49 protein-coding genes, 14 pseudogenes and 2 riboswitches are annotated in these 56477 nt (G+C 68.1%); of the genes and pseudogenes, 34 read left to right on the top strand and 29 right to left on the bottom strand.

All coding sequences use genetic code 11. From position 1 onward, the window contains the following. Window positions 1–18: 18 nt before the first annotated feature. From typA to KIV56_RS16750, 5 genes and pseudogenes are all read right to left on the bottom strand, one after another. Window positions 19–1930, bottom strand: a pseudogene (gene typA, locus KIV56_RS16770) (translational GTPase TypA). Window positions 1931–2165: 235 nt separating this feature from the next. Beyond that, on the bottom strand, window positions 2166–3914 hold the full coding sequence (locus tag KIV56_RS16765) for a dipeptide ABC transporter ATP-binding protein (RefSeq protein ID WP_281534318.1): 1749 nt from the start codon (window positions 3912–3914) through the stop codon (window positions 2166–2168). Continuing rightward, a complete protein-coding gene (locus KIV56_RS16760; RefSeq protein WP_134559103.1) occupies window positions 3911–4858 on the bottom strand; it encodes an ABC transporter permease in 948 nt (315 codons plus the stop codon). Before KIV56_RS16760 ends, KIV56_RS16765 begins: the two co-directional genes overlap by 4 nt. Further along, a pseudogene (locus KIV56_RS16755) lies at window positions 4848–5778 on the bottom strand (ABC transporter permease). Before KIV56_RS16755 ends, KIV56_RS16760 begins: the two are co-directional and overlap by 11 nt. A 124-nt stretch (window positions 5779–5902) precedes the next feature. Beyond that, window positions 5903–7516 carry a peptide ABC transporter substrate-binding protein gene (locus tag KIV56_RS16750; RefSeq protein ID WP_281534317.1) on the bottom strand — a complete coding sequence of 538 codons (1614 nt, stop codon included), beginning with the start codon at window positions 7514–7516 and terminating at the stop codon, window positions 5903–5905. Between the two features lie 237 nt (window positions 7517–7753). On the opposite strand from KIV56_RS16750, the gene KIV56_RS16745 reads away from it, so the two are divergent. Further along, a complete protein-coding gene (locus KIV56_RS16745; protein WP_281534316.1) occupies window positions 7754–8149 on the top strand; it encodes a thiol-disulfide oxidoreductase DCC family protein in 396 nt (131 codons plus the stop codon). After that, on the top strand, window positions 8146–8919 hold the full coding sequence (locus KIV56_RS16740; RefSeq protein ID WP_281534315.1) for a CPBP family intramembrane glutamic endopeptidase: 774 nt from the start codon (window positions 8146–8148) through the stop codon (window positions 8917–8919). The genes KIV56_RS16745 and KIV56_RS16740 overlap by 4 nt, the downstream gene beginning before the upstream one ends. 162 nt (window positions 8920–9081) lie before the next feature. Here the strand turns inward: KIV56_RS16740 and gcvP are convergent. The 3 genes and pseudogenes from gcvP to gcvT all read right to left on the bottom strand — a co-directional run bounded on the left by gcvP (window position 9082) and on the right by gcvT (window position 13754). Then, window positions 9082–11981, bottom strand: a pseudogene (gcvP, locus tag KIV56_RS16735) (aminomethyl-transferring glycine dehydrogenase). A 133-nt stretch (window positions 11982–12114) separates the two neighbouring features. After that, the gene (gcvH, locus tag KIV56_RS16730) at window positions 12115–12486 is read right to left on the bottom strand and encodes a glycine cleavage system protein GcvH (protein WP_281534314.1); all 372 of its coding nucleotides are present in this window, start codon (window positions 12484–12486) and stop codon (window positions 12115–12117) included. A 140-nt stretch (window positions 12487–12626) separates the two neighbouring features. Continuing rightward, window positions 12627–13754 carry a glycine cleavage system aminomethyltransferase GcvT gene (gene gcvT / locus KIV56_RS16725; protein ID WP_281534313.1) on the bottom strand — a complete coding sequence of 376 codons (1128 nt, stop codon included), beginning with the start codon at window positions 13752–13754 and terminating at the stop codon, window positions 12627–12629. Between the two features lie 64 nt (window positions 13755–13818). Next, a riboswitch (glycine riboswitch) is annotated at window positions 13819–13920 on the bottom strand. 1 nt (window position 13921) lies between these two features. Then, window positions 13922–14017: riboswitch (glycine riboswitch) on the bottom strand. 202 nt (window positions 14018–14219) lie between these two features. Between gcvT and KIV56_RS16720 the strand changes: the two genes are divergently transcribed. Next, window positions 14220–14537, top strand: a complete 318-nt coding sequence (locus KIV56_RS16720; protein ID WP_281534312.1) for a hypothetical protein — start codon at window positions 14220–14222, stop codon at window positions 14535–14537. A gap of 111 nt (window positions 14538–14648) precedes the next feature. Here KIV56_RS16720 and KIV56_RS16715 read toward each other — a convergent pair. Further along, window positions 14649–15204: pseudogene (locus tag KIV56_RS16715) on the bottom strand (LON peptidase substrate-binding domain-containing protein). A gap of 251 nt (window positions 15205–15455) precedes the next feature. Then, window positions 15456–17148: pseudogene (locus KIV56_RS16705) on the bottom strand (ABC-F family ATP-binding cassette domain-containing protein). Window positions 17149–17240: 92 nt separating this feature from the next. Between KIV56_RS16705 and KIV56_RS16700 the strand changes: the two are divergent. The 3 genes from KIV56_RS16700 to KIV56_RS16690 all read left to right on the top strand — a co-directional run bounded on the left by KIV56_RS16700 (window position 17241) and on the right by KIV56_RS16690 (window position 19791). Next, window positions 17241–17714: a helix-turn-helix domain-containing protein gene (locus KIV56_RS16700; protein WP_281534311.1), complete on the top strand. Its 474-nt coding sequence runs from the start codon at window positions 17241–17243 to the stop codon at window positions 17712–17714. Next, window positions 17711–18211 carry a DUF2231 domain-containing protein gene (locus tag KIV56_RS16695; protein WP_281534310.1) on the top strand — a complete coding sequence of 167 codons (501 nt, stop codon included), beginning with the start codon at window positions 17711–17713 and terminating at the stop codon, window positions 18209–18211. The genes KIV56_RS16700 and KIV56_RS16695 overlap by 4 nt, the downstream gene beginning before the upstream one ends. A 122-nt stretch (window positions 18212–18333) precedes the next feature. Then, window positions 18334–19791, top strand: coding sequence for an FAD-binding oxidoreductase (locus KIV56_RS16690; RefSeq protein ID WP_281534309.1), 1458 nt, complete (start codon window positions 18334–18336; stop codon window positions 19789–19791). A gap of 36 nt (window positions 19792–19827) precedes the next feature. On the opposite strand, the gene KIV56_RS16685 is transcribed toward KIV56_RS16690, so the two are convergent. After that, entirely contained in the window at window positions 19828–20193 is a 366-nt protein-coding gene (locus tag KIV56_RS16685) for a zinc ribbon domain-containing protein YjdM (RefSeq protein ID WP_281534308.1), read from the bottom strand. A gap of 38 nt (window positions 20194–20231) precedes the next feature. Further along, the gene (locus KIV56_RS16680; protein WP_281534307.1) at window positions 20232–20660 is read right to left on the bottom strand and encodes a DUF1761 domain-containing protein; all 429 of its coding nucleotides are present in this window, start codon (window positions 20658–20660) and stop codon (window positions 20232–20234) included. Window positions 20661–20889: 229 nt separating this feature from the next. On the opposite strand from KIV56_RS16680, the gene KIV56_RS16675 reads away from it, so the two are divergent. Further along, entirely contained in the window at window positions 20890–21588 is a 699-nt protein-coding gene (locus tag KIV56_RS16675; RefSeq protein ID WP_281534306.1) for a hypothetical protein, read from the top strand. 91 nt (window positions 21589–21679) lie between these two features. Here KIV56_RS16675 and KIV56_RS16670 read toward each other — a convergent pair whose 3' ends face one another. Beyond that, window positions 21680–22252 (bottom strand): HhH-GPD-type base excision DNA repair protein, encoded by a 573-nt coding sequence (locus KIV56_RS16670; RefSeq protein ID WP_281534305.1) that lies wholly within the window; start codon window positions 22250–22252, stop codon window positions 21680–21682. A gap of 474 nt (window positions 22253–22726) precedes the next feature. On the opposite strand from KIV56_RS16670, the gene KIV56_RS16665 reads away from it, so the two are divergent. The 6 genes from KIV56_RS16665 to KIV56_RS16640 all read left to right on the top strand — a co-directional run bounded on the left by KIV56_RS16665 (window position 22727) and on the right by KIV56_RS16640 (window position 28276). Further along, window positions 22727–23614, top strand: coding sequence for a hypothetical protein (locus KIV56_RS16665; RefSeq protein ID WP_281534304.1), 888 nt, complete (start codon window positions 22727–22729; stop codon window positions 23612–23614). A 48-nt stretch (window positions 23615–23662) separates the two neighbouring features. Continuing rightward, window positions 23663–24241, top strand: coding sequence for an AAA family ATPase (locus tag KIV56_RS16660; protein ID WP_281534303.1), 579 nt, complete (start codon window positions 23663–23665; stop codon window positions 24239–24241). Window positions 24242–24378: 137 nt separating this feature from the next. Next, window positions 24379–26379: a LuxR C-terminal-related transcriptional regulator gene (locus tag KIV56_RS16655; RefSeq protein ID WP_281534302.1), complete on the top strand. Its 2001-nt coding sequence runs from the start codon at window positions 24379–24381 to the stop codon at window positions 26377–26379. 111 nt (window positions 26380–26490) lie between these two features. Then, window positions 26491–27183 (top strand): hypothetical protein, encoded by a 693-nt coding sequence (locus KIV56_RS16650; RefSeq protein WP_281534301.1) that lies wholly within the window; start codon window positions 26491–26493, stop codon window positions 27181–27183. Between the two features lie 33 nt (window positions 27184–27216). Continuing rightward, complete coding sequence (locus KIV56_RS16645) at window positions 27217–27468, top strand: hypothetical protein (RefSeq protein ID WP_281534300.1); 252 nt, start codon at window positions 27217–27219, stop codon at window positions 27466–27468. 193 nt (window positions 27469–27661) lie between these two features. Continuing rightward, window positions 27662–28276 (top strand): DUF2306 domain-containing protein, encoded by a 615-nt coding sequence (locus tag KIV56_RS16640; RefSeq protein WP_281534299.1) that lies wholly within the window; start codon window positions 27662–27664, stop codon window positions 28274–28276. Window positions 28277–28299: 23 nt separating this feature from the next. On the opposite strand, the gene KIV56_RS16635 is transcribed toward KIV56_RS16640, so the two are convergent. Next, window positions 28300–29631: an HNH endonuclease signature motif containing protein gene (locus KIV56_RS16635; RefSeq protein WP_281534298.1), complete on the bottom strand. Its 1332-nt coding sequence runs from the start codon at window positions 29629–29631 to the stop codon at window positions 28300–28302. Window positions 29632–29967: 336 nt separating this feature from the next. Continuing rightward, entirely contained in the window at window positions 29968–30432 is a 465-nt protein-coding gene (locus tag KIV56_RS16630) for a phage tail protein (protein ID WP_281534297.1), read from the bottom strand. A gap of 85 nt (window positions 30433–30517) precedes the next feature. Between KIV56_RS16630 and KIV56_RS16625 the strand changes: the two genes are divergently transcribed. Then, window positions 30518–31261 carry an SDR family oxidoreductase gene (locus KIV56_RS16625; protein WP_281534296.1) on the top strand — a complete coding sequence of 248 codons (744 nt, stop codon included), beginning with the start codon at window positions 30518–30520 and terminating at the stop codon, window positions 31259–31261. 9 nt (window positions 31262–31270) lie between these two features. Further along, window positions 31271–31432, top strand: a complete 162-nt coding sequence (locus tag KIV56_RS16620) for a hypothetical protein (RefSeq protein WP_281534295.1) — start codon at window positions 31271–31273, stop codon at window positions 31430–31432. Window positions 31433–31483: 51 nt separating this feature from the next. Here KIV56_RS16620 and KIV56_RS16615 read toward each other — a convergent pair whose 3' ends face one another. Then, window positions 31484–32158 carry an SDR family NAD(P)-dependent oxidoreductase gene (locus tag KIV56_RS16615; RefSeq protein ID WP_281534294.1) on the bottom strand — a complete coding sequence of 225 codons (675 nt, stop codon included), beginning with the start codon at window positions 32156–32158 and terminating at the stop codon, window positions 31484–31486. Window positions 32159–32745: 587 nt separating this feature from the next. Between KIV56_RS16615 and KIV56_RS16610 the strand changes: the two genes are divergently transcribed. Further along, the gene (locus tag KIV56_RS16610) at window positions 32746–33225 is read left to right on the top strand and encodes a hypothetical protein (RefSeq protein WP_281534293.1); all 480 of its coding nucleotides are present in this window, start codon (window positions 32746–32748) and stop codon (window positions 33223–33225) included. A 146-nt stretch (window positions 33226–33371) separates the two neighbouring features. On the opposite strand, the pseudogene KIV56_RS16605 reads toward KIV56_RS16610, so the two are convergent. Next, window positions 33372–33455, bottom strand: a pseudogene (locus tag KIV56_RS16605) (DUF933 domain-containing protein); the annotation flags it as partial. A 225-nt stretch (window positions 33456–33680) separates the two neighbouring features. Here KIV56_RS16605 and KIV56_RS16600 point away from each other — a divergent pair. Continuing rightward, complete coding sequence (locus tag KIV56_RS16600; RefSeq protein WP_281534292.1) at window positions 33681–34757, top strand: hypothetical protein; 1077 nt, start codon at window positions 33681–33683, stop codon at window positions 34755–34757. Between the two features lie 47 nt (window positions 34758–34804). Here the strand turns inward: KIV56_RS16600 and ychF are convergent, their stop codons facing one another. Further along, window positions 34805–35878, bottom strand: coding sequence for a redox-regulated ATPase YchF (gene ychF / locus KIV56_RS16595; protein ID WP_134449502.1), 1074 nt, complete (start codon window positions 35876–35878; stop codon window positions 34805–34807). Window positions 35879–35941: 63 nt separating this feature from the next. On the opposite strand from ychF, the gene KIV56_RS16590 reads away from it, so the two are divergent. The 7 genes and pseudogenes from KIV56_RS16590 to rmuC (KIV56_RS16560) all read left to right on the top strand — a co-directional run bounded on the left by KIV56_RS16590 (window position 35942) and on the right by rmuC (KIV56_RS16560) (window position 38678). Further along, complete coding sequence (locus tag KIV56_RS16590) at window positions 35942–36559, top strand: exonuclease domain-containing protein (protein ID WP_281534291.1); 618 nt, start codon at window positions 35942–35944, stop codon at window positions 36557–36559. Window positions 36560–36724: 165 nt separating this feature from the next. Further along, window positions 36725–37024 carry a hypothetical protein gene (locus KIV56_RS16585; protein WP_281534290.1) on the top strand — a complete coding sequence of 100 codons (300 nt, stop codon included), beginning with the start codon at window positions 36725–36727 and terminating at the stop codon, window positions 37022–37024. Window position 37025: 1 nt separating this feature from the next. Next, entirely contained in the window at window positions 37026–37244 is a 219-nt protein-coding gene (locus tag KIV56_RS16580) for a hypothetical protein (RefSeq protein ID WP_281534289.1), read from the top strand. 59 nt (window positions 37245–37303) lie between these two features. Beyond that, window positions 37304–37621 (top strand): hypothetical protein, encoded by a 318-nt coding sequence (locus tag KIV56_RS16575; RefSeq protein WP_281534288.1) that lies wholly within the window; start codon window positions 37304–37306, stop codon window positions 37619–37621. After that, window positions 37555–37905 (top strand): annotated as a pseudogene (gene rmuC, locus KIV56_RS16570) (DNA recombination protein RmuC); the annotation flags it as partial. The gene KIV56_RS16575 and the pseudogene rmuC (KIV56_RS16570), both read left to right, overlap by 67 nt. Before the next feature lie 70 nt (window positions 37906–37975). After that, window positions 37976–38335: pseudogene (gene rmuC / locus KIV56_RS16565) on the top strand (DNA recombination protein RmuC); the annotation flags it as partial. Window positions 38336–38390: 55 nt separating this feature from the next. Further along, window positions 38391–38678, top strand: coding sequence for a DNA recombination protein RmuC (gene rmuC / locus KIV56_RS16560; RefSeq protein ID WP_281534287.1), 288 nt, complete (start codon window positions 38391–38393; stop codon window positions 38676–38678). 133 nt (window positions 38679–38811) lie between these two features. Here rmuC (KIV56_RS16560) and glpX read toward each other — a convergent pair whose 3' ends face one another. Continuing rightward, window positions 38812–39744: a class II fructose-bisphosphatase gene (gene glpX / locus KIV56_RS16555; protein WP_134449619.1), complete on the bottom strand. Its 933-nt coding sequence runs from the start codon at window positions 39742–39744 to the stop codon at window positions 38812–38814. A 246-nt stretch (window positions 39745–39990) separates the two neighbouring features. Here glpX and fbaA point away from each other — a divergent pair. Both fbaA and KIV56_RS16545 read left to right on the top strand, forming a co-directional pair. Beyond that, a pseudogene (fbaA, locus tag KIV56_RS16550) lies at window positions 39991–41017 on the top strand (class II fructose-bisphosphate aldolase). A 102-nt stretch (window positions 41018–41119) separates the two neighbouring features. After that, the gene (locus tag KIV56_RS16545; RefSeq protein ID WP_281534286.1) at window positions 41120–41668 is read left to right on the top strand and encodes a DUF6264 family protein; all 549 of its coding nucleotides are present in this window, start codon (window positions 41120–41122) and stop codon (window positions 41666–41668) included. A gap of 44 nt (window positions 41669–41712) precedes the next feature. On the opposite strand, the gene KIV56_RS16540 is transcribed toward KIV56_RS16545, so the two are convergent. After that, window positions 41713–42753, bottom strand: coding sequence for a 4-hydroxy-3-methylbut-2-enyl diphosphate reductase (locus tag KIV56_RS16540; protein WP_281536197.1), 1041 nt, complete (start codon window positions 42751–42753; stop codon window positions 41713–41715). Between the two features lie 89 nt (window positions 42754–42842). Between KIV56_RS16540 and xseA the strand changes: the two are divergent. The 5 genes and pseudogenes from xseA (at window position 42843) to KIV56_RS16515 (ending at window position 47192) form a co-directional block, all read left to right on the top strand. Further along, a pseudogene (xseA, locus tag KIV56_RS16535) lies at window positions 42843–44128 on the top strand (exodeoxyribonuclease VII large subunit). A 1-nt stretch (window position 44129) separates the two neighbouring features. Next, complete coding sequence (locus KIV56_RS16530; RefSeq protein WP_281534285.1) at window positions 44130–44381, top strand: exodeoxyribonuclease VII small subunit; 252 nt, start codon at window positions 44130–44132, stop codon at window positions 44379–44381. Further along, window positions 44378–45040, top strand: coding sequence for a DUF4245 domain-containing protein (locus KIV56_RS16525; protein WP_281534284.1), 663 nt, complete (start codon window positions 44378–44380; stop codon window positions 45038–45040). The genes KIV56_RS16530 and KIV56_RS16525 overlap by 4 nt, the downstream gene beginning before the upstream one ends. Before the next feature lie 17 nt (window positions 45041–45057). After that, complete coding sequence (locus KIV56_RS16520; RefSeq protein WP_281534283.1) at window positions 45058–45723, top strand: carbonic anhydrase; 666 nt, start codon at window positions 45058–45060, stop codon at window positions 45721–45723. Between the two features lie 97 nt (window positions 45724–45820). Beyond that, a pseudogene (locus KIV56_RS16515) lies at window positions 45821–47192 on the top strand (class II fumarate hydratase). Between the two features lie 81 nt (window positions 47193–47273). Here KIV56_RS16515 and KIV56_RS16510 read toward each other — a convergent pair. The 5 genes and pseudogenes from KIV56_RS16510 to KIV56_RS16495 form a co-directional block, all read right to left on the bottom strand. Next, the gene (locus KIV56_RS16510; protein ID WP_432432566.1) at window positions 47274–48380 is read right to left on the bottom strand and encodes a PhoH family protein; all 1107 of its coding nucleotides are present in this window, start codon (window positions 48378–48380) and stop codon (window positions 47274–47276) included. 55 nt (window positions 48381–48435) lie between these two features. Continuing rightward, window positions 48436–48624, bottom strand: a pseudogene (locus tag KIV56_RS20640) (PIN domain-containing protein); the annotation flags it as partial. A gap of 195 nt (window positions 48625–48819) precedes the next feature. Continuing rightward, a complete protein-coding gene (locus KIV56_RS16505) occupies window positions 48820–49533 on the bottom strand; it encodes an aminotransferase class V-fold PLP-dependent enzyme (protein WP_281534282.1) in 714 nt (237 codons plus the stop codon). A 51-nt stretch (window positions 49534–49584) separates the two neighbouring features. Continuing rightward, window positions 49585–49941 (bottom strand): hypothetical protein, encoded by a 357-nt coding sequence (locus KIV56_RS16500; RefSeq protein ID WP_281534281.1) that lies wholly within the window; start codon window positions 49939–49941, stop codon window positions 49585–49587. 8 nt (window positions 49942–49949) lie between these two features. Further along, window positions 49950–50736 (bottom strand): annotated as a pseudogene (locus KIV56_RS16495) (isoprenyl transferase). Between the two features lie 68 nt (window positions 50737–50804). Between KIV56_RS16495 and trhA the strand changes: the two are divergent. Then, a pseudogene (trhA, locus tag KIV56_RS16490) lies at window positions 50805–51561 on the top strand (PAQR family membrane homeostasis protein TrhA). A 29-nt stretch (window positions 51562–51590) separates the two neighbouring features. Here trhA and KIV56_RS16485 read toward each other — a convergent pair. Both KIV56_RS16485 and mca read right to left on the bottom strand, forming a co-directional pair. After that, window positions 51591–51875 (bottom strand): hypothetical protein, encoded by a 285-nt coding sequence (locus KIV56_RS16485; protein ID WP_281534280.1) that lies wholly within the window; start codon window positions 51873–51875, stop codon window positions 51591–51593. Continuing rightward, entirely contained in the window at window positions 51872–52735 is an 864-nt protein-coding gene (gene mca, locus KIV56_RS16480; RefSeq protein ID WP_281534279.1) for a mycothiol conjugate amidase Mca, read from the bottom strand. The genes KIV56_RS16485 and mca overlap by 4 nt, the downstream gene beginning before the upstream one ends. Before the next feature lie 69 nt (window positions 52736–52804). On the opposite strand from mca, the gene KIV56_RS16475 reads away from it, so the two are divergent. Both KIV56_RS16475 and greA read left to right on the top strand, forming a co-directional pair. After that, the gene (locus KIV56_RS16475; RefSeq protein WP_281534278.1) at window positions 52805–53236 is read left to right on the top strand and encodes a DUF4307 domain-containing protein; all 432 of its coding nucleotides are present in this window, start codon (window positions 52805–52807) and stop codon (window positions 53234–53236) included. Window positions 53237–53380: 144 nt separating this feature from the next. Then, window positions 53381–53872 (top strand): transcription elongation factor GreA, encoded by a 492-nt coding sequence (greA, locus tag KIV56_RS16470; protein WP_281534277.1) that lies wholly within the window; start codon window positions 53381–53383, stop codon window positions 53870–53872. A gap of 96 nt (window positions 53873–53968) precedes the next feature. Here greA and ilvA read toward each other — a convergent pair whose 3' ends face one another. After that, window positions 53969–55204, bottom strand: a complete 1236-nt coding sequence (gene ilvA / locus KIV56_RS16465; RefSeq protein WP_281534276.1) for a threonine ammonia-lyase — start codon at window positions 55202–55204, stop codon at window positions 53969–53971. Then, on the bottom strand, window positions 55201–56244 hold the full coding sequence (locus KIV56_RS16460) for an AI-2E family transporter (protein ID WP_281534275.1): 1044 nt from the start codon (window positions 56242–56244) through the stop codon (window positions 55201–55203). Before KIV56_RS16460 ends, ilvA begins: the two co-directional genes overlap by 4 nt. Window positions 56245–56477: the final 233 nt, after the last annotated feature.

Below are 56477 nucleotides of genomic sequence, written 5' to 3'. Positions count from 1 at the left end.
GCCGCCGACAAGCTGGGACTAGTTGGCGTCCTGCTTCTTGATGCGCGAGACGTTGCGTGCGCGAGCGGATGCCGCGAGCTCGACCTTGCGGATACGCACGATCGCGGGGGTCACCTCGACGCACTCGTCTTCACGGGCGAACTCGAGGCACTCCTCGAGCGTCAGCTGACGCGACGGCGTCATCGACTCGAAGGTGTCGGAGGTGGACTGACGCATGTTGGTCAGTTTCTTTTCCTTGGTGATGTTGACGTCCATGTCGTCGGCGCGCGAGTTCTCGCCGATGACCATGCCTTCGTAGACCTCTTCGGTCGGGTTGACGAAGAACGACATCCGCTCCTGCAGGGCGATGATCGCGAACGGCGTCACAACACCGTTGCGGTCGGCAACGATCGAGCCGTTGTTACGGGTGACGATCGGGCCGGCCCAGGCTTCGTAGCCGTGGAAGATCGCGTTGGCGATACCGGTACCGCGGGTGTCGGTGAGGAACTGGGTGCGGAAGCCGATCAGGCCGCGCGACGGAACGATGAATTCCATCCGGACCCAGCCGGTGCCGTGGTTCGCCATGTTCTCCATGCGGCCCTTGCGCGCTGCGAGGAGCCTGGGTGATCGCGCCGAGGTACTCTTCGGGCGAGTCGATGGTGAGGTGTTCGTACGGCTCGTGGATCTTGCCGTCGACGCGGTGCACGACGACCTGGGGCTTGCCGACGGTGAGTTCGAAGCCTTCGCGACGCATCTGCTCGACGAGGATGGCGAGGGCGAGTTCGCCACGGCCCTGGACCTCCCAGGCGTCCGGGCGTCCGATGTCGACGACCTTCAGGGAGACGTTACCGACGAGTTCGCGGTCGAGACGGTCCTTGACCATGCGGGCGGTGAGCTTGTGGCCCTTGACCTTGCCCATGATGGGCGAGGTGTTGGTGCCGATCGTCATCGAGATGGCGGGCTCGTCGACCGTGATGGTCGGCAGGGCGCGGGGGTCGTCGGGGTCTGCGAGGGTCTCACCGATGGTGATGTCCTCGAAGCCGGCGACGGCGACGATGTCGCCGGGGCCGGCGCTCTCGGTCGGGTAGCGGTCGAGCGCCTTGGTGATCAGGAGCTCGGTGACGCGCACGTTGTGCACGGAACCGTCGTGCTTGATCCAGGCGACCGTCTGGCCCTTGCGGATCGTGCCGTGGAAGACGCGCAGCAGCGCGAGGCGGCCGAGGAACGGCGAGGCGTCGAGGTTGGTGACGTGGGCCTGCAGCGGGTGCTCGTCGTCGTAGACGGGGGCCGGGATGTGCTCGAGGATCGCTTCGAAGAGCGGCTCGAGGTCGGCGTTGTCGGGCAGCTGGCCGTTCTCGGGCTGGTTGCGGCTCGCGGCGCCATTACGGCCGGAAGCGTAGACGACGGGGACGTCGAGGATGGCGTCGAGGTCGAGGTCGGGGTGCGTGTCGGCCATGTCGCTCGCGAGGCCGATGAGCAGGTCCTGGCTCTCCGCGACGACCTCTTCGATGCGCGCGTCAGGGCGGTCGGTCTTGTTGACCAGGAGGATCACGGGCAGGTGGGCCTCGAGCGCCTTGCGCAGCACGAAGCGGGTCTGCGGCAGCGGGCCCTCGCTCGCGTCGACGAGGAGAACGACACCGTCGACCATGGACAGGCCGCGCTCGACCTCGCCACCGAAGTCGGCGTGGCCGGGGGTGTCGATCACGTTGATCGTGATGGGGCCGTCGGTGGCGTGGATGCCCTTGTACGAGATCGCCGTGTTCTTGGCGAGGATGGTGATGCCCTTTTCGCGCTCGAGCTCGTTAGAGTCCATCGCGCGCTCGTCCACGTGCGAGTGGTCCGAGAACGAGTTGGTCTGCTGGAGCATCGCGTCAACCAGCGTGGTCTTGCCGTGGTCGACGTGGGCGACGATTGCGACATTTCGGAGGTTATTGCGCGTGGCAATCGCCATGAAGTGAATCCTTACGAAGAATGATGCCGCGGACAAACGGATGCGGCGAAGAATGGATGTATGTGGTCAAGGTCCGACCCAACGGATAATCCTACCGCACTCTCCCTGCCGGGAGGCTGGGAGCCCCGACGCGGCCCCCGGCCGGGGGCCGCGCGGGCATCCGCCCGAACGGCGAAACGGGGCGGGGACCGCAGTCCCCGCCCCGCACCTCGGCCGTGAGGCCGGAACTGTCGGCCTAGCGCCCGAACTCGAAGTTGCCGCCCGGGATCGCGGCGAGCAGTTCCTGTGTGTAGGTCTGACGGGGGTTGTCGAAGACCTCGTCGGTCGTCGCGGCCTCGACGATCCTGCCCTGCTGCATGACGCACACGTTGTCCGCGACGAGGCGGACCACGGCGAGGTCGTGGGTGATGAACAGGTAGGTCAGGTCGAGTTCCGTCTGCAGCTCGGTCAGGAGGTTGAGCACCTGGCCCTGCACGAGCACGTCGAGGGCGGAGACCGCCTCGTCGAGCACGAGCACGTCGGGCTTGAGCGCGAGCGCCCTGGCGATCGCGATGCGCTGTCGCTGGCCGCCCGAGAGTTCGCTCGGGTAGCGGTGACGGGAGGCCCAGGGCAGGGAGACCTGGTCGAGGAGCTCGCGCACCCGTTCCTGTCGCTCCTTCGCCGTGCCGACCTTGTGCGCGAGCAACGGCTCGGCGATCGTGTTTCCCACGTTGTACTGGGGGTCGAGCGAACCGTACGGGTCCTGGAAGACCGGCTGCACCCTTCTGCGGAACTTGAGCAAGTCCGCGCCCTTGAGCCCGGCGACGTCCTGGCCGTCGAACTCGATCTGCCCGCTCGTGATGGACTCGAGCTGAAGGATGAGCTTGGCGACCGTGGACTTGCCGGAGCCGGACTCGCCGACGAGCGCGGTCGTCGTGCCCTTTTTGATGCCGAAGGACACGTCGTTGACCGCGAGCAGCTCGTTGTACTTGAATCCCTTGGTGCGGATGCGGTACATCTTCGAGATGCCCTGGACCGAGATCAGGTCCTTGGCCGGTGCGGCCTGCTCCCGCTCGATCGCGCGGGTGACAAGCACCTGGTCGTTCGCGCCCGCGGCGGAAATATCCGTTTCGACCTCGACGGAATGTTTGGCCGACTGGATGCGCCGCGATGCGAGGCTCGGCGCGGCGGCGACGAGGCGCTGCGTGTACGGATGCTGCGGGTTGGCGAGGATCTCCTGGGAGGGACCGGATTCGACGACCTTGCCCTTGTACATCACGACGAGCTGCTCCGCGCGCTCGGCGGCGAGGCCGAGGTCGTGGGTGATGAACAGCACGGACGTGCCGTAGTCACGCGTCAGGGTGGCGAGGTGGTCGAGAATCTGGCGCTGGACGGTCACGTCGAGCGCTGACGTCGGCTCGTCGGCGATCAGCAGCTTGGGGCGGGCCGAGAGGCCGATGCCGATCAGCACACGCTGCCGCATGCCACCGGAGAACTGGTGCGGGAACTGCTTGAGCCGGTCCTCGGCGTCGCTGAGCCCGGCCTCCTTGAGGACCTCGATCGTGCGGAGCTTCGCGGCCTTGCCCTGGGCGACGCCGTTGGCACGGATCGCTTCCTCGACCTGGAAGCCGATGTTCCAGACGGGGTTGAGGTTCGACATCGGGTCCTGGGGGACGTAGCCGATCAGGCGCCCGCGGACATCCTGCATCTCCTTGGCCTTGAGGGTCGTGAGATCGCGGCCCTCGAACAGGATCTGGCCGGCGGTCACCTTGCCGGTGTTGGCGAGCAGGTTGATGATCGCCTGCGCCGTCGTGGTCTTGCCCGAACCGGACTCGCCCACGATCGCGAGGGTCTGACCCGGGTACAGGGTGAGGTTGACGCCGCGAACGGCGGGAACGACTCCGTGCTGGGTCTTGAAGCCGACCTCGAGGTCGCGGATCTCGAGGAGCGGGGAATTCTCGTCACGTGCGGCGGTGGTCACTGGTTCGATCACGGTCTGGCTCATCGGCGTGCCCTCGATTCGGGGTCGAGTGCGTCGCGCACGGCGTCGCCGAGCATCAGGAAGGCGAGCACGGTCATGGACAGGGCGATGGCCGGGTAGATCAGCACCTGCGGGTTGGTCCGGATCGAGGTCTGGGCCGAGTTGATGTCATTGCCCCAGGACATGATCTGCGGGGGCAGGCCGATGCCGAGGAAGGACAGCGTCGCCTCGGCGACGATGAACGTGCCGAGCGAGACGGTGGCGATCACGATCACGGGGGCGATCGCGTTGGGCACGACGTGACGGACGAGGATCCGGAACTTCGAGACGCCGAGGGCGATGGACGCCGTGACGTAGTCGGAATTCCGCGCCGAGAGCACGGAGCCGCGCATGATCCGCGCAATCTGGGGCCAGGCGAAGATCGACAGCACGAGGGCGATCGTGACCGGGGTGCGGTCCGGGAGGACCGACATGAGCACGATGGCGCCGAGGACGGTCGGGACGGCGAAGAAGATGTCGCCGATCCGGGAGACGATCGCGTCGAAGACGCCGCCGTAGTAGCCGGCGAGGGCTCCCACGACCACGCCGAAGAGCGTGACGATGACGGTTGCGAGCAGGCCGACGGTGACGGAGGCCTGGGTGCCGTGGATCATCCGCGAGTACACGTCACAGCCCTGCCGGGTGAAGCCGAGCAGGTGTCCCTCTTCAGGACCCTTGTTGCTGTTGGCGAGCAGGCAGTTCTGGTCCGGCGGCACCTGTGTGAAGATCCCGGGGAAAAGCGCCACGATCACGATCAGCAGGATGAGGACGGACGAGATCCAAAAGCTGGGTTTGCCGCGCAGCGACTCCCAGGCATCCGCCCATGTGCTGCGGGCCTTCTCGGTCTCGTCGAGGCGGTCGACCGCCGCGACGGGGGTGTCGTCGAGAGCCGCGACGAAGTGCGGCTGCGTGTTCCGGTTACTTGGCATAACGAATCCTCGGGTCCAGGGCTGCGTACAGCAGGTCGACGAGCAGGTTCGCCAGCACGAAGATCACGACCATGACGGCGATGAACGAGACCACGGTCGGTCCCTCGCCGAGCTTGATCGCCTTGTAGACGGTGCCGCCGACACCGTTGATGTTGAAGATGCCCTCTGTCACGATCGCGCCCACCATGAGGGAGCCGAGGTCGACTCCGAGGAAGGTGACGACGGGGACGAGCGAGTTCCTGAGCACGTGCACGGTGACGACCCGCCGGCGCGACAGGCCCTTCGCCGTGGCGGTGCGCACGAAGTCGGCGCCGAGGTTCTCTGAGACGCTCGCCCGGGTGAGGCGGACGATGTACGCGAACGAGACGGATGCGAGCACGATGGCGGGCAACACGAGCTCGGAGAGCGGCGCTTCGCTGCTGACCGTCGTGCGGGCCCAGCCGAGCTTGACCGCGAACACGTACTGCAGGATGAAGCCGATCACGAACGTCGGCACGCTGATCAGCAGCAGGCTGACGACGAGGGCGCTCGCGTCGAAGAGCTTGCCCTTGCGCAGCCCGGCGACGAGGCCGACGAGGATGCCGGCGACGGACTCGAAGAACAGCGCGAGAAGCGCGAGCCGGGCGGTGATCGGGAAGGCGGCGGCCATCACGTCGGAAACAGCACGACCGGAGTACGTGGTGCCGAGGTCTCCGTGGAAGAACCCGCCGATGTAGATGAGGTACTGCACGATGAACGGCTGGTCCAGGTGGTACTGGATGCGGAGCCTGTTCGATCACGCCGGGTGCCGGTTGCCGGTCACCGAAGAGTGCAGCGATGGGGTCTCCGGGGAGGGAGAACACCATGAAGTAGATGAGGAAGGTGGCGCCGAAGAATACCGGGATCATCTGGAGCAGGCGTTTGCCGGTGTACCAGAGCATCAGGTTCCCGCGCTGGAACGAACGGACATAAGGATCACAATCACTGGTCGAGTCTAGCGAGCGATGCCCGGGACTGAGTGCCCCGGGCATCGCTCCGCATGAAACTGGGTCTTATTTTGTGGAGTTAGCCCTTGGTGATTTCGTTGTACAGCGGCACGGAATCCCAGCCGAAGACGACGTTCTCAACCTTGTCGGACCAGACGGCGGTCACGTTGGAGTACCAGAGCGGGATGGTCGGAAGGTCCTTGAGCAGGACTTCCTGGGCCGCCACGTACTTCGCGGTCGCGTCGTCGACGGACTTCGCTGCCGAACCCTCCTTGAGGAGGGTGTCGAACTCGGTGCTGCTGTACTGCTCGTAGTTCGAGCCGGCACCGGTCTGGTACAGCGGCGCGAGGAAGTTGTACATCGAGGGGTAGTCGCCCTGCCATCCGGCGCGGGTGGCACCGGTCAGCTTGTGCGCCTTGCGGTCGGCGAGAGCGGCCTTGAAGGTCGCGTACGGCTTGCCGACTGCGTCGATGCCGAGGGTGTTCTTGATGCTGTTGGCCACGGCGTCGACCCAGGCGGCGTGTCCGCCGTCTGCGTTGTACGCGATGTCGAAGGTGCCGGTGTACGGGGAGATCTTGTCAGCGGCGGCCCAGTCCTTGACGGCTTCTTCCTTGTTGAACTTCAACACGTCGGAACCGTCGAGGGAGTCGGAGTAACCCGCGATGACCGGCGAGGTGAAGTCGGTCGCGGGGGTGCGGGTGCCCTGGAAGATGACGTCCGTGATTTCCTTGCGGTCGATGGCCATCGAGATGGCCGCGCGACGCAGCTTGCCCTCATCGCCACTCCAATGCTCGAGGTAGTACGGCATGTTGAACGCCTGGAAGATCGCGGCCGGCTGGTTCACGAATCGCTCCGGGAAGTCAGTCTGGTAGGTCGCGAACGCGGAGTCGGGGACGGCGTCGAGGACGTCGAGGTTTCCACCCTGCACGTCGGCGTATGCGGCATCCGTCGAGGAGTAGAAGACGATGCTCAGGCCGCCGTTGGCGGGGGTGCGCAGGCCCTTGTACTCCGGGTTCGTGATGAGGTCGATCTTGACGTTGTGCTCCCACGCGCCGGTCTTGGCGAGCATGTACGGGCCGTCGCCGATCGGGTTCTCACCGAATGCCGCCATGTCGGTGTATGCGACGGACGGCAGCGGCATGAAGGCCGTGTAGCCGAGGCGCAGCGGCCAGTCGGCCTCAGGAGATGCGAGCGTGACGGTGAAGGTCGTGTCGTCGACGACCTTGAGCCCGGTGAGCTCGGTGTCGGCGTCGTAGGAGAAGCCTTCGATGTCGTCGAAGAAGTAGGAGGCGCTCTGCGTGTTGCTGAACTTGGCCCCGTAGTTCCAGGCGTCGACGAACGACTTGGACGTGACGGCCTCGCCGTTGGTGAACTTCCACCCGGTGTTGAGCGTGATGGTCCAGTGCTGTGCGTCGTCGGCGGAGATCGACTTGGCGACCTCGTTCTTGCCCTCGCCCTTGGCGTCGTAGGACACCAGTCCGGCGTAGATCGAGGTCATAATCTTGCCGCCACCGGTTTCGGTGGTGTTCGTCGTGATCAACGGGTTCTGCGGTTCGCTGCCGTTGGTCGAGATGATGGCTTTCGCGTCACCCGTCTTGGCGGGTGTCGTCGAACCGCTTGCACAACCGGAGAGCATGAGCGCTCCCGCGGTGGCCAGAGCGATGGCAGAAATGCCCAGTCTCCTGATTTTCAATTTTCCTCCAGTGCGCAGGGAAACGCCGCGCGATTCGGGACCGCGAAGACGCCTCAGATACTTTCGACCCTAAGTATTCACTGAGCCAAAAGCACAATCGCGGATGGAATCGTTACCTCGACGAAACATCTTGCGCAAATTCGTTGCGCAAACGGACTTTCTTTCGCCGAAACTCGCGCGATTGCGCGGGGAACGCGCGCAGCCGCGCCACGCTTTTATCGATGCGAGGATAGATCCATGGTTACTGCTACCCGTGCGCGCGCGTCACTTCTCATCTTCGATGGTGACTGTGCATTCTGCACGACCGCCGTCGGGTGGATGCGCCGCCTGCTGCCCGTGATGCCGGACGCTTCGCCGTACCAGTGGACCGATCTCCCGGCGTACGGGCTCACCGAAGCGGATGCCCGCTCCCGCGTCTGGCTCGTCGACTCCGCGGGACGCCGTCACGGTGGGGCCGCAGCGGTGTCCACCATGCTCCGCCACCAGCCGGCTCCCGGGCTGCGTTTTCTCGGCTGGCTCGGCAGCGTGCCGCCGTGGTCGTGGGCCGCGGAAGCCGGCTATCGCGTCGTGGCCCGCAACCGGCACCGTCTGCCCGGCGGGACCCCCGCCTGCCGGATGAAGGCGGCCGAGTGACCGCCAGGAGCCTGAACCGGGCGCGACTGGCCTGGGAAGTCGTCATCGTCCTCGGGTTGTCGCTCGGGGCATCCGCGGTCTATTCGATCGTGTCGATCATCGCGCGCCTGACCGACACGACCCCGCTCGGCAACCAGTCGACGACCATCAACGGCTCGCAGTCGACCCGGGAATGGCTCGACTTCACCTACCAGTTCCTCGGCATCTTCTTCGAGCTCTTCGCCGTCGCCCTCGTGCTCTACCTGCTCTGGCGGCCCGGGTCGAGCAGTTTCCGGCGGCTCGGCTTCGACCTGACCCGGCCGGGGCGCGACGTCACGGCGGGAATCCTGCTCGTGCTCGCGATCGGCATCCCCGGCCTCGGCCTGTACCTCGCCGGGCGGGCGCTCGGCATCACGGTCGCGGTCGTCGCCTCCCCCATCGACACGTTCTGGTGGACGATCCCGATCCTGCTGTTCTCCGCGGTGCGCGCCGCGCTCAGCGAGGAACTCATCGTCGTCGGCTACCTGTTCATCCGGCTCCGGGAACTCGGCTGGTCGACCTGGACGATCATCACGGCATCCGCACTTCTCCGCGGCAGCTACCACCTGTACCAGGGCATCGGACCGTTCGTCGGCAACGCCGCCATGGGCGTCGTCTTCGGGTGGTGCTACACCCGCTGGGGCCGCACGGCGCCGCTCGTCGTGGCGCACACGATCCTCGACGTGGTCTCCTTCGTCGGCTACCCCCTCGCGCTGTCCTGGTGGCCCGCCCTCCTGGCTCCCGCCACCTGACCCACACGCTCCCCCGCGGCCCGTCCCCGTCCCGCCCCGTCCGTAGTACCGCCGATTTCCTTCCGCGAGAGTACAGTTTTGGCCCCTAAACCGACGATTTAAAGGGCCAAAACTGTACTCTCGCGGCCGGGCTACGGACGCGTCAGGGCGCAGCGGATGCTGCTAGTCGGCGAAGGCCTCGGGGGGCGGGCAGGCGCAGACCAGGTTCCGGTCTCCGAAGGCGTTGTCGATCCTGCGGACCGGCGGCCAGTATTTTCCGCGGATGAGGCTGCGCAGCGGGTAGACGGCGGTCGCGCGGTCGTAGGCGTGCTCCCACTCCCCCTCGATCACCGACTGCGCCGTGTGCGGCGCGTTGTGCAGCGGGTTGTCGTCGACCGGCCAGGTACCGGCGGCGACGGCATCCGCTTCGGCCTTGATCGCGATCATGGCCTCGATGGAAGCGGTCGATCTCGCCGAGGTCCTCGCTCTCGGTCGGTTCGACCATGAGCGTGCCCGAGACCGGGAAGCTCATCGTCGGCGCGTGGAAACCGTAGTCGACGAGGCGCTTGGCGACGTCGTCGACGGTCACGCCCGTCGCCGCGGTCAGCGGGCGGAGGTCGAGGATGCACTCGTGGGCGACGAGCCCGTTCTCCCCGGAGTAGAGCAGCGGGTATGCCCCCTCGAGCCCCTTGGCGACGTAGTTGGCCGCGAGCACGGCGGCGCCGGTGGCCTGCTTGAGGCCGGCCGCGCCCATCATGCGCACGTAGGCCCACGAGATCGGCAGGATGCCCGGGCTCCCGTACGGTGCGGCCGAGACCGGGCCGCCGCCGTGCACAACCGTGTCGGCGGTGCCGTCGGCGCCCCGCAGGTAGTGCTCCTCGTCCTGGGCGAGCGGATGCCCCGGCAGGAACGGCGCGAGGTGCGCCTTCGCCGCGACGGGGCCGACGCCGGGTCCACCACCGCCGTGCGGGATGCAGAAGGTCTTGTGCAGGTTGAGGTGCGACACGTCGCCGCCGAAGTCGCCGTACCGGGCGAAGCCGAGCAGGGCGTTGAGGTTGGCGCCATCGACGTAGACCTGCCCGCCGGCCGCGTGCACGGCCTGGCAGATGGTGCCGACCTCGTGCTCGTAGACGCCGTGGGTGGAGGGGTAGGTGATCATGAGCGCCGCGAGGCTGTCGGCGTGCTCGGCGATCTTCGCCCGCAGGTCGTCGAGGTCGACGTTGCCGAGCTCGTCGCACGCGACGACGACGACCTTCATCCCGGCGAGGACCGCGGATGCCGCGTTCGTGCCGTGCGCGCTCGACGGGATCAGGCAGATGGTGCGTTCCGCGTTGCCGTTGGCCAGATGGTAGCCGCGGATGGCGAGCAGCCCGGACAGTTCGCCCTGGCTCCCCGCGTTCGGCTGGAGCGACACGGAGTCGTACCCCGTGACATCCGTCAGCCAGGTCTCGAGCCTGCCGGATGAGTTCGAGGTACCCGTCGACGTCGTCGCGCGGGGCGAAGGGGTGGATCCCGCTGAACTCCGGCCAGCTGACGGCTTCCATCTCGGTCGCCGCATTGAGCTTCATCGTGCAGGAGCCGAGCGGGATCATGCCGCGGTCGAGCGCGTAGTCGTAGTCGGCGAGGCGCTTGAGGTAGCGCATCATGCTCGTCTCGGAGCGGTGCGTGTTGAACACCGGGTGCTCGAGGTACGTGGTCGTGCGGGCGAGATCCTCCGGGAGCCCGGTGACGGATGCCTCGAGGTCGACGTGACCGAAGGCATCCGTGCCGCCGAACGCGCCGAGCACGGCGGAGAGATCGCTCCGGGTGGTGGTCTCGTCGACGCTGATGCCGATCGTGTCGCAGTCGACCTGGTAGAGGTTGACCCCGGCGCCCGAGGCGCGGGCGACGATCTCGGCGGCCCGGGACGGCATCGAGACCCGCACGGTGTCGAAGAAGGTGGCGTTCAGCACAGTCACGTCGGCGGCGCGGAGCGCAGCGACGAGCCGACCGGCGTTCTCGTGCACCCCGCGTGCGATCTGGCGGAGCCCGTCCGGGCCGTGGTAGACGGCGTACATGCCCGCCATCACGGCGAGGAGCACCTGGGCGGTGCAGATGTTCGAGGTTGCCTTGTCCCGGCGGATGTGCTGCTCGCGCACCTGGAGCGACAGGCGGTAGGCCGGGTGGCCGGCCGCATCCACGCTCACGCCGACGAGGCGGCCGGGCATCTGGCGTTCGAGGCCCTTGCGGACGGCGAGGTAGCCGGCGTGCGGACCGCCGAAGCCCATCGGCACGCCGAAGCGCTGGCTCGTGCCCACGGCGACGTCGGCGCCGAGTTCACCGGGCGACGCGATCAGGGTGAGCGCGAGCAGGTCGGCGGCGACGACGGCGAGGGCGCCCTGGGCGTGTGCGGCCTCGATCACGGCGGCGGGATTCCAGACCCGGCCGGTCGCGCCGGGGTACTGCACGAACACGCCGAAGTACTCGCCGAGCCCGGCGGGGGCATCCGCGTCATCGTCGGCGGGGGCGGATGTCCCCGCGTCGGCTGGGAGCGTGCCGAGCGTCCCGAAGTCGGTCTCCGCAAGCTCGATCCCGAGCGCGGCGGCCCGGTTCGCGAGCAGGGCCTTCGTCTGCGGGAGCGCGTCGGCGTCGACGAGGAACCGGTTCGACGGCGACTTCGACCCGCGGCGAGCGAGGAGCATTCCCTCGACGACCGCGGTCGACTCGTCGAGCATCGAAGCGTTCGCGGTGTGCAGCCCGGTCAGGTCGGCGATCATCGTCTGGAAGTTGATCAGCGCCTCGAGCCGGCCCTGGGAGATCTCGGGCTGGTACGGGGTGTACGCCGTGTACCAGCTCGGGTTCTCGAGCACGTTGCGCTTGATCACGGCGGGCGTGATCGTGTCGTAGTAGCCCTGCCCGATCATCGAGCGCTGCACGGTGTTGCGTCCGGCGAGGGCACGCAGTTCGGCGAGCGCCTCGCGCTCGCTCGCTGCGGGCGGAAGCAGGGTGTCCGACGCCGACCGGAACCCGTCGACGTGGATGGAGGCGGGGACGGCGGCGGCCACGAGGGCGTCGACCGAGTCGTAGCCGAGGCGGGAGAGCATCGTGGCCTGCGCCGCGGCATCCGTGCCGATGTGCCGTTCGGTGAATGGCCGTTCGGCGGCCTGGGACGAGGCCTGGGTGGTCAGGGTGGGACTGAGGTGCTTGGTCATCTGGCGCTGCCTGCTTCCGGTCGCGTTATTCGCCGGTGAGGGCTGAGTATTCGGAGTGGCTGAGGAGGGGCGGCAGCTCGAGGAACGTGACCTTGATCAGCCAGCCCTCCCCGAACGGGTCGCTGTTGACGAGCTCGGGGCTGTCGACGACGCCGTCGTTGGTGGCGGTGACCGTGCCGGTGACCGGTGCGAAGAGCTCGCCGACGGACTTGGTGGATTCGATCTCGCCGACGATCGAGCCGGCGATGACGCCCGTGCCGACGGCGGGCAGTTCGACGAAGACGACGTCACCGAGCTTCTCGGCGGCGTATGCCGTGATGCCGACGGTGGCGGTGTCGCCCTCGATGAGCACCCACTCGTGTTCTGCGGTGTACTGGAGGGTGGTCTGGTCGGTCATGGGATGTCCTTTCGGCGGAACAACGGGCAGTGCGTCTGGCGTGGGGTGCCGGCGGGATTCGCCGGCGGGACTGAGCGGAGCGGATGCCCGCGGGGTCAGGGCGTGCGGGGTCAGGGCGTGCGGGGTCAGGGCGTGCGGGGTCAGGGCTTGCGGGAGTAGAACGGGAGCGCGGTCACGGTCGCGGGGATGCGCGTGCCGCGCACGTCGACGAAGACCTCGGTGCCGAGCCGGGCGATCGACGGCGAGACGTACGCCATCATGACCGGATGCCCCAGGGTCGGGGAGAGGGCGCCGCTCGTGATCATGCCCTCCGGGGTGTGCGCGTCGGCGGTGCGGTAGACGTCGTAGGACGCGCGGCCGGCGCGCTTGCCCGCCGACACGAGTCCGACGAGGACGGCGGACCCCGCCTGGGGACCCTCTTCGCTCGCGGCACGGCCGATGAAGTCAGTCTCCTTGGCGAGGTTGACGACCCGGCCGAGTCCGGCCTGGGCGGGGTAGGTCGCCTCGCTCAGTTCGTGGCCGTAGAGGGGCATCCCGGCCTCGAGTCGCAGGGTGTCGCGGCTCGCAAGCCCGGCGGGCACGAGGCCGTGGTCGGCGCCGGCCGTTGTCAGGGCATTCCAGAGTGCGAGGGCCTGATTGATGGGCACGTACAGTTCGAAGCCGTCCTCCCCGGTGTACCCGGTGCGGGCGATCAGCACAGGCACGTCGGTGAAGGCGCCCGTCATGGCCCGGTAGTAGCGGAGGGCGCCGAGGTCGTCGGTCGCCGTGAGCCCGATGGTGGCCTGCAGGATGGTGAGGGAGTTCGGGCCCTGCACGGCGATGAGCGCGGTGTCGTCGCTCTCGTCCGTCACGGTCACGTCGAAGCGGGCCGCCCGCTTGGTGAGGGCCTCGAGCGCCGGGAAGTGGTTGCCGGCGTTGGCGATCACGAGGAATTCGCTCTCGCCGGTGCGGTAGACGACGACGTCGTCGACGATGCCGCCGGCCGCGTTCAGGATCAGGCTGTACTTCGCCTGGAAGAGGGCGATCGCGGAGAGCTTGCCGGCGAGGGCGTAGTCGAGGTAGGCCGCGGCATCCGCCCCGCTCACTCGGATCTCGGCCATGTGGGAGAGGTCGAACAGGCCAGCGGCGGTGCGTACCGCGTGGTGCTCGGCGAGATCGCTCGAGTAGCGCACCGGCATCTGCCAGCCGGCGAAGTCGGTGAAGCTGGCTCCGGCGTCGACGTGCGCCTGGTGGAGCGGGGAATACCGTTCGGTCAGTTCCGGGGTCATGAGTTCTCCAGGCAGGTCGGCCGCGGCCGAGCGAGATTCTCGGGGTCGAAAGACCCCGTGGGAACTCCCCTCTGTCGTCAGGCCTGAGAGCTTCGCCGCGTCCTGGTCGGGACGTGACTTTCACCATGGGCGAGCCGCACTGTGCTGCGACTACTTTTCAGAGTGGCCAGTCCGATGCGGTACGAGTACCTGAGAGATTGTCGGGGAGGATTGCTCCTTCGGTGTCCGGCCGCCGGGGCGCCGGACTCTCCCGCATCGGCCATATCGGCCCGGTATTCAGTTGGACGGCGCGCCCGTTCCGGCTCGACCGCTTCGCGAGCAGCTTAGCAGCCGGGGTTCCGCGCTGCCGTGTGCGAAGACGGTCGTCCGGGAGGCGTCTGTGGGCCCCGGTGTGGCCACCCGTCCGGTTCACCGGGTCGCGCTACAGTGGCGTGCCCGCACAAGCGGCAACGAACGAAGGCCCCCATGAACTACTCCGTCGATGCCCCCCGGAACCGCAGCCGGGAGGCCTGGACCCCGAGCCGCCGCAGCACCACCTGGTGGCAGCTGCACAAGACCCACGGGCTTCCGGCGTTCGACGCCCGCGTGACCCCGGTCGATCCCGAGTCATTCCAGGCTTGGAACGAAGTCATCGTGGCGACGATCGTCGAGCCGAACGCGCAGGCGATCGCCCTCAACGCCCAGTTGCACCCGGATGCCGCCGATCGCCGCGTCGAGGTCCGCTGGACCGAGAAGGTGCTCGGCGTCCCGATCCGGCGCCGCAGCCTGATCACTCTCGGCTGAGCGGGCCGACCGGTTCGGGCCCGCCTGATCGGGTGGGCCTGAACGGGCGGGCCTGAACGGGCGGGCCTGAACGGCGGGCCTCATCGGTTCGGCCTGGTCAGTCGGGCCTGATCACGCTCGGAACGAGTCCGCGGCGGCCTCGGTGACCTCGATGACCCGCAGGAGCAGCGCCTCCATCGACTCCGACCGGAGCAACTCGACCTGGTCGAGCGGCCCGACCGGTGCGATCGCCGCGAGCTGCCAGGCTGCGACGGCCGGGTCGCCGGAGAGTTCGACGTCGGGATCCCACGGCTGCTCGGTGAATTCGCTCGCGAGCGCGAGCGTCCGGCGCACAACCCGTTCGGCGCGTTCCCGCAGCGGGAACAGTTCGTCGTCCCATTCGAGTTCGGCGAGCTCGCGGACGTTCGCCTGCGGATGCGGGTCGTCGTCGAGCCATTCGAGCACCTCGATGCGCTGCTCGCCGTGCGCGACCACGCCGACGAACCCTTCCGGCGCCTCGAGCCTGCGTGATCCTGGCCACCGTCCCGATCCCGAACCGGTGCTCGCCGCCGCCGACCTCCTGGCCGCGCTCGATCAGCACGACGCCGAAGACCGCGGCATCGGCGTCGAGCACCCGCGCCATCATGATCAGGTAACGCTGCTCGAAGACGCGCAGGTGCAGCGGCATGTGCGGAAACAGTACGGCGCCCAGCGGAAACATCGGCAGAGTGGTCACGTGCCCAGCCAATCACGCTCGCGCCGCCTCACCAACCCCCGCCCCGCACATCCGCTCCCCTCACCCACCCGCGAGAGTACGAAAAGTGCCCTTAAGGAGGGGGTTTGAGGGCCACAAGTGTGCTCTCGCGGTCGTGCGCCGACGGTCGTCGCGCGGGCGACGTGGGGGCGACGACGGGCGGGGTGGATGCGCGGAGCAGGCGCTCAGGATTCGGTGACGGTGCCTGCGACGACCTTCCAGTGCCGGTCGGTGTGGACCGTGGCCAGCATCCGCCGGTCGTGGGTGACCAGGAGGAGGGTGCCCTCGTAACTCTCGAGGGCCTGCTCGAGCCTGCTCGATCGCGGCGAGGTCGAGGTGGTTCGTCGGCTCGTCGAGGACAAGGAGATTGATGCCGCGGGCCTGGAGCAGGGCGAGGGCCGCGCGGGTGCGCTCCCCCGGCGACAGCTCGCCGACCGGCCGGGTGACGTGGTCGGCCTTGAGCCCGAACTTGGCAAGCAGGGTGCGCACCTCGGCGGTCGACAAGTCGGGCACGAGCTCTTCGAAGCCCTCGGCGAGCGGCCGCGAGCCGAGCAGGAGTGATCTGGCCTGGTCGATCTCGCCGATCCGTACGCTCGCTCCGAGGCTCGCCGTGCCACTGTCGGGCGCCGACCGGCCGAGGAGGGCGCCGAGCAGGGTCGTCTTGCCCGCCCCGTTCGGCCCGGTGATTCCGATCCGCTCCCCCGCGTTCACCTGGAGCGACACCGGCCCGAGGGTGAACCCGCCCCTGCGGAACACGGCCTCGTTGAGGGTCGCGACGACCGCGCCCGACCGCGGCGCCTCGCCGATCGTGAAGTCGAGCTGCCACTCCTTGCGCGGTTCCTCGACCTCGTCGAGGCGCTTGATCCGGCTCTCCATCTGTCGCACCTTCTGCGCCTGCTTCTCGCTCGATTCAGCGGATGCCTTCCGCCGGATCTTGTCGTTGTCCGGCGACTTCTTCATCGCGTTGCGCACGCCCTGGCTCGACCACTCCCGCTGCACCCGGGCGCGGCCCACGAGGTCGGCCTTCTTCTCGGCGAACTCCTCGTAGTGTTCGCGCTTGTGCCTCCGGTCGGTTTCGCGCTCCTCGAGGTAGGAGTCGTAGCCGCCGCCGAAGACCCGGTTGGCGCCCTGGGCGAGGTCGAGTTCGAGCACCCGGGTGACGCAGCGGGCCAGGAATTCCCGGTCGTGGCTGACGAGCACGACCCCGCCCCTGAGCCCTTGCACGAACGCCTCGAGGCGTTCGAGGCCGTCGAGGTCGAGGTCGTTGGTCGGCTCGTCGAGGAGCACGACGTCGAAGCGGCTGAGCAGCAGGGCGGCGAGGCCCACCCGGGCGGCCTGGCCACCGGAGAGGGAGGTCATCGCCGCGTCGGCCGCGAGGCTGAGGCCGAGGTCGGCGAGTTGGGCGGGCATCCGCTCGTCAAGGTCGGCGGCGCCGCTTGCGAGCCAGCGGTCGAGCGCTGCTGAGTAGACGTCGCCGGGGTCGCGGTCGTCTGGGCCACCGCCGGCGGCGCCATCGCCGCCGGTGCCATCATCGACGGGCGCCTCACCCGCGAGCAGGGCGGCGGCGGCATCGAGCTCTCGGCTCGCTTCGGCGCACCCGGTTCGGCGGCCGATGTAGTCCGCGATCGATTCGCCGGGCGTGCGGTCCGGTTCCTGCGGCAGCCAGCCGACGAAGGCATCCGCCGGGGAGAGCCCGACGCTGCCGGCCTGAGGGGCGAGTCGGCCGGCGAGCAGCCGCAGCAGCGTCGACTTGCCGGAACCGTTGACCCCGACCACCCCGACGACGTCGCCGGGCGCGACGGTGAGGTCGAGAGAGTCGAAAAGGGTACGGTGCGCGTACCCGCCGGCGAGGCCCTTGGCCACGAGCGTTGCGGTCATTACTCCATGGTCTCATTGCGCCTGTTCTCCCGGCACCGCGTAGCCTGTTACTGCCCCGTGACCGGCACGACGGCAGTTCGAAGGGCTTTCTTGTGGACACCACCCTGCTCCGGCGTTTCGTCACGACCGCCGAGGCCACCAACTGGGGTGCCGCGGCGAAGACCCTCAACATGACCCGCGCCACCCTGCTGATCTCCATCCGCAAACTCGAGGAGGAGGTCGGCGGCGAGCTGTTCGTCACCGTCGACGACGTGCCCACCCTGACGAGCGCCGGTCTCGAGCCTGCTCGAGGTCGCGCGTCCCGTGGTGCGGAAGCCCGCAGCACCGGCTGCGCCCCAGAAGCAGAACCAGGCGAAGGCCGGCGGGAAGGCGAAAGCCTCCAAGGGCCAGGGCCGGGCGCCCGCGGTCAAGGGGGCGCCGAAGCCCAAGGGCCGCCGCCAGTCCCGCTGAGCGGCGTGACCGGCCCGCCCGATAGGGTGGTCTCGTCCACCCCGAGGAAGGGCACGATCATCAGAGAACCACGGCGAATCGATTCAGAGTCCGTCCAGCGGATGGCTTCCGCATGAACTGGGTGATCGCCGGGCTGCCCCTGCACCCCCTGCTCGTGCACGCGAGCGTGGTCCTGATCCCGCTGGCCGCCCTCTGCACGATCCTGACCCTGGTCTGGCCGGCCGCCCGGCGGCGGCTCGGAATCGTCACGCCGCTGCTCGCGTTCGCCGCGCTCGGCGCGACCCTGCTGACCGTGCAGGCCGGAGAGGCCCTGGCGCAGATCATCACCCCGACCGCGCTGAGCGGGGCGCACGTCGCCATCGGCGAGACCGTGCGGCCGTGGATCTTCGGGCTGTTCCTCGTGGCTGCGGCCCAGTGGCTCTGGTTCCGCTATTTCGGGACCGGGCAGAAGTACGGCGCACGAATTCCCTCCGCGGGGACCCGTACGGCCCTGACGGTCGTACTCGCTGTCGCGGTCGCTTTGACGAGCGTCGGATCCGTAGTCTCGGTCGTCGTCGTGGGTGATTCCGGCGCCAGGGCCGTGTGGTCGCCGGTCGTCGACGGCACGAAGTAGGGACTGACGACGGGCCTGGTTCCCAACCTTCTGCGGGGCCTTGACCGCGACTCGCGACGGGTGTACTACGGACGCCGTGAGGGCTCGGACGGGTTCCGGGCATGCCGTCCAAAGGAGGAATCATGGCGTCCTTCACCCTTGACTCTCTGCGTGAACGCGTCCGCGGATCCGTGATCGGACCGGACGATCCGGGGTACGACGACGCGAGAGCCGTCTACAACGGAATGATCGACAAACGTCCGGCCGTCGTGGTCAGGCCCTCGCAGGTCGCCGACGTGATGACGAGCGTCGCCTTCGCCAGGGAACACGAACTGCCCGTCGCCGTTCGCGGCGGAGGGCACAGCGCCCCCGGCTTCGGCACCGTCGACGGTGGCCTCGTCGTTGATTTCACGGCCCAGACCGGTGTTCGGGTCGATCCGGCCACGGAGACAGCACGTTCCGGGCCCGGGGCGACCTGGGCGGACTTCAACCACGCCACCCACGCCTTCGGCCTGGCCACGACCGGCGGCATCATCGGCTCGACGGGCGTGTCCGGGCTCACCCTCGGCGGCGGCATCGGGTACCTCTCCCGGCAATACGGGCTGTCCTGCGACAACCTGCTCTCGGCGGATGTCGTGACCGCGGACGGACGGTTCCTCGTGGCGAGTGAGACCGAGAACGCGGACCTGTTCTGGGCCCTGCGCGGCGGCGGCGGCAACTTCGGAGTCGTCACCTCTCTCGAATTCCGGCTGCACCCGGTCGACACGATCTACGGGGGCCTGGTGATCTACCCCGCTGCGGAGGCCGAGACCGTCGGCCGCTTCTACCGGGACTTCATCGCGAACGCCCCGGAGGAGTTCGGCGTGTTCCTCGGCTTCCACCAGGGACCGCCGGTGCCGTTCCTGCCCGAGCAGTGGCACGGCAAGCCCGTCTGCGTCATCGTCGGCGCCTGGACCGGCCCCCTCGACGAGGGCGAGAAGCGCTGGCAGCCGATCCTCGACGCCGCGCCCGTCGCCGGTTCCTTTGTCGGGCCGCTCCCGTACCCCGTGCTGAACGGCCTGTTCGACCCGATGCTGCCCAAGGGCATGCAGGCGTACTGGAAGGCGGACTTCCTCGCCTCCCTGACCGACGACGCGCTGGGCGTCGCCGTCGACTTCGGCAGCCGGGTGCCGAGCATGGAGTCCGCGAACCACTACTACCCGATCGACGGGGCGGTGCAGCGGGTCGCGCCGGGGGCGACGGCGTTCGCCTACCGGAACGTTGCCTTCGCGCCGGTCATCGCCGGGATGTGGCACGATCCCGCGGACAATGCGGCGAACATCCGCTGGGTGCGCGAGTACTGGGAGGCGCTGCACCCCTTCGCAGAGCCCGGCGGCTACATCAATTTCATGGACGCCGACGACCAGGGCAGGATCGCGCAGAACTACGGCCCGAACTACGAGCGGCTCGCGGAGGTGAAGGCCGTCTACGACCCGGAAAACGTCTTCCGCGTCAACCAGAACATCAGTCCGCGCGTCGATGCCCCGTCTGCCGGCACGGCACCGGGAGGCACCCCGGCACCAGCGGCGCAGCAGGGCGGCGCCACGAGCGACGAGGACTGACGAGTGGTCGCCTGACCTTGACCACGCTGACCCGGGTCAGGCCTTCTTGACCACGCTCGACTTCAGCTGCATCGCACCGACGCCGTCGATCTTGCAGTCGATGTCGTGGTCGCCGACGCCGTCGACCAGGCGGATGCCGCGCACCTTCGTGCCGACCTTCACCACGGTCGAGCTGCCCTTGACCTTGAGGTCCTTGATCACCGTGACGGTGTCGCCGTCCGCGAGAACGGTCCCGAAGGCATCCGTGATCACACGCTCGGCGGATGCCTCACCCGGTTCGACGGTCCCGGTCGCGTCAGAGGCGGCCCACTCATGCCCGCACAGCGGGCAGACGAGCAGTGCGCCCATCTCGTAGGCGAGGTCGCTGGAACATTCGGGGCACGGGGGCAGGGTATCGGTCACTTCCCCACCGTAGTCGAGCGGGGTCGCGACCCGGTCGGCTAGCGCCAGCTGCCGATGATCAGGCCCATGATCGTGAGGTTGAGCACGTCGCTCGCGACCTCGATCAGCCAGACCCGGAACCCGACCCCGGCGAAGAGCCGGTGCGACAGCGATGAGGCCGCGGCAAGCCCGAGGCCGAGCAGGAAGCCGGTCAGAGCGCCCTGGAGCGGGCCGAAACCGGGAGTGGCCGGCGCGACGAACGAGATCACGACGGCGACGCTCACGGCCTCGACGAACGCGGCGATGGCCGTCGCGCCGAAGACGACGGCCATGTTGCTGCCGGCGCCCGGCACTGCCGCCTGGTCGTTGCCCATCAGCTTCCACCAGACCGGAAAGAACGTCTTCGGGCCGAACCAGATACCGCCCGCGATGAAGGCTGCGACAGTGGCGGCCAGGATGGCGAGCCAGTTGAGGTGGGTCAGGTCCACGATCGTTCCAATCGGTCGTCCGGTACGAAGAACTCGACTGTATCGACAAGCGGACGTCCGCAGCCAGCCGCCGCTCGCGGGACGCCGGCATGGAGAATCACCGATGTCCAAGTGCCCCTTCCCCCGGCGATTCTCGACGGGCACATCTTCGACAGTGACACAGGAAGGAAACCGTGCGAAGCTTCTGGTCAGGGGCGATTTTCGTCGTCACCGTGATGGGGGATGCACGATGAAACGTCCGGTCCTGTTCCTTGCTGCAGCGTTCACTGCCGCGCTCCTGTTGAGCGGATGCGCCGGGCCGGCTACCGGGGGCGCCGCGGCCGGTTCGTCCCCGATGGCGACACCGACGTCCTCCCCTGCGATGGTCTCGCCTACGCCGACTCCCACCGCCACGGCGAGCGCCGCCGGCCTGTCGATCGGCGCGCTCACCGTCAGCACCGTCGATGCGACCGGCGCGACGATCGCGACGTCCCCGTATTCGGGCGGCGCCCAGGCCATGGTGGCCTTCCTCTCCGCTGCGATCGGCGTCGCGCCGACCGTCGCCCGCACCGATCCCGAGACCGGCTGCTCGGGAGCGGCAACCACGTACACCTGGGCTGCCGGGTTCCTCGTCAACGTTCCGGACGCCGAGAACCCGCCGCTCTACACCTGGACCGTCCAGGCCCGCTCCGCACAGGTGGGCGACACCGGGGTGACCGTGCAGTCCAGCACGGGCCTCGTCGTCGGCACGGATGTCACCGCGAGCGCCGCGGCCCTCCCCGCCGACCAGAAGATCGACGAGTACAACGACGGCACCGGTCCCCTCGTCTTCGAGGTCGCCGGCCGGAACGGGGAAGGCAAGCCGTACGGCGGCGCCGCCCTGGTCGGGCAGGGTGGAGTCCTGTCCGCGATCGCGGCCCCCGCTGGCCTCGGCCAGTTCTACTGCTGACCCGGGTCGGGCCAGGCACCGGCATCCGCCCGCCGGAACGTCCGCAGCGTCCGCATCGTCCGCAGCGTCCGCAGCGTCCGCAGCGGCGAGGCTAGGCCTTCGTCTTCGCGGCCGCCTTGGCCGCTCGCTTGGTCTCCCGCACCCGCGCGAGCGACTCGGCGTCGACGATGTCGGCAACGGATGCGTGTGAGCCGTCCTGCCCGTACGGCGCCGATGCCTCCTGCCAGCCCGGTGCTGCGAGAGCGAATCGTTTCCCGAGGATCGCCAGGAAGATCTTCGCCTTCTGCTCACCGAAACCGGGCAGCGCCCTGAGCCTGCGCAGGACCTCGGCGCCGTCCGGGGCCCCGGAGGTCCAGATCGCGGCGGCGTCGCCGTTCCAGTCCCTCGCGACGACCTCGGCGAGAGACTGCACCCGTCCGGCCATCGAGCCGGGAAAACGGTGCACGGCCGGCGTCGTCCGGAACACCTCGACGAAGGAATCGGAGTCGAACGCGGCGATCGCCGCCGGGTCCAGGGTGCCGATCCGGTCCCGAATCTTGGCCGGCCCGGCGAAGGCCGTCTCCATCGGGACCTGCTGGTCCAGGAGCATCCCGACCAGGAGGGCGAACGGGTCCTCACTGAGGAGCGTGTCTGCGGCGGCGTCGCCGGTGATGTGCAGCGTCATGCGGCCATTGTGGCACCGGGAGCGCAGGCCTGCGCGGAGTGGCCGTGAGCACCCGCAGGCGCCCCGTGCGCACCCACACCGGCAGCAGCAGGGACCACCGCGCCTGCTGCGGCAGCCCGCGCCTGAAACGGCAGGCGCGGGCCGCCGATTCGGGCGCGGCGGCGACGGTACCCCTCTTGAGGGGCGGGTGCAGTGAGCCGACCGGAGCGGATGCCTCCAGGTTCACGCGCGCGTGTCATACTCCGCGGGTGACGCTCTTCGAATCCGACCACGGCTGGCCTCCGCCTCCAGCGCGGCGACCGCCCCGGTGGCGGCTGCGGGGCATCGCGTTCGGGCTGGTGATCGCGGGCGCCGCCGCCGCGGGATTGGTCCTCACGGCGCTGCCGTCGAATCCGCTTTCCGCGCTCACGTCCTACTCCCTCTCGACGGAGACTGCACAGATCGCCGACCGGATCGGGTTCAGCGATGAAGGGCGTGAGATCTTCCTCGCCGCGCACCCGCAGGCTCCTCGACAGCAGCGACTTCCGTCGCGTATGCGACGACAACCCCGATGGGGCACACGGTGGCGACTTTGCCACCGTCGGGTGTTACTACGGGCTCGGAGAGAGCTTCGGAAGGATCGCGATCTTCCGCCCCGGCGACGCCCGGCTGGCCGACCAGATCGTGGTGACGGCCGCGCACGAGTTCCTGCACGCCGCGTACGCCCGGCTCACCTCCGGGGAGCAGGCTCGCCTCGACGCGCTCCTCGACACACGCTGGTCCACTATTGCAGCGGACGACCCAATTCAGGCCAGCGTCGATTCTTCGGTGGGGTCTGCAGCGGAGAACCGGTCCACGGAGGAATTCGCGTATTTCGGTACCGAGATCGCCGATGCGGTCGACCCGGCCCTCGAGGCCTACTACGCCCCGTATTTCCGCGACCGCGGTGCGCTCGTCGCGATCCACGACGCGGACCGCGCCCTCTGGGACGGACTCCAGGCCGGCTACAGTGCGAAAGCGGATGCCCTCGCCGTCCAGGAACAGGCGAACGCTGACGCGAGCGCGCAGTTGCAGGCCGACCGCACACAACTGGCCGCCGACCGCGACGGGTACAACCGGCAGGCCGATGAGTACAACGCTCTCTCCCCGGAGGTCCGCGCCCGCACCTACGTCGCCGACTCCGACGCCACGTCGGGCGGTGAGCCGTACGGCAGCTACCTGGCCGGCAGGCTGGCCGAATTCGCGACGAGGGAGTCAGACCAGTCGCGGCGCCAGAGCGAACTCGACGCGGCCGAAGCCGCGGCCCCGGCGGCGCGGACGGAAGTGGAACGACTGTATGCGGACTTCGAGGCACTCACTGTCGCCGCCGTACCCGCCACATGATGCGGGGCGGTTATTGCCGAAATCCGACCGAGGTGCTCTGATGAGCGAATGAGCGAAACGCCTCTGCCCGTCCTCGCCACGAAGCTCTTCATCCCGTCTCCCCGACCGAACGCCGTCTCCCGCCCTCGTCTCCTCGAGCGTCTGCGGGAGGGGCTCCACTCCGGTCACCGAGCGACCCTGCTCTCCGCGCCGGCCGGATTCGGCAAGACCACGGTGGTGAGCCAGTGGATCGCCGACATCCTGGACGACGAACCGGACGCTCACGTCGCGTGGCTCTCGCTCGACGCGAGCGACAACGACCCCTCACGATTTCTCACCTACCTCGTCGCGGCACTGCACCGCGCCGATGCCTCGGTCGCAGCGGATGCGTACGCACTTCCGCTGTCGTCGATCGAGGGCACCCTGGGCGCGCTCATCAACGATGTCGCCGCAGCACAGTACCCGATGGTCCTGGTCCTCGATGACTTCCACCTCATCGAGGACGGTACGATCCGCGACGGCCTTGTCTTCCTGATCGATCACCTGCCGCCGAACCTGCACCTGGCCATCATGAGTCGCTCAGACCCCTTGCTGCCGCTGGCCCGGCTGCGCGCTCGGGGTGAGCTGACCGAGCCTGCGTGCGGCTGACCTCCGCTTCACCCCCGATGAAGCCGCGGCGTTCCTGAACGAGGTCATGCACCTCGAGCTCTCCCCCGTGCACGTCGCAGCCCTCGAAACCCGGACGGAAGGCTGGATTGCAGGCCTGCAGGCTCGCGGCACTGTCCATGCGGGATCGCTCGGACGTCGGCGGGTTCATTGAGGGTTTCACCGGCAGTCACCGGTTCGTGATCGACTACCTCGCCGAAGAAGTGCTGCAGCGCCAGCCCGGGGACGTCCGCGACTTCCTCTTCGATACCGCGATCCTCGGCCGGCTGAGCGCCCCCCTCTGCGACCAGGTCACCGGCCGTTCCGACAGCGGCGAGATGCTCGCATCCCTCGAACGGGACAACCTCTTCGTCGTCCCCCTCGACGACCGGCGCGAGTGGTACCGCTACCACCACCTCTTCGCGGATGTGCTGACGGCCCGCATGCTGGCGGACGGTGCCGAACGGGTGCCGGACCTGCACCGACGCGCCAGCGAGTGGCTCGAGCAGAACGGGCTGCTGGAGGACGCGATCGCTCATGCCCTGGCCGCCGGGGATTTCGGGCGGGCCGCCCGGGTGATCGAGTCGACGGTGCCCGGCGTGCGCAAGAGCAGGCAGGATGCGACCCTGCTCGGCTGGCTTGCGCTGCTCCCGGGCGACGTCATCGGCCGCAGGCCCGTTCTGGGCGTCTACCGCGCCTGGTCGCTGCTCGTGTCCGGCGAGGTGGATGCCGTCGAACCCGTGCTGGCGGACGCCGAACGGGCGCTCGGAGCCACAACGGACGACGGCACGCCAGCCCACGATTCAGCGGCCGGCGAGGAACTTCGGATACTGCCCGTCACGATCGCCCTGTACCGGGCCGCGGTCGCGCAGGCGCGGGGCGACGTCCCGGGAACCCAGGCGCAGGCTCGGCGAGCGTTCGATCTCGCCGGCCCCGACGACCACTTCGGGCGCGGCGCTGCCGCCGGTTTCCTGGGACTGGCGTCCTGGGCCGGCGGCGACCTCGGTGCCGCGGTCGACGCGTTCGGCGAGGTCGCCACGAGCCTCCGTCGGTCCGGCAACCTCGCCGACATGCTCGGTACCACGATCGTCATGGTCGACCTCCTCACCCAGCAGGGGCGGCTGCGGGACGCCGAGCGCGCCTGCGAGGACGCCCTGCGGCTCGCCGCGGAGCAGGGAGAGACGGTTCCCCAGTCGACGGCCGACCTGCACGTCGCCGTCAGTGAGCTCTTTCGCGAACGCTCCGACCTGGCCGCGGCCCGGGAGCAGCTGTTGATGAGCCAGGCACTCGGCGAGCGGGCGTCGCTGCCCGAAAACCGGTATCGCTGGTTCGTGGCGATGTCCCGGATCGACGAGGCGGAGGGACGACTCGACGGCGCCCTGGATGCGCTCGGCGCCGCGGAGCGCCTGTACCGGCCCGGGTTCTTCCCGGAGGTGCGGCCGCTGGGTGCGATGAAGGCCCGGCTGTGGATCAAGCAGGGACGGTTCGATGAGGCCCAGGGCTGGGCAGACGGCCAGGGGCTCGCGACAACGGATGCGCCGAGTTACCTGCGCGAGTTCGAGCACCTCACGCTGGCGAGGCTCTCGATCGCGCGGCACGCGTCCGATCCACAGGCCGGCTCCCTCGATGCCGCTGTGGCTCTGCTCGACCGGCTGCTCTCCGCGGCGGATGCCGGTGGCCGGGCCGGACGGGTGAACGAGATCCTTGTCCTGCAGGCATTGGCGCACTCGGCGGCCGGCCACACCGACCTGGCGCTCCGCCCGCTCGCGCGCGTCCTCGCCCAGGCAGAACCGGAAGGGTACCTGCGACTCTTCGTGGACGAGGGCGAGCCGATGGCGGCGCTGCTCCGCTCGGCGACCGTCGCGGGAATCGCCCCGGGCTATGTCGGCCGCCTCAGCGACGCATTCGTTCACGTCGACGGCCCGCGGGCATCCGCCCGGCCGCTCGCCGAAGCGCTGAGCGAACGGGAACTGCACGTGCTCCGGCTGCTGGCGACCGAGTTGAGCGGGCCGGAGATCGCCCGCGAACTGTACGTCTCCGTGAACACCCTCCGCACCCACACCCGGCACATCTTCGGCAAACTCGAGGTCACCAGCCGGGCGGATGCGATCCGTCGCGCTGGTGGACTCGGCCTCGTCTGACAATCACCACCCCGATCACCACACAGGGTGATGCCCTGTCATCACATGTCTCCCTAGATTCAGGGTGTCTTCAGGTAACCGCCTGGGCCACACAGAGCATCGGAGCCTCCCATGAGCATCACGCCATCCACCCTCACCCGCGCGGCCGCCGGAGCGGCCGCACTCGCCGGGCTCATCTACATCGTCATCCAGTTCATCCACCCCGCCGACGTGGTCGCCTCACTCTCCACCCAGATGTGGATCACGGTGCACGTCCTCAGCTTCGGCATGGCCGTTCTGGCCATGATCGGCCTCACCGGAATCTACCTGCGGCAGGTGCAAAAGTTCGGGCTGCTCGGACTGATCGCGTACCTGATGTTCGGACTCTTCTTCATCCTGCAGGCGTCCTTCAACTTCACCGAAGCCCTCATCGCGCCGCTGGTCGCGACCGCAGCCCCCCAGCTCGCCGTGGACATCGTCGGCCTGTTCGGCCGTTACCCGGCCGTGAACGACCTCGGCCCTCTCGCGGCCCTCCCGCAGGTCGGCGGTCTGCTGTACGTCGTCGGTGCGCTCCTGTTCGGCATCTCCATCCTCCGCGCCCGGGTCCTGTCTCGCGGTGCCGGCATCCTGTTGATCGTCGCAGCGGCCGTGACGCCCATCGCGGGCGCACTTCTCCCGCACGCCCTCGAACGCATGGCCGCCATCCCCATGGGCCTCGCCCTGATCTGGCTCGGATACTCCCTGTGGACGAACCTGCGCACAACGACGGAACCCCAGAAGGTGACCCACACCGGCGCACGCCTCGACACGACGCCGACGGTCTGACCCGGGTTCGCCGGACGACCGAGGAGCAATGACATGAAAAACCCACACGGGGCGCCCCTCGGGCGCGGTGGACTCGACACATATGAGATCCGTCTGCAAGGTCAGCTGGATGCCTGCTGGACCGACTGGTTCGACGGCTTCCGGCTGACCGAAGAGAGCGACGGAACAACAACCCTCACGGGCACGATCGTGGACCAGGCCGCCCTGCACGGGCTGCTGCGACGGGTCGGAGACCTGGGCGCCACGTTGATCTCGGTCAACCTCCTGACGAGAAGTGACCGATGACGAGGGACAAGATCACCCGAGCCGGGCCTACACACGACGCGGCAACATCAGGCCTGTCGACACACGACAGGAAGCCAAAAGGCCTGCCGACGCAAGGCCTGTCGACACACGACACGGCGACACCGGACAGGCCTACTGGCGCCGTTCCCGGCGCTGATCGAACCCGCACGCCGGCGCGGGCTCCCCGGCAGCAATGGCTCGCACCGGCCGCACTGATCCTGCTCAGCCTCATCCCGATTCTCGCCGGAGCCGCACGCCTCACCGAGCTGACGGGGGCGCCGCCGCCGCCACCGAGGACAACGCACGGTTCCTCGACTCCCCCGTACTCGTCACGACGCACATCGTGAGCGTGACCGTCTTCTGCCTCCTCGGCGCCCTCCAGTTCGTTCCCGCCCTGCGGCGCCGGGCGGGCAGGTGGCACCGCGTGGCGGGACGGATCCTCATCCCCGCCGGCCTGCTCTCCGCGCTGTCCGGCCTGTGGATGGTGGTGTTCTACCCGCACCCGCCCGGTGACGGCATCGCCCTCGGCGTGATTCGGCTCTTCTTCGGGTCTGCGATGGCCGTGAGCCTCCTGCTCGGTATCCGCGCGATCGTGCGCCACGATTTCGTCAGGCACGGCGAGTGGATGACGCGCGCCTATGCGCTCGCCGTCGCCGCCGGCACCCAGGCCCTGCTCCTGATCCCGGGGGCGATCCTTTTCGGGCCCAAGGACGAGCTGTCCCGCGCAGTCCTGATGGGTGCCGCCTGGGTCCTGAACCTCGCGGTCGCCGAGCATCTCATCCTTCGGCGCCGTCGTCGCCGGGGCTAGCCCGCGTCGGCTCACGTCTTTTTCTAAAAGCGTGTCGGGTTGTCGGGGTCGTCGGGTTCGGAGTCGAGGTTCCAGACGTCCACGACAGGGACCGGCGGTGTGGGTGTGGGTGTGGGTGTGGGTTTCCGCGGTGGTCTCATGTCGGCGGAGGGTTCGACGATGTAGCTGTACCCGGCCGGGGACGTCCACTCGATCCGGCCATCGCCGAGGTGTCTCGGCGACCACCTCGTGTAGCTCTTGACCGCGTGGTGGTACGGGCAGAGGTGGGCGAGGTTCATCGCGTCGGTTTCGCCGCCGTGCTGCCATTCCACACTGTGATCCAGGTCAGAGCGCTTGGCGGAGCGGCGGCAGCCGGGGAAGGTGCAGGTCTCGTCCCGCACCTCGAGCCATTTCTTGAGCGCTGCCGGGACCTTGTAGGTGTCGCGTCCCATCGAGAGCACGACCCCGGTCTCGGGGTGGGTGAGGAGCCGGGTGAAGCTCGGCGCACCCGCGGCGAGCCGCCGCGCGGTCTCCGGGTCGATGGGTCCGTACCCGGCCAGGTACCCGGGTTCCTCGCTTTTGCCGAGCAGGGTCAGGACGGGAACGGTGACGTTGACCTGCGCGGCCACGCCGGCTCCGAGTCCGTCCGGGGTGACGCCGCCGGTCAGGACGTCGGTGAGCACGTCTACGGCGATCTGCGTCAGCGTGCGGGTTTCGTCCGGGCCTTGCAGGGTGAGGGCCACGTCGAGGGTGCGGTGGTAGGCGGCCTGCACTTTCTCGGCGTCCCCGGTCACATACAGGGAGGCCATGCCGTCGTTGAGGGCCTGGAAGACCACGTGCCGGTCCTCGACGCTTTTCTGGTGCCTTGCGGTGATGGTTTCCGGGTGGGTGCGTTCCCGCACCCGCCGTGCCCTGTCGGCGAGTTTTGCCACGGTCAGCACTTCCGCAGCGGGCACGAGGACGTCCTCGAACACGGCGCGGGCCCGGGCGGCCGCCTCCGGATCGTCCCCCATGCGGATACCCCAGGCCTGGTCCATGATCACCTGTGCGTGCCGGTAGCTGATCGACCCGGAGGTCAGGGCTTCCCGGGTGGCGGGGAGGTCTTCGGCGAGGGTGCGGCTGGCTTCGATCAGGGTCTCGGCCGTGCGCCGCGGGAGCCGGAGCAGCGCCCCGACCTCGCAGGCGAACTCCTCCTTCGTGGCTTCTTCCGGCGACCACAGCGGGCCCCTCCCACCGGTGCGTTCTGCGGCCTCCGCCCGAGCGCGCCCCACATCGGCCAGCACCCGCTGGGCGGTATAGATCGCGTCGGCCCGGCGAGCGGTGGCCTGATTGATTTCGCGGTCCGCGTCCCGGATCGCGTCATAGAAATCGGCCAAGGACGGCTCCACGAGACCGAGGTGCGGTGGGTTCACATTCGGGTCGGGAGGGGTCCCGGGCGGGGGTTCCGCGGTGCTGTCGACCGGGCTGTCCACCGGGCTCTCCAGAGGGCTTTCCAGAGGGCTTTCCCGGTGGGGTTCTGAGGTATTTTCAGCTGTCATGTCGGTCACTCTACGGACCACCACCGACATTCCCCGGGCATCCACCACCCCACAAACCACCTGTGGATAACCCGGTCAGAACCACTTTGTTGAGGAGAGACCGTCACGCAGACCTCCCGCGTCCGAAGCGGCCGCAGCTACGCCGACGCCGATCCGCATCGACGGGTCAAAGACTCAGTACTCGCCCTTGATCACGAAGTACGAGCCCCGAATGACACCGGCCAGCTTCGATTTCTGCCGTGCGAATTTGAAGCGCGACGCCAGTTCTTCGGGCACCTCCATGCCGTCGGCGAGCTTGAACCCGACGGCACGCTTCTGACCATCCTCGATGCCGTACATCACGTTGATCGACAACCCGGACTCATAGAACACGTAAGCCATCCGAATCCCCTCGACTTCGAAGGAGGTCACCTCGAGCGGGCGCGAGGCGATGACGATGTCGCGCTCCTCCGAGAGGATGTGGCTTACCCACTCGAGCACGTCCGGAGCATCGCTCACCGGGCTGACGGTGAAGACGTGGTCGTACTTGTTCCTGAAGTAGCGCGCCTCATTGGCCCGTAAGCCGGCGAGCGCTTCGACCACCGGCGACGACTCAAGTCCGACGGACGATACGTTCACGAAGTCGACAATGTAGGACATGCGGCCCCTCTTCGTTCGTGGTGCCGCCCACGCTAGCGCCGCATCCGCCTTCAGAGTATCGAACTAGCCACAGAGTTCTTTGGCGATGCCGGCCTGCGGCGACACGATGATCTGGCTCACCTTGTCCTCAAGCACCACAAAATGGATCCACTGCCCCTGGCCGCTGGCCAGTACGTACGGGGCGATGGGAGTGCCGGCATCCTGGTACGTGATCGAAGATCTGTCGACCCCGACCGGCCCGGACACGCTGATCGCCGAAGCCGCCGATGGCCTCGATATCCTCGTCAACAACGTCGGTGCGCTCACACCGCGCACCACGGGGTTCCTCGACGTGACCGACGAGGACTGGCTCACCACCCTGAACCTCGATCTGATGGCCGTTGTGCGCACGACCCGCGCGGCCATTCCCCTGCCGATCGAGAGAGGAGGGGGAACCGTGGTCACCATCGCGTCTGTGAACGCCTACCTTCCCGACCCTGGAGTCATCGACTATTCGGTCGCGAAAGCGGGGGTCTGGAACCTCTCGAAGGCTCTCTCCAAGGAGTTCGGTGACCGGGGCATCCGCTTCAACACGGTCAGCCCCGGGCCCGTCTCGACGCCGCTGTGGTTGGGCGAAACCGGGGTGGCGTCGACGGTCGCCAAGGCCATGGGCGTCTCCCCCGACGAGGCACGCAAGCGCATCATCGAAGCCGGCGGCGGGTTCGTCACCGGCCGCTTCACCGAACCAGCGGAAGTAGCCGACCTCGTGATCCTGCTGGCCAGCGGCAGGGCCGGCAACGTCACGGGTGCCGACTTCAGAATTGACGGCGGGCTGACGAAGGAGCTCTAGAACGACAGCGTGAGACGTTGCCTAGTGTGCAGGGAACATCCTGCTCATCGGAGGGTGGCCGTCGACCCCGATTCCGCCTTCGGATCCGCCGGCGAGGACTGGATCAGGGTGTGCCTGGCCGGCCGGCAGGAACCGCTCCTGACGGCGCTCTCCCTCCTGCCCACACCCTGACCCTTCCCCCGGAGGATGCCCCCGGCCACAACAGGCCGGGCGGCTACCGCCCTATTCCCGGCCGTCCTCCAGCGGGATGAGCATGGTGCGGAACGGACCAGCGACGGCATGGAGCCCCCAGATGCGATCGGCGACCCCGTCGATTCCGTTGGCCAGCTGAAGCTGGGGGATGCCGCCGGGAATCACCAGCTGGTTGACCCTGATGCCCTCATCCGCCAGAACGTCGTGAAGCATCTCGCCGTAGGCGCTCTCGGCAGGGAAGGCCACCGAGGTGCCGGCAAAGCCGGCACGGGCCTTCACCGAGGTTCCGCCGTTGATCAGGATGATGCTGCCGCTCCCTGCCGCCCGCATCGCTGGCAGCACCGCACGCGCCGCGTGGATGAGCCCGAGGGCCGAGAACTGCATTGCCTCCAGGGCCAGCTCCGGAGTCATCTCGAGGACGGGCTTCAGGTAGTCGCGCGACGGGAGCGGGCTGTACTGCAACGCTGTGATAGGTCCGAGCTCCGCTCCGGCACGCGCCAGGGCGACTTCGAGCGACACCGGCGTGAGGACATCCGCTGCGTAAGCCCTCGCGGTGAAGCCGGCGGCGGTGAGCTCGGCTGCCATGGTGTCCAGTTTCGACTGGTTCCTGGCGATCAGGGCAATGGAGAAGCCTTCGCGCCCGAACTTTCGCGCGACGGCGGCTCCGAGCCCCGGTCCGGCTCCGATGATGGCGATGACAGGCACGAGGGTCTCCTTCGATGGATGCTGTTGCTGGTGCTGGTGCTGGTGCTGGTGCTGGTGCTGGTGCTGGTGCTGGTGCTGTTGCTGTTGCTGTTGCTGTTGCTGTTGCTGCGATGACTATCGCAAGGAGCCCGAGCCTAACGTCAAAGTGCACCTCCACCCGATTGAGCCATGGAATCGACCACCGGCGCCGACCGAAGTATGTCCGCCGACCATGGTTGCTCAGTTGAGACGTTTCTTCTCGCTTCCCACTTCCCGCTCGGGATTGGTCATAGACCTAATGCACCCACGAAAACCTGTGCGAGGATGTCCCCGGGTGCAGTAATTTGCCTGATGAACGAGGGGGACGTATGACTTTTCGGAGAGTGACGGGAGGGCGCGGCGCGGCGCTCACAGCACTGGCCCTGGTTGCGAGCGTTCTGCTGCTGACCGGGTGTGCGGGTTCGTCGGATCCCGTCCGGGGTACCGCGATTCCGGCGGCAACAGCGACGGCCCCCACCCCATCAGAGCGTCCCTCTGCGCCAGCAGCGGTGACGGACATCTTCGTCAGTGCCGCGTCAATCGAACTCCGCGATGCATCAGGAAAGACGGTGTCCACGTTCGACTACTTCCAGTCGGCAAGCGAGGTGGTCGCCGGACTCTCCCAGGCGCTGGGGAGCGCACCCATTGTGGAGAATTTCGAGGGCCGCAATGACGTGCCACCTACGACACGGTATCAATGGGGCGGCTTCGTCCTCAATGACCCCGTGACTGGGGGGACGCCACCATTCAGTTCGAATACGTGGGTACGAGTGTCAGCCGAGGCCGTGAACGGTGTTCACATCGGCACCGTCGACGGAATCGCCATCGGAGACAGCGCCGCAGAACTCGAGGCACGATATCCCGACACCTCGTTCCGGCTGCCGTCCGGAGGCCAATCTGAACTCAACATCGGCGTTGGGTTCGTGCCACTGCCACCCTCCGACGACAGTGCAGGATCCGCGCGCACGTTCTCAGTCCAGCTCCTCGCTCCCGACCCACTCGGACCCATCACACAGCTCACGACGCCCTCGCCGAACTGGGGTGCCTGAGAGCCCGCGAGATCTGCGACGCGGCCGGACGTGATTACGAAGTCTCCTGAACCCACAATGGCGGCGAAATCACCGGCGCCGGAACCGCCTTGACTCAATCAGGACTCAATCTGCAGTGCGGACTACACGTTGAAGCGGAACTCCAGGATCACGCCGGCGGCCTGCGGGGCGGTCCAGCCCTTGTGGATCGTCCAGGCGCGGGTCTCCTTGGGGCCTGCGGTCAGGTAGGTCAGCTCGACTCGTCCAGGCTAGATCGTGACCTGTGACGTGAGCGCTTACCTGTGGATACCGCACCCAGGCGAGGACAGAAATCGTCGCAGAACAGTCGTAACCGGCGCGCCTGTCCCACGGCGTGGCGTCCCGTGCCGTCGGTGAAAAAGAACGCGACGTGTCATTCCTGTTCTCTAAGCTGGGCACGGGGCCACCGCGCATGTTCCTCTGGACAAAGGAGCAGCATGTACGAAGATTTCTCTTGGGCACCGATCCGACCGGACCACCGCCGGCGAAACATCACCGCCTCCATTTCCGTGGGATTGGTCCTCGCGCTGGCCGGCGGCCTGTTCACAGTGAATACGGAGCGCGCGCTCGATTACGACGACGCGCAGTCCTCGCATACAGCAGCCGTAAAGATCCTGGATTTGCAGCGGACGTCGGCGCTCACCCAGATCGACGCAGCAGCCACCTCCCTGGCCACGGCGAAAACCACGCTGGCGTTGCACGTCGCTGAGGTCCCGGCCGCTGACGTCCGCGCTGCTCTCACCACCAGCATCCAGGCCCTTGACGACCAGATCAACGCCGCCTGGGCTGAAGTCCAGGAGGCTGACGCTGCTGCTCTGGCGCCCGTCCGCGGTGATGATCTGCTCTCCCCCGGCGCGGGGTTCCGTGCTGCGACCACCGCCGTCAGCGTCCACCATTTCCCGGTCTCCGCTGGTCTCGCGGCCGCGATCGCCGCCCTGGACGCACCGTCGTCGTCGATAACTACCGCCGTCCTGACCTGGCAGAGCGACCAGGCGAAAGCTGTTGCTGACGCCTCAGCCAAAGCGTCGGCCGCAGCGAAGAAGGCGGCATCCAACGCGGTTTCTGCCGCGAAAGCCAAGGCGGGAACCCCGGCAAAGGCGGCCGCCCCGGCCATCCCGATCATCGATCAAAGCCACGCACCGTCCAGTCAGGCGGAGGCTCCGGTCCGTCCGGCCGTGGCCACCGGCCCCTTCACGTTGAACGTCAGGGTCACCGGCGGCCAGACCGAAGTGGACGCATGCAACGGCGCTGTGGACGTCGCCGCCTACCTGGTCGCCGTGATCGCTGAGCATTGGTATTGCGGTGGGTCTGTCTTCCCGCAGTCAGCGGGGACCGTGATCACTCTCACTGGGATCCACGCGGGCAGATACCGTGTGGAGGGTGTGGTGGCTACGTTGAACCATGACACAGCCTTCGGCCGCGACATCCCAGCAACCTACGACCTTCTCTTTCAGACCTGCCAGAACAACAACGACAAGACCACGTCCTTCACCGCGCTGACGAAGATCGAATGACAGGCAGACGATAGGGAAACAGCCCATCCGTCAACCCGCCGCACGGGCTAGACGTTGAAGCGGAACTCCACGACGTCGCCGTCCTGCATGACGTACTCCTTGCCCTCGATGCGGGCCTTGCCCTTGGCGCGGGCCTCGGCGATGGAGCCTGCGGCGATCAGGTCGTCGAAGGAGAAGACTTCGGCCTTGATGAAGCCCTTCTGGAAGTCGGTGTGGATCACGCCGGCGGCCTGCGGGGCGGTCCAGCCCTTGTGGATCGTCCAGGCGCGGGTCTCCTTGGGGCCCGCGGTCAGGTAGGTCTGCAGGCCGAGGGTGTCGAAGCCGATCCGGGCGAGCTGGTCGAGACCGCTCTCGGCCTGGCCGGTCGAGGCGAGCATCTCCGCGGCGTCGGCCGCGTCGAGCTCACTGAGTTCGGACTCGAGCTTGGCGTCGAGGAACACGGCGTTCGCCGGGGCGACGAGGGCGGCGAGCACGGCGAGCTTCTCAGCGTCCTGCAGCACGGCCTCGTCGACGTTGAACACGTAGATGAACGGCTTCGCGGTGAGGAGGCCGAGTTCGCGGATCGGCTCGATGTCGAGCTTCGCGGAGGACAGCGGCTGGCCGGCGTCGAGCACGGCCTGCGCCTTGAGCGCGGTCTCGAGCACGATCGGGGGCATCTTGCGGCCCTTGACCTCTTTCTCGAAACGGCTGATGGCCTTCTCGAGGGTCTGCAGGTCGGCGAGGATCAGTTCGGTGTTGATGGTCTCCATGTCGCCGGCCGGGTTCACGGCGCCGTCGACGTGCACCACGTCGGGGTCGGCGAATCCGCGGATGACCTGAGCGATCGCATCCGCTTCACGGATGTTCGCGAGGAACTTGTTGCCGAGGCCCTCGCCCTCACTCGCGCCGCGCACGATGCCGGCGATGTCGACGAAGGACACCGGTGCCGGGAGCAGACGTTCGCTGCCGAAGATCGCGGCGAGCGCGGCGAGCCGGGAGTCCGGCAGGTTCACGATCCCCACGTTCGGCTCGATCGTGGCGAACGGGTAGTTCGCCGCGAGCACGTTGTTCTTGGTCAACGCGTTGAAGAGGGTGGACTTGCCGACATTGGGCAGTCCGACGATTGCAATAGTAAGAGCCACGAGAATCCATCGTACCGGGCGGGCCCCGTCGGGCCTGTCGGTGGGCCGTGAGAGCATGAAGGGGTGCCCCTCAACTTCACCGCGATCGACTTCGAAACCGCCAACTCCTCGAGCGCCTCCGCGTGTTCGGTCGGGCTGGTCAAAGTGCGTGATGGGCTCGTGACCGACCGTGTCGGCTGGTTCATCCAGCCCGCACCCGGCCACGACGAGTTCCTGAAGTGGAACATCAAGATCCACGGCATCTACCCGGCGAATGTCTTCGGTGCCCCGACCTGGGCCCAGCAGCTCCCTGCACTGGTCGCCTTCGCCGACGGCGACACGCTCGTCGCCCACAACGCCGGTTTCGACCTCGGCGTCATCAAGACCGCCTCTACGGTCGCCGGACTCCCGGTGCCCGACTTCAGCTATGTCTGCAGCCTGCAGGTCGCCCGCCGCACCTATCACCTCGACTCCTACCGGCTCCCGGTCGCCGCCATGGCGGCCGGCTTCGAGGACTTCGCCCACCACGACGCCCTCGCCGACGCCGAGGCCTGCGCCGCCATCATCATCCACGCCGCAAAGCGGCACGGTGCGGACACCCTCGAAGACCTGGCCCGCATCACCAAGGTCGGGGTCGGAGCGATCGGACCCGTCGCCATCGCAGCGAAAGCCGCGATCCACGGGCCGATGGCCCTGAGTTAGCTGACGACGAGCTAGCTGACGACGAGCTAGCTGAAGAACGAGCGAGCAGAAGAACGAGAGGCACCGCCATCATGGACTCCGAAGACCTGCCCCTGAGCCCCTGGCCCCAGGACATGCAGGCTCAACGTCGAGGAATGCTGGCCGCCCCTGATCTTCCTGCTCTTCGTGCGCAGCGCATGGCAGCTTGAGATCGGTTCCGTCCCGAAGCTCGACTCCGAACCGGAACCGGGCACCTCCCGCCGGCCGGACGACCTCGACCTCGACGCCGCCGTGCAGCGTTGGCTGACCGAGTGGCGGCGAGCCTGGAGCCACTTCGACGCGGCCGAACCGGCCGTCGGCATCCCGGATGAGGAGGTCCAGCGCCTCCTGGACACCCTGACCGACGAGGAGCCTGTGGGCGGCGACCTCGACCTCGACCTGGCCGTCCGACTTCTGGAACACCGGAATCGACCAGGAGGCGTGTGAGATGTGGCGCACGACCATGCCGGCGGCGCTCGGCACCCTGCCGGAGAACCGGGTCATCCCGGCGCTCGTCACGGCCTGGCGGGGCGGCCTCACGACGATCATCCAGCTCCCGTACCTCGGATTCTTCGCCCAGCGGATCAACCGGCAGCATCTCGTCGTCTCCCGGACCACCCGGAACGACCCGGAAATGCTCGCGCAGGCGCTCGCGCTCGAGGCCTGACCCGCGACTCTCCCGGGGTCTGCGCGGTGAGTGTCGGTGGCCGCTGGCAGAGTTGGAATATGGATCCCTGGCTCACCCTCCTTCTCGGCATCGCCCTCGGCGCCATGCTCGGCGCCCTCTGCACGGTCATCGTGCTGCAACGCCGCGCCGCCCGGGCCGGCGCGGCCACCTCCGGCGCTGGCCCGTACGCCGTCGATCCCGCGGTACTCGAGGCCCGGCACCAGGTCGACCTCGCCGAGCCTGCGGTCCGCCGAGGCCAAAGTCTCGGCCATTCTGCGCGAAGAGCTCGCCTCGGTGCAGGCCACAACGGATGCCCTCCGCGAGCAACTCGCCGACGAGCAGCGCCGGGCACGAGAGTTCGACGAACGCCACCGTGAGGAGGCCGCCGCCCGCACCGAACGCGAACAACGGGAGAGCAAGGTGCTCCAGGCCCTCGCCCCGGTGCGGGAAAGCCTGCACGACATGCAGGCTCAAGGTCTCGGAGCTCGAGGCCCAGCGCAGCCTGCAGCACGGCGAGCTCAGCCAGCAGCTTCGCAGCGCGACCGAGTCGGAGGAACGGCTGCGCAGCACCGCCGAGTCGCTGGCCTCCGCTTTGCGCGCGAACAACACCCGCGGTGTCTGGGGCGAGACCCAGTTGCGCAGCGTGGTCGAGGCCGCCGGGCTCATCGAGCGGGTCGATTTCGACGTGCAGTCGAGCATCAGGCTCCGACGCAGGGTCCGGCCGCCCCGACATGGTCGTGCACCTGCCCGGAGGCAAGAACATCGCCGTCGACGCCAAGGTGCCGTTCACGGCGTTCCTCGAGGCGAGCCAGATCCCGGCGACGGCCACCGGCGCCGAGGGCGCCCGGCGCACGGCACTCCTCGGCGCCCACGTGAAGGCCGTGCGCGACCACATCACCGCCCTCGGCAGCAAGGCGTACTGGCAAGGTCTCGAGGCCTCCCCCGAGATCGTGATCGCGTTCATCCCGAGCGAGTCCCTCGTGTCGTCCGCTCTCGAGGCCGACCCCTCGATCATGGAGTTCGCCTTTTCCAAACGGGTCGCGCTCGCCTCCCCCGTGACGCTCTGGTCGGTGCTCAAGACCGTCGCGTTCACCTGGCAGCAGGATGTCCTGACCCACGACGCGAAACTGCTCTTCGACCTCAGCCGTGAGGCTCTACGCCCGGCTGGCCGTCACCGCCACCCACATCGAGAAGCTGGGCCGCTCCATCGAGCGCACCGTCAAGGACTACAACGGGTTCGTCGGGTCGATGGAACGCCAGGTCCTGCCGACGGCGCGCAAGCTCAACGCCCTCGACGAGTCCAAGGTGCTCGCCCCGCTCGCCGGGGTCGAGGAATCGCCGCGCGAACTAGTCGCGTGGGAGTTCGTGACCGAGCTGGAAGCCGCGGGACTCGCCGCGGCCGAACTCGAGGCATCCGCCCAGCGCGCCGACTGACCGGGCGCTGGGCGACACTCGCCGTTCCTGCCGAGTGTTTCCCGAAGAACGGGACGGCTCGGCCGGAACGGCGATTCTCGCGTGTCTCGCGTGCGGAGACGCGGGTCAGTGCGCGCGGGTCAGTGTGCGCGGGCTACAGCCACTTGGCGGCGAGGTGGTCGGCCACGACCCGGCGGACCGTGCCGGACTTGCCCCGCATGACGATGCTCTCGGTGCGGATGATCGGACCCTTACGACGCACGCCGTCGACGAGGCCGCCGTCGGTCACGCCGGTCGCGACGAAGAACGTGTTGTCTCCCGAAACCATGTCGTCGAGATCGAGCACCTTGTCCACGTCGAGGCCGGCCGCAATGGCCCTGGCGCGCTCGGCGTCGTCCTTCGGGGCGAGTCGGCCCTGCATGAAGCCGCCGAGCGCCTTGAGCGCACACGCCGTCGTGATGCCCTCGGGGCTGCCGCCGATACCGACGCACATGTCGATGCGGGTGCCGTACCGGGCGGCGTTGATGCCGCCGGCGACATCGCCGTCGGACATGAGCCGGGTGCCGGCTCCCGCGCTCCGGATCGCGTCGATCAGGCCTTCGTGGCGCGGACGGTTGAGCACGGCGACGACCATCTCGCCGATGGGCTTCCCCGTCGCCTGGGACAGCGCGCGCAGGTTGTCGCCGATCGGCTGGTCGAGGTGCACGACGCCGAATCCGGCGGCTCCCGTGACGATCTTGTCCATGTAGAAGACCGAGGAGGCGTCGAGCATCGTGCCACGGGACGACACGGCGATCACGGAGAGCGCGTTCTGGCGGCCCTCGGCCGTGAGGCTCGTGCCGTCGATCGGGTCAACCGCGATGTCGCAGGCCGGACCGGTGCCGTTGCCGACGTGCTCTCCGTTGAAGAGCATCGGGGCCTTGTCCTTCTCGCCCTCGCCGATGACGATGACTCCGTCGAAGTTGACGGTGCCGAGGAACACTCGCATCGCGTCGACGGCGGCCTTGTCTGCCGCGTTCTTGTCTCCGCGACCGATGAACGGCACCGCGCGAATGGCCGCGGCTTCGGTCGCACGCACCAGCTCCATGGCCAGGTTCCGGTCAGGGTGGGTGAAATTGGGGGCGATTTCGGGGCTGTTCACAGATGGTCCTTCCCGGACGAAGAGTGCGGCAGTGGCGAGGCCCAGCTTTGGGCCGGCGCCGGTCTCCCAGCGCTGCCGTTTAAGAGCCTAGCGCCCGACCAGCGGGAACGGCTGTTGTTTCCCGTCCAGCCATCCAGTCGTCGTCAGTAGGATGGGAAGACCGAAACTGTTCAATCGAGGAGACGCAAAAACATGCCCATCGCAACCCCAGACCAGTATGCAGAGATGCTCGCCAAAGCCAAGACCGAGGGTTTCGCCTACCCGGCGTTCAATGTTTCGTCTTCCCAGAGCATTAATGCCGTCCTGCAGGGCCTGACCGAGGCCGGCTCCGACGGCATCATCCAGGTGACCACCGGTGGCGCCGATTATTTCGCCGGCCACACGGTCAAGAACCGCGCAGCCGGTGCGCTCGCCATGGCCCGCTTCGTGCAGTCCGTCGCCGACAATTACCCCGTTACCGTTGCCCTGCACACGGACCACTGCCCCAAGGGCGCCCTGGACGACTTCGTCCTGCCGCTCATCGCCGCATCCGAAGCCGAAGTGAAGGCCGGACGCAACCCGATCTTCCAGTCGCACATGTGGGACGGTTCCGCCATCCCGCTCGCCGAGAACCTCGTCATCGCGAAGGACATCCTCAAGCGCACCAAGAACATCAACGCGATCCTCGAGGTCGAGATCGGCGCCGTCGGCGGCGAGGAAGACGGTGTCGAGGGCGACATCAACGAAAACCTGTACACGACCCTCGACGACGCCAGCGCCATGGTCGACGCGCTCGGCCTCGGCGAGAACGGCCGCTACATGGCCGCGCTCACCTTCGGCAACGTGCACGGCGTGTACAAGCCCGGCAACGTCAAGCTGCGCCCGGAACTGCTCAAGGAAATCCAGGACGGCCTCGCCGCCAAGTACGGCACCGGCGTGAAGCCGCTCAACCTCGTCTTCCACGGTGGATCGGGATCGACCGCGGCCGAGATCGCCGAAGCCGTCGCCAACGGCGTCGTGAAGATGAACATCGACACCGACACGCAGTACGCATTCACGCGCGCCGTCGCCGGCTACATGCTCAAGAACTACGACGGCGTGCTCAAGATCGACGGTGAAGTCGGAAACAAGAAGCTCTATGACCCGCGTGCCTGGGGCAAGGTCGCCGAGACGGCCATGGCCGCCCGCGTCGTCGAAGCCACCCAGCAGGCTCGGCTCCGCCGGACACTCGGAGAGCTAGTCTCCGATCCAATAAAAAGCCGGACCAAGCCGGGGTGGATTCTTCTGAATTCACCCCGGCGGGCCCCGGTTCCCCCGTCAACAAGTGAGTGGAACGGCCCCCGTGCCCAGCGACAACGTCCCCGATAGCCCCCGCCGAGACCCCCGGCCTCAGCCCCGCTACGGCGAACTGGCCCCGGAAGGCTGGAACTGGGACCCAGGCACCACGGCGTCTCCATCGTCCGCGGCCGACCAGGCCCAGCTCGCCTCCTCAGCGTTGGGGTCCCGAAGCGACCCGACCAAGCCCACGGTGCCGACCTGGGACCGACGGGTCACCCTCGGCCTCCTCGCGCTCGGCCTCGCCACAACCTTCATGTCGATCGGGGTGCTCAATGCACTTCCCGACGCGATCCAGATGCTCTACACCCAGTCCCACCTCGGCACCTACGTGCCGGACTCCTCGGTGGCCGGGCTCGTCACGGCGGGCGGCATCACCGAAGCGATCGTCTGGCTGCTCACCGCGGCCGCGTCGATCCTGCTCATCTCCCGCGGCAAGCGGGCGTTCTACATCCCCGTGATCGGCGCCGTGATCGCGTTCGTGGTGATCTTCGCCTTCATGATGGTGGTCGTGACGACCGACCCGACGTTGATCAACTTCTACAGCCAGCCGTAGGCATCCGCCCGGAGCGCCGGAAAGGCACCCCACGGGCGTCGGCACTACTCGACGCGGGTCACGCGCCCGCCGAGGGCCCGTGCGTCGTTGTTGCCCGCGAGGTCCTTGCGCAGTTCCTTCGGCAGCGAGAACAGCAGGTCCTCCTCCGCGGTCTTCACTTCCTGCACGTCACCGAAGCCGGCGCCGGCCAGGTCGCGCAAGAGCTCGGTCACGAGCTCCTCGGGCACGGATGCCCCGCTCGTCACTCCGACGGTCGCGACGCCGTCGAGCCACTCCTGCTTGACCTCGCTCGCGAAGTCAACCCGGTAGGCGGCGCGGGCACCGTATTCAAGGGCGACTTCGACGAGGCGCACCGAATTGGACGAGTTCGCCGAACCGACCACGAGCACAAGATCGGAGGCCTCGGCGATTTTCTTGATCGCCACCTGACGGTTCTGGGTGGCGTAGCAGATGTCGTCGCTCGGCGGATCCTGAAGCAGCGGGAACCGGGCGCGGAGCCGTTTCACGGTCTCCATGGTCTCGTCGACGCTGAGCGTCGTCTGCGACAACCAGACGACCTTCTCCGGGTTGCGCACGACGATCGTGTCGGCCTCGTCGGGGCTGCCCACGAGGGTCGTGTGCTCGGGGGCCTCCCCCGCGGTGCCCTCGACCTCTTCATGTCCCTCGTGGCCGATCAACAGGATTTCGAAATCGTCGCGCGCGAAGCGCACGGCCTCGCGGTGCACCTTGGTGACGAGCGGGCAGGTCGCGTCGATGGCGCGCAACCCGCGCGCAGCGGCCGCGTTGACGACGGCCGGAGACACTCCGTGGGCGCTGAAGACGAGGTGCGAGCCGCGGGGTACCTCGTCGACCTCGTCGACGAAGATGGCGCCCTGCTTCTCGAGTTCGGAGACGACATGCACGTTGTGCACGATCTGCTTCCGCACATAGACGGGCGCTCCGTAGAGCTCGAGCGCCTTCTCGACGGCGACGACGGCCCGGTCGACGCCCGCGCAGTAGCCGCGCGGGGCCGCGAGCAGCACCCGTTTCGGCCCATCCACCGGGGTATCCTTGAGGACGTTGCGTGCCCGGGGAATCCGGGGCATGCCGAGGCCGATAACGCTTGAATCCGAGCTGATAGTCACCGGCTCATTCTATGGGTGCATGACTGGACAGGCCGTGGGAGGAACGATTCATGACCGATGCACCACCCACCCTCGAGGCCCCGTGGCCCGTCGCCCTGCTCGCGAACAAGATCCGCGGGTACATCGAACGGCTCGGAACCGCCTGGGTCGAGGGCGAAATCACCCAGTGGGGTGTCAGCGGCGGCAACGTCTACGGAAAGCTCAAAGACCTCGGTGAAGACGCCACCGTCGGCTTCACCGTGTGGTCCTCGGTCAAGGCCCGGCTCAGCGACGAGTTCAAGCAGGGTGACCGGGTCATCGCGCTCGTCAAACCGAACTACTGGGTCAAGGGCGGCACACTCACCATGCAGGTCTTCGACCTGCGCCACGTCGGCCTCGGCGACATGCTCGAACGCCTGGAGCGTCTCCGCAAGCAGCTCGCCGCCGAAGGCCTCTTCGCGGCCTCCCGCAAGCAGCCGCTCCCCTTCCTCCCGCACTGCATCGGCCTGGTCACCGGCAAGGACTCCGACGCCGAGAAGGACGTCATCCGCAATGCCCAGCTACGCTGGCCCGCTGTGGACTTCCACATCGCATACGCGGCCATGCAGGGCGACCGCTCGGTGACCGAGGTCGTCGCCGCGATCGAGCGCCTCGACGCCGACCCCGACGTCGACGTCATCATCGTCGCCCGCGGCGGCGGCGACTTCCAGAACCTGCTCGGCTTCAGCGACGAACGGGTGATCCGCGCTGCGGCGGCCTGCCGCACCCCCTGGTCAGCGCCATCGGCCACGAGGCCGACCGGCCCCTGCTCGACGACGTCGCCGACCTCCGGGCCTCCACCCCGACGGATGCCGCCAAGCGCGTCGTCCCCGATGTCTCGGACGAACTCAACCGCGTCCAGCAGGCCAGGGCCCGGTTGAGCACCCGTCTGACCGGAATCCTCGCGGCCGAGGTCGACCGGATCGGCCAGCTCCGGTCGCGGCCCGTGCTCAGCAGCACGGCGTGGATCGTCGATTCCCGCGCAGAGGACCTCACCCGGTACGTCGCCCGAGGGACCGAGCTTGTGGAACGTGTCGTCGAGGCATCTGCCAGCGTCATCGTCGAGCTCCGATCGAGGCTGCGCACGCTCTCCCCTCAGGGCACCCTCGACCGCGGTTACGCGATCGTGCAGGTGCCGGACGGCCACGTGCTGCGCGCCGCCGACGACGCTCCGGACGGTACCCGGCTCAGGATCACGCTCGGCACCGGAACCCTCGCGGCCACAGCAGGGCCGACCGCTGGACCGACCGCAGAGCGGGCCGTCGACCCGACCGCAGACCCGGCCCCTGGGCCGAAAACGACAGGCAGGAATCAATAGAATGGACGCCATGACCGCTCCCGCCGACATCGCCACCCTGAGCTACGAGCAGGCCAGGGACGAACTCGTCCGGGTCGTGAGCGCCCTCGAGCAGGGCTCCTCGACCCTTGAAGAGTCCCTCGCCCTCTGGGAACGCGGCGAGGAACTCGCGCGACGCTGCGAGGAATGGCTGATCGGAGCCAAGGCCCGCCTCGACGCCGCCCGCGCGCGCCAGCTGGACTCCGCCGCCGCGACCGGCCCCAGCGGCGAATGACCGCGCAGAAGCGACCGCCCCGGGTCGTCGCCGAGCTCGGCCGGCCCGAGACCGCCCAGGAGACAGCCGACCGCCTCGCGACGAACTCGCGGAACTACCGGTCGCGCAAGACGGTCAACAACCTGGTCCTGTCCCTGCTCGCCACCCTCGGCGCGGTTTTCGTGCTCGTCCTCCTCGTCCCGCGCAGCGACGGGCCGGTCGACCGCACCGTGGATTTCGCCGCCGTCGCGAGCCAGGTGCAGGTCGGGATCGACGAGCCCCTCGTGGTCCCTGTGCTTCCGGACGGCTGGCGGGCGAACGCCGCGCAGTGGCGTCTCGGCGGCACCGACAAGATCCCGTCCTGGTACATCGGCCTGCTGACCCCGCGCAACGAGTTCATCGGCCTCACCCAGGCCCTCGGCGCCAACCCGACCTGGATCGGGCAGCAGCTCAAGGACGCCCCCGCATCACAGACGCTCACCCTCGGGGGCGTCACCTGGGACGTCTACCGGAACCCGGCCGCCGAGAAGGACCGAGGCAACTTCGACTACGCCCTCGTGACGAGCGCGGGGACGAGCAGTTACCTGCTCGTCGGAACGGCGGACGAAGAGGAATTCGCGGCCCTCGCGACCGCGATCGCCCCCCAGATCAGCTCCAACGGACCGGCGGTGACCCAGTGACCGGGCAAGGCAAAGACGTGTTCATCAGCCAGGCCGCCGCACCCGGCGACGCCGTGGGCCCGGCAGCGGTCTGGAGCAGGCTGCAGCGCGGCAACCAGCGGTTCGTGGATGGCGAGCCGCAGCATCCGCGCCAGGACGTCGACCGTCGCACCGAGCTCGCAACCGCACAGACTCCGGCCGCGGCCCTCTTCGGGTGCAGCGACTCGCGCCTCGCCGCCGAGATCATCTTCGATATGGGCCTCGGCGACCTTTTCGTCGTCCGGAACGCCGGCCAGGTCATCTCCGATTCCGTGCTCGGCTCCCTCGAGTACGCGGTCGCCGTGCTCAAGGTTCCGCTCATCCTCGTGCTCGGCCACGACGGCTGCGGCGCGGTCCAGGCCGCCGTGGACGCGCAGGCTCCCGGGGCCGCTCCCCTGCCCGTGCACATCGGCCGGATCATCGAGAAGATCGTGCCCGCCGTGCACCGGGTGGTCGCGGCGACGGATGCGACGCTGACCGACCCCGGGAGCATCGATGCGCTCATGGTCGGCAGGGAACACCTGCGCGACACCGTCACCGAGCTCCTGGAACAGTCCGAGTTGATCAGCGACGCCGTCGCAGCGGGTACATTGGCTATCGTCGGCGCCAATTACCGACTGCTCGAGGGCCGGGCCGTTCCCGACGTCGTCGTCGGCAACGTCTGATCCCACAGCCCGGGCAGTACCGTCTCCCAATCGAAAGGTCTTACACACAGTGGTGGAAAAAACCGCAGATGCCGGCTACCGAATCGAACACGACACGATGGGCGAGGTGCAGGTTCCCGTCGACGCCCTCTACGGCGCCCAGACCCAGCGCGCCGTCGAGAACTTCCCGATCTCCGGTTCCGTCCTCGAACCCGCGCAGATCTCGGCCCTCGCCCGCATCAAGAAGTCCGCAGCCCTCGCGAACGCGCAGCTCGGGGTGCTCGACGGCGACATCGCCGAGGCGATCGCCGGTGCAGCAGACGAGGTCATCACCGGTCTCTACGACGACCAGTTCCCGATCGACGTCTACCAGACCGGCAGCGGCACCTCCTCGAACATGAACATGAACGAGGTGCTCGCGACCCTCGCCACCCGCACCCTCGGCCGCCCGGTTCACCCGAACGACCACGTCAACGCCTCGCAGTCGTCGAACGACGTCTTCCCGACCTCCGTGCACCTCGCCGTCACGAGCGCGCTCATCGACGACCTCATCCCCGGGCTCGACCACCTCGCCGTCGCGCTCGAGGCCAAGTCGGTGCTCTGGGCCGATGCCGTCAAGGCAGGCCGCACTCACCTGATGGACGCGACCCCTGTCACCCTCGGCCAGGAGTTCGGCGGCTACGCCCGCCAGATGCGGCTCGGCATCGAGCGCGTCCGCAGCGCCCTCCCCCGCGTCGCCGAGGTGCCCCTGGGCGGCACTGCCGTCGGCACCGGCATCAACACCCCCGCCGGCTTCCCCCAGCTCGTGATCGAGGCTCCTCGTCGCCGAGACCGAACTTCCCGTCACGGAAGCGCGCGACCACTTCGAAGCGCAGGCCAACCGCGACGGCCTCGTCGACGCATCCGGTGCCCTGCGCACCATCGCGGTCAGCCTCACCAAGATCTGCAACGACCTGCGCTGGATGGGCTCCGGCCCCAACACCGGCTTCGGCGAGCTGCAGATCCCGGACCTTCAGCCCGGCTCCTCGATCATGCCCGGCAAGGTCAACCCGGTCATCCCCGAGGCCGTGCTGATGGTCTGCTCCCGCGTGATCGGCAACGACGCGACCGTGGCCTGGTCTGGCGCGTCCGGCTCCTTCGAGCTCAACGTGGCCATCCCCGTGATGGGCACCGCGCTGCTCGAGTCGATCCGGCTGCTCTCGAACGCGACGCGGGTGCTCGCGGACAAGACCGTCGACGGGCTCGAGGCCAACCTCGTCCGGGCGAAGGCCCTAGCCGGTTCCTCCCCCGCGATCGTGACGCCGCTCAACCGGGTGATCGGCTACGAGGCCGCGGCGAAGGTCGCCAAGCACGCGGTCGCGCACGGCGTCCCGGTGCGCCAGGCCGTGATCGACCTCGGCTTCGTGGACCGCGGCGAGGTCACCCTGGCCCAGCTCGACACCGCCCTGGACCTGCTCAGCATGACGCGTCCTCCCGCGCGCACCGCCTAGCCCCGGCACCTTTCCGGTCGAGGGCGCCCTTTCCGCGGGTCACTCTCGACCGGAAAGGGCACCTTCGCCGGAACGCGGGGGTCAGTTCGGGTCGTTGCCCTCAAGCATCTCGGTGACGAGCGCGGCAATTGCGCTGCGCTCCGAGCGGGTGAGCGTCATGTGGGCGAACAGCGGATGTCCCTTGAGGGTCTCGATCACGGACGCGACGCCGTCGAAGCGGCCGACCCTGAGGTTGTCCCGCTGGGCGACGTCGTGGGTGAGGACCACCCGCGAGTTCTGTCCGATGCGGCTGAGCACCGTGAGCAGCACGTTGCGCTCGAGCGACTGAGCCTCGTCCACGATCACGAACGCGTCATGCAGTGACCGGCCGCGAATGTGCGTGAGCGGCAGGACCTCGAGGATCCCCCGCTCCAGCACCTCCTCGAGCACGTTCTCGGACACGAGGGCGCCGAGGGTGTCGAAGACCGCCTGGGCCCACGGGCTCATCTTCTCGCTCGCGTCACCGGGCAGGTAGCCGAGTTCCTGGCCGCCGACCGCGTAGAGCGGACGGAACACCATGATCTTGCGGTGCTGCTGGCGTTCCAGAACGGCCTCGAGTCCCGCACAGAGCGCGAGCGCCGACTTCCCCGTCCCCGCTCGACCTCCCAGGGAAAGGATCCCGATCTCGGGGTCGAGCAGCAGGTCGATCGCCAGGCGCTGCTCCGCGGAGCGGCCCTTGAGACCGAACAGGTCCCGGTCACCGCGCACGAGCCTCATCTCACCCTTGCCGGTGACGCGGCCGAGCGCCGAGCCGCGGTCCGAGTGCACGACGAGGCCGGTGTTGATCGGCATGTCCTGCACGAGACGGGTGTTGAGCACCTCGTTGTCGTACAGTTCGCTGATCTGGTTGGACCCGAGGGTGATCTCATCCATGCCGGTCCAGCCGGAATCGACCGCGAGCTCGTGCCGGTACTCATCGGCGAGCAGACCGATCGACGCGGCCTTGACCCGCAACGGCAGGTCCTTGGAGACGACCGTGACGGCGAGGCCGTCGTTGGCGAGGTTCATCGCGACCGCGAGGATCCTCGAATCGTTGTCGCCGAGCTGCAGGCCGGAGGGAAGCACAGACATGTTGGAGTGGTTCAGCTCGACACGCAGGCTGCCGCCTTCCCCGACCGGGATCGGGAAGTCGAGCCGTTCGTGCTTCACGCGCAGGCTCGTCCAGGAGCCGCAGGGCCTGCCGGGCGAAATACCCGATCTCCGGGTCGTTGCGCTTGGATTCGAGTTCGGCGATCACGACGACCGGCAGCACGATGGCATGCTCTGCGAACCGGAAGATCGCTTTGGGATCCGACAGGAGTACCGAGGTGTCCAGTACAAAGGTGCGCTCGGTTTGCTTTCCGTCGGAACCCGTCTGGTTCGAACCCAGATAGTCGGTTTGATTAGCGGTCACAACCACTCCCACCCCGTGCCCCGAGAGGCGCGGATTGTGTTGGCGAGCTGGCCACGGGGGTTCTCGAGCCGTACTTATGTGGCCGTCTCGATCAGGCGCCGTACCTGATGAGCATGACGCTACTTACACTGGCTGAATATCGGAAGTGCGACACACGCATTGTCACCAGACGTTAACGGACACGGCATCTGGGACTCAGTAGATGGCCGCCGTCGCATACGACGTGAATGCCCCGCGCAGCATGTCCACGGTGTCGACGCTGAGCACGGCGTGGGCGCTGAGCCGTACCCGGCCGTCGCGCGTCGTTGCGGTGATGCCGTGGTTGTGCAGGGCGATCGTGAGCATGTTCAGCTGGGCCGGGTTGGGCTCGAGCACGATGATCCCGGCCCGCTCCCGCTCATCCCGCGGCGACACCACAGGCACCGCGTACTCGTCGGCGAGGTCGATCAGCTGCGACACGTTGTCCGCGACCGCGGCCTCGATATTATGAATGCCCGTCGCGGCAATCTCTTCGAGGGCGGCGGAGAAGCGCGCCTGCGCGATCGCATCGCCATTGCTGACCCGGAATGCGCGGGCACTGTGGCTCGGCGGCAGCACCTCGTCCCACGGCTCGTCGACGTCGGTTCCCGCGAAGCCCGAGAACACCGGAACGAGCCGTTCGACCGCGCGGTCGCTCAGCGCCAGGAAGCCGGTACCCCAGCCAGAGCGCACCCATTTCTGGCCACCGGATGCGACGACATCCGCCGCATCGTAGGCCGCGTCGGTGACGCCGAAGCCCTGGATCGCGTCAACGATCAGGAGCCGGTCGCCGATCACCTGGCGGATGCCGTCGAGGTCGACCCGGAATCCGGTGCGGGAGTCGACGAGGCAGACGGCGACGGCGACCGTCGCGGGCGTGAGCCTGCTCACGGATCTCGCCGGGGGTCACCCTGCCGTGTTCGGTGTGCAGCCAGATCGGGGTCACGACGCGCAGGGCCTCCGCCGCGCGCACGGCCGCGAACGGCACGGTGGGGAAATCGCCCGGTGACAGCAGCACGCCCCCGTCAGCCCGAACATGGCCTGCATGATGCCTGTGGTGGTGTTCGGCTCGCAGACGACCTGGTCGGCGCGGAAACCGGTCACGGCCGAGACGGCCTCGCGCATCCGCTCGTCCTGGTCGAAGAGATGGTCGAGACTGCCGAAGCGGGCCCGGGACAGGATCTCGGTCTGGCCGAGATTCTCGGCTACCACCGTAGCCGAGAGCGGTCCGACGCGGCCGTAGTCGAGGTAACCGGGCTCTTCGACGAACCCTGCGGCGAAGGAATCGATCTCGGTCATCCGGTCTCCTAGCTTCCGAAGCGGCGCTGGCGTTTGGCGAAGTCGCGCAGGGCGCGCAAGAAGTCGACCTGGCGGAGGTCGGGTCCGAGGGCCTCGACGAAGTAGAACTCGCTGTGGGCGCTCTGCCAGAGCATGAAGTCGCTGATCCGCTGCTCACCGGAGGTGCGGATCACGAGATCGGGGTCGGGCTGGCCGCCCGTGTAGAGGTGCTGGCCGATGAGTTCGGGAGTGAGCGTCTCGGCGAGGTCGGCGAGGGTGTGCCCGTTCTCGAGGTGCGCAGCGACGATGCTGCGCATGGCATCGGTGATCTCGGTCCGTCCGCCGTAGCCGACCGCGAGGTTGATGTGCATTCCCGACTTTCCCGCTGTGCGGGTCTCGGCGTCGCAGAGGGCAGCGACGAGCGGTTCGGGCAGGCCCTTCCTGGTGCCCACCCTGCTGGACGCGCCAGTTGCGCTGGCGCGAGAGCTCTTCGGCGAGCTTGGCGATGATCTTGGTGAGCTCGGCGAGTTCCTCGCTCGGGCGGTTGGTGAGGTTGTCAGAGGACAACAGGTAGAGGGTGACCACCGAGATGCCGAGGTCGTCGCACCAGCGCAGGAACTCCCGCATCTTCGCGGCTCCGGCGCGGTGACCGTGTGCGGCGGACTCGAGTCCGAGCTGCCGCGCCCAACGCCGGTTGCCGTCGATGATCATCGCGACGTGACGAGGCAGGTTCTCCGGCGTCAGCCCGCGCCGAAGTCGACGCTCGTACAACCGGTAAAGGATGCCGCGCGCCGAGGGGACCTCCCGCTTCTGCACGTATTTACGCTAGCCCACTCGGGCAGCCCGTGCCTCTTCCGGCATGTTCGCTGTCGTATTCTGGCTGCATGGCCGCAGAGAGCAGCACCGGGGACGACGCCACCGCACGACAGCCGCTGAACGGGCCAGACGACGAGTTCATCCCTCAGTTGCCGCTGCTCGAGTCGGAGGTCCCCCGGCCGGAGGACCTCAAGCCCACCTGGCGCGGCTGGATCCATGCCGGGACCTTCCCGGTCACGATCGTCGCGGGGATCGTGCTGCTCTCCCTCGCCGAGGGCCCGGCGGCGAAATGGAGCCTGCCTCGTCTTCGTGATCAGTTCCCTGCTCCTGTTCGGCAACTCGGCGCTCTATCACCGCATCAATTGGAAGCCGCGCACCAAGCTCGTCTTCAAGCGCATCGACCACGCGAATATCTTCCTGCTGATCGCCGGTTCGTACACGCCGATCACCGTGCTCGCCCTGCCGCCGTCGAAGTCGGTGCTCCTGCTCTCCCTCGTCTGGGGTGGCGCGCTTCTCGGCATCGCCTTCCGGGTGTTCTGGATCACCGCCCCGCGCTGGCTCTACGTGCCGCTGTACCTACTCCTCGGCTGGGGCTCACTCATGTTCATCGTCGACTTCTTCCAGGCGAACGCCGCGATGATGACGCTCATCATGATCGGCGGCCTGTGTTACTCGGTCGGCGCCGTGATCTACGCGCTCAAGAAGCCCAACCCGTTCCCCGGGGTCTTCGGGTTCCACGAGATCTTCCACAGCCTGACCGTCGTCGCGTTCCTCTGCCACTGGGCGGCGATCCTGATCATCGCCATGAATCCGCTCTACCCCTGAGGCTGACGCATGAGACTGACGCCCGGGGCCTACGCCTGGGGGTGCTCGGTTCCCTCGGCGACGGATGCCTCTGCCGCGTTCTTCGCCGCGAGCTCGGCCTGCAGGCGCTCGGCGATCTCGGCGCGATACGTCGTGCGGCGGATGCGGCGGACCAGGTCGAAGCCGAGCGCAACGACCGCGAGCACGACGAACAGGATCGCCACGAAGCCGGCGGGACCCGGGGTGACGGTGTCGGGGTTGAATTCGGGCGGAGGCGTGTTGGCGAGCACGAAGCCCGTCACCGCGTCCATGAAATGCGGGAACACGGCGTTCATGCCTCGTCCCGAATACCGGCGAACAGATCTGATTCAGGCATGACCGTGTCAACTTTCGATTCGACGAGCTGGAAATCCTCGTACGGCCACGCCTCACGAATGAGGTCGTTCGGCCAGAAGAAGAAGCTGCTCGTGGGGGAAACCTGGCTCGCGTGGGCCCGCAGTGCCGCGTCCCGTGCCTCCAGGAAGTCGCCGACCGGAACGTGGGTCGTCGCCAGCGCCGGGTAGTTCTTCATCCAGTCCCGGGCCTCCCCGAGTGGTTCGAGCAGCGGCGACTCCGGTTCCTTGACGCTGAGCAGCAGGAAGAGGGCGTCGATCCGCTCGAGGTTGAAGATGCGGTCGTAGTAGAGCTTGGCGATCTGCCAGGGCTCGCCGTCGCCCGGGTAGCGCGCGGGGTCCGCGGCGGCGCGGTATGCGGCCATCGAGACCTCGTGGCAGCGGATGTGGTCCGGGTGCGGGTAGCCGCCGTTTTCGTCGTACGTGATCAGGACCTGCGGTCGGAATTCGCGGATGATCCGCACGAGCGGCTCCGCTGAGAACTCGAGGTCGATGGCCGAGAAGGAATTGGCCGGGACCGAACCGTCTTCGTTCATGCCGGAATCCTGGTAGCCGAGCCAGCGGTGTTCGATGCCGAGGGCCTCCTGGGCCCGGCGCATCTCCCGCCGGCGCAGGCCGGCCATGTCGCGTTCAGCCATCGCCGTGTCCGCCAGGGCGTCGTTGAGGATGCTGCCGCCCTCTCCACCCGTGCAACTCACGACCATGACCTCGGCGCCGCGGCTCCGGTAGTACGCGTAGCTCGCAGCCCCCTTGCTCGACTCGTCGTCGGGATGGGCATGAACGGCCAGGAGGCGCAGTGTCATCGGACTCCTCAGAAATGGCGGATAACCTAGGGACAAGACTAATCGTTGAACCGTGAGTGTGGAGTCTGAGTGACCGGCAGCAGGAACGTCGACAGCGGTACCCGCAGCGAGGGCACCCTGGATTCCCGGTACGGACGTGCCCCGAACCGGCGCCTGCGCGACCGTCGGTCCCTGTGGATCACCGCCGGAGCACTTGCGGTCGTGCTGGTGGGCTGGGTGGTCTGGGTGGGGCTGGGCGCTTCCCGCCCGCTGCTCGAGACCCGGGACATCCGCAACGTCGTCCAGGACGACCGAAACGTGACGGTGACCTTCGAGGCCTCGATTCCGGTGGGGTCACCGGCGAGTTGCGCCGTCGAGGCGCTCAACCAGAGCTTCGCGGTCGTAGGGTGGAAGGTGATCGACCTGCCGCCGAGTGACCAGTATTCACGTACGTTCACGGAGCGGCTGCTGACGAGCGAGCCCGCCACCACCGGATTGATTTACCGGTGCTGGCTGACCTAGACTGACGTATTCGCCCCGACGTTCTTCGCCGGGGCGAGCGTTGTTTTCCTGCTGCGATCCGCCCGGAACCACGCACCGAACACCGCACGATCACGCACATCCGGTACCACACGCATGACTCGAGCATGAGGAGGAGACCCACCCATGACTACTGAAACCACCGTCACCTGGCTGACGCAGGAGGCGTACGACCGCCTCGCCTCCGAGCTGGAGGCCCTCAGCACCGTCGGCCGGATCGAGATCGCGAAGAAGATCGAATCAGCGCGCGAAGAGGGCGACCTCAAGGAGAACTCGGGGTACCACGCGGCGAAGGACGAGCAGGGCAAGCAGGAGGCGCGCATCCGCACCCTCATCGTGCTGCTCCGCAACGCCGAAGTGGGCCACGCTCCCGAGAGCAAGGGCGTCGTCGAGCCCGGAACCGTGATCACCGCCACCATCGCCGGTGACGAGGAGCGCTTCCTGATCGGCAGCCGCGAGATCGCCGGCGACAGCGACCTGGACGTCTACAGCGAGCAGAGCCCGCTCGGCGCCGCGATCCTCGGCCTCAAGGTCGGATCGAAGACGAGCTACACCACCCCGAACGGCAAGGAAATCGCCGTGGAGATCTTCGCCGTCGAAACCTGGGGCGGCGACTAGCAGCATCCACGGCACCTGCGGCCGTTTCGGACAACTGCGCCCGGTGCACGGGCAACAGTTGTCCGTAACGGCCACAGTCGTCCCGCGACGCGACGCCTAGTCGATCTGGGGGTCGTACCCCGCCGAGGTGAGCACGTCGACGACGTGCTGGCGGTGGTCGGGGCCGCGGGTCTCGACGCTGACGTTGAGTTCGACCTCGCTGATCTGCAGTCCGACGCCGTGCCGGGTGTGCAGCACCTCGACGACATTGGCGTGCGCCTCGGCGAGCAGCTCGGAGATGCGCGCGAGCTGTCCGGGGCGGTCCGGCAGCATGATGCGCAGGGTGAGATACCGACCGGATGCCGCGAGGCCGTGACTGATGACGCGCTGCATCAGCAGGGGGTCGATATTACCCCCGCTGAGGATGGCGACGGTGGAACCGTCCGGGGTGACCTTGCCGGCCAGGATCGCGGCGACCGCGACGGCGCCGGCCGGTTCGACGACGAGCTTGGCCCGTTCGAGGAGCACGAGCAGCGCTCGGGCGGTGTCGTCCTCGGTGACGGTGACGATCTCGTCGACCACGTCCCTGATGATCTCAAAGTTGAGCAGGCCCGGCTTCGCGACGGCGATGCCGTCGGCGATCGTCGGCAGGATCGGCACCTCGATCGCCTTCCCCGCCTCGAGCGAAGGCGGGTAGGCGGCAGCGTTGGCGGCCTGCACGCCGATGATCCGGATCGTGCGGCCTTCGAGGAGCGCCTTCTGCTTCAACGCGCTCGCGACGCCGGAGATGAGGCCGCCGCCGCCGATCGGGACGACCACGGTGTGCAGGTCGGGAACCTGGTCGAGGATCTCAAGCCCCAGCGTGCCCTGGCCGGCGATCACGTCCGCGTGGTCGAACGGCGGGATCAGGATCGCGCCGGTCTCGGTCGCGTAGGCGGCCGCGGCGAGCAACGGCTCGGCGACCGTGCTGCCCCTGAGGATGACGTGCGCGCCATAGTCCCTGGTGGCCTGGAGCTTGGGCAGAGCGACGCCGACGGGCATGAAGATCGTGGCCTTGATCCCGAGCTCGCGGGCGGCGAACGCGACGCCCTGGGCGTGGTTCCCGGCCGACGCCGCCACGACGCCGTGCTCCTTCTCCTCGTCGGTGAGCTTTGACAGGCGGTTGTACGCCCCGCGGATCTTGTAGGACCCGGTGCGCTGCAGGTTCTCGCACTTGAGGCGGACCTCGGCGCCGAGGACCGCGCTCAGGTAGCGGGAGCCCTCCATCGGGGTCACGGCGGCGACCTGGGATACCACGGCGCGGGCGGCTTCGAACTCGGCGAGGCTCGGCCCGACGAGGGACAGGTTGGTCATGAGGTGCCTTCGGTAGTGATCGTGCGGGACGGATTTCTTCTGGTCCGGGTGAAGCCGGGGCGTTGCGGCACGGTCCGCCAGAGCGGCGATCCGGTCTCGCCGGGAACGTCCGGGAGGTCGGCACGCCAGCTGCCGCCCTGGATGTAGTTGATCATGACATTGAGCACCGCCGCGACCGGAACCGCGAAGAGCGCCCCCGGGATGCCGGCGAGCAGGGACCCCGCGGCGACGACGAGCACCACCCCGAGCGGATGCACCTTGACGGCCGTTCCCATGATGAGCGGCTGCAGCACGTGGCCTTCGACCTGCTGCACGAGGAGCACGACCCCGAGCATGGCGAGCGCGATCGGCCACGAGTTGAAGAGCAGCGCGATCACCACGGCGACGGCGCCGGTCGCGACGGCGCCGACGATCGGGATGAAGGAACCGAGGAAGACGAGCACGCCGATCGGAATCGCGAGCGGGACCCCGAGCAGGAACGCGCCGAGTCCGATGCCGAGGGCGTCGATCGAGGCGACCAGGATCTGCACCTTGGCGAAGTTGCCGAGGGTGGTCCAGCCGGCCTGCCCGGCGCCGTCGATCGCCGCGCGTGCCCGGCGCGGGAAGATCCGCACGATCCAGGCCCAGATTCCGGGGCCGTCGATCAGAAGGAAGAGCAGGCTGAAGAGCGTGAGGAGGAGTCCGGTGAGGCCGTGGCCGAGCGAGGTGCCGAGCGAGAGCGCACCGCTCACGAAGACCTGGCTGTCGGCCTGGATTGCCGCGAGCGCCTGCTGCAGGTAATCGTTGATCTGCGGTTCGGTGAGGTGCAGCGGTGAGGCAAGCAGGAGTGCCTTGAGGTCGCTGTATGAGCCGGCGAGCCGGTCGCTGAGGCCGGCGAGTCCGCCGGCGAGCTGGGTCGCGGCGAGGGTGATCAGTGCGGCGGGCACGAGGAGTGTCGTGAGGACCGCGACGGCGATGGCGAGGCCCTTCGGCCAGCGGTGTCGCACGAGGAAGGCGACGAAGGGCGCGACGATCGAGGAGACCAGCACGGCGATGAGCAACGGGATGACGATGAGCCGGAGCCTGCACGACGAGGAACAGGAAGACCGCGATGACGGCGAAGAGGGCGAGGAGCCGCCACGACCAGGCGCCGGCGAGACGGATCCCGGGCGGGACGTTCTCGTCGACGCCGTTCGGCGGCGCCGATACGGCGGTGGCCGCGGCCGCCCGCTCACCTTCCGTGTCCACGGCCGCGTTTCCGGCCGCGGGGCCGGCCCCCGCGCCGGGCCCGCTG

The sequence above is a fragment of the Cryobacterium breve genome (genome assembly GCF_027594785.1).
Taxonomy (GTDB): Bacteria; Actinomycetota; Actinomycetes; order Actinomycetales; family Microbacteriaceae; genus Cryobacterium; species Cryobacterium breve_A.
The sequence above is the reverse complement of the archived record's forward strand: the minus strand, read 5'-3'. Positions and strand labels throughout refer to the sequence as shown.

What these genes read in the sequence shown, in the direction of transcription:
- gcvH (WP_281534314.1), bottom strand. Translation starts at nt 12,486, where the DNA reads ATGACCGACCAGACCACCCTCCAGTACACCGCAGAACACGAGTGGGTG.
- KIV56_RS16745 (WP_281534316.1), top strand. Translation starts at nt 7,754, where the DNA reads ATGGTTACTGCTACCCGTGCGCGCGCGTCACTTCTCATCTTCGATGGT.
- KIV56_RS16675 (WP_281534306.1), top strand. Translation starts at nt 20,890, where the DNA reads ATGAAACGTCCGGTCCTGTTCCTTGCTGCAGCGTTCACTGCCGCGCTC.
- KIV56_RS16540 (WP_281536197.1), bottom strand. Translation starts at nt 42,753, where the DNA reads ATGCCCCGGATTCCCCGGGCACGCAACGTCCTCAAGGATACCCCGGTG.
- KIV56_RS16530 (WP_281534285.1), top strand. Translation starts at nt 44,130, where the DNA reads ATGGACGCCATGACCGCTCCCGCCGACATCGCCACCCTGAGCTACGAG.
- KIV56_RS16640 (WP_281534299.1), top strand. Translation starts at nt 27,662, where the DNA reads ATGGCTCGCACCGGCCGCACTGATCCTGCTCAGCCTCATCCCGATTCT.
- KIV56_RS16650 (WP_281534301.1), top strand. Translation starts at nt 26,491, where the DNA reads ATGAGCATCACGCCATCCACCCTCACCCGCGCGGCCGCCGGAGCGGCC.
- KIV56_RS16630 (WP_281534297.1), bottom strand. Translation starts at nt 30,432, where the DNA reads ATGTCCTACATTGTCGACTTCGTGAACGTATCGTCCGTCGGACTTGAG.
- KIV56_RS16695 (WP_281534310.1), top strand. Translation starts at nt 17,711, where the DNA reads ATGAACTGGGTGATCGCCGGGCTGCCCCTGCACCCCCTGCTCGTGCAC.
- glpX (WP_134449619.1), bottom strand. Translation starts at nt 39,744, where the DNA reads ATGGAGCTGGTGCGTGCGACCGAAGCCGCGGCCATTCGCGCGGTGCCG.
- KIV56_RS16655 (WP_281534302.1), top strand. Translation starts at nt 24,379, where the DNA reads ATGCGGGATCGCTCGGACGTCGGCGGGTTCATTGAGGGTTTCACCGGC.
- KIV56_RS16485 (WP_281534280.1), bottom strand. Translation starts at nt 51,875, where the DNA reads ATGAACGCCGTGTTCCCGCATTTCATGGACGCGGTGACGGGCTTCGTG.
- KIV56_RS16525 (WP_281534284.1), top strand. Translation starts at nt 44,378, where the DNA reads ATGACCGCGCAGAAGCGACCGCCCCGGGTCGTCGCCGAGCTCGGCCGG.
- mca (WP_281534279.1), bottom strand. Translation starts at nt 52,735, where the DNA reads ATGACACTGCGCCTCCTGGCCGTTCATGCCCATCCCGACGACGAGTCG.
- KIV56_RS16645 (WP_281534300.1), top strand. Translation starts at nt 27,217, where the DNA reads ATGAAAAACCCACACGGGGCGCCCCTCGGGCGCGGTGGACTCGACACA.
- greA (WP_281534277.1), top strand. Translation starts at nt 53,381, where the DNA reads ATGACTACTGAAACCACCGTCACCTGGCTGACGCAGGAGGCGTACGAC.
- KIV56_RS16500 (WP_281534281.1), bottom strand. Translation starts at nt 49,941, where the DNA reads ATGACCGAGATCGATTCCTTCGCCGCAGGGTTCGTCGAAGAGCCCGGT.
- KIV56_RS16580 (WP_281534289.1), top strand. Translation starts at nt 37,026, where the DNA reads ATGTGGCGCACGACCATGCCGGCGGCGCTCGGCACCCTGCCGGAGAAC.
- gcvT (WP_281534313.1), bottom strand. Translation starts at nt 13,754, where the DNA reads ATGACCCCGGAACTGACCGAACGGTATTCCCCGCTCCACCAGGCGCAC.
- KIV56_RS16760 (WP_134559103.1), bottom strand. Translation starts at nt 4,858, where the DNA reads ATGCCAAGTAACCGGAACACGCAGCCGCACTTCGTCGCGGCTCTCGAC.
- KIV56_RS16690 (WP_281534309.1), top strand. Translation starts at nt 18,334, where the DNA reads ATGGCGTCCTTCACCCTTGACTCTCTGCGTGAACGCGTCCGCGGATCC.
- KIV56_RS16660 (WP_281534303.1), top strand. Translation starts at nt 23,663, where the DNA reads ATGAGCGAAACGCCTCTGCCCGTCCTCGCCACGAAGCTCTTCATCCCG.
- KIV56_RS16575 (WP_281534288.1), top strand. Translation starts at nt 37,304, where the DNA reads ATGGATCCCTGGCTCACCCTCCTTCTCGGCATCGCCCTCGGCGCCATG.
- KIV56_RS16720 (WP_281534312.1), top strand. Translation starts at nt 14,220, where the DNA reads ATGAACTACTCCGTCGATGCCCCCCGGAACCGCAGCCGGGAGGCCTGG.
- KIV56_RS16765 (WP_281534318.1), bottom strand. Translation starts at nt 3,914, where the DNA reads ATGAGCCAGACCGTGATCGAACCAGTGACCACCGCCGCACGTGACGAG.
- ilvA (WP_281534276.1), bottom strand. Translation starts at nt 55,204, where the DNA reads ATGACCAACCTGTCCCTCGTCGGGCCGAGCCTCGCCGAGTTCGAAGCC.
- KIV56_RS16670 (WP_281534305.1), bottom strand. Translation starts at nt 22,252, where the DNA reads ATGACGCTGCACATCACCGGCGACGCCGCCGCAGACACGCTCCTCAGT.
- KIV56_RS16625 (WP_281534296.1), top strand. Translation starts at nt 30,518, where the DNA reads ATGCCGGCCTGCGGCGACACGATGATCTGGCTCACCTTGTCCTCAAGC.
- KIV56_RS16600 (WP_281534292.1), top strand. Translation starts at nt 33,681, where the DNA reads ATGTACGAAGATTTCTCTTGGGCACCGATCCGACCGGACCACCGCCGG.